The sequence below is a fragment of the Pseudonocardia kunmingensis genome (genome assembly GCF_006716445.1).
Lineage (GTDB): Bacteria > Actinomycetota > Actinomycetes > Mycobacteriales > Pseudonocardiaceae > Pseudonocardia > Pseudonocardia kunmingensis.
The window spans coordinates 171,748-228,696 of record NZ_VFPA01000002.1 but is presented as its reverse complement, the minus strand read 5'-3'; the positions used below and the strand labels follow the sequence as shown (position 1 = coordinate 228,696).

At 73.4% G+C, this 56,949-nt stretch carries 53 protein-coding genes (1 of these 53 only partly in view); 20 read left to right on the top strand and 33 right to left on the bottom strand.

Features of this window, described 5'->3' with window-relative positions; translation table 11 throughout:
* Nucleotides 1-57: 57 nt before the first annotated feature.
* Nucleotides 58-795: a FadR/GntR family transcriptional regulator gene (locus FB558_RS16870; protein ID WP_246106562.1), complete on the bottom strand. Its 738-nt coding sequence runs from the start codon at nt 793-795 to the stop codon at nt 58-60.
* Between the two features lie 106 nt (nt 796-901).
* On the opposite strand from FB558_RS16870, the gene FB558_RS16865 reads away from it, so the two are divergent.
* Both FB558_RS16865 and FB558_RS16860 read left to right on the top strand, forming a co-directional pair.
* The gene (locus tag FB558_RS16865; protein WP_142054607.1) at nt 902-1,966 is read left to right on the top strand and encodes a sialidase family protein; all 1,065 of its coding nucleotides are present in this window, start codon (nt 902-904) and stop codon (nt 1,964-1,966) included.
* Between the two features lie 127 nt (nt 1,967-2,093).
* Nucleotides 2,094-2,795 (top strand): aspartate/glutamate racemase family protein, encoded by a 702-nt coding sequence (locus tag FB558_RS16860; RefSeq protein ID WP_142054605.1) that lies wholly within the window; start codon nt 2,094-2,096, stop codon nt 2,793-2,795.
* Here FB558_RS16860 and add read toward each other — a convergent pair.
* The 7 genes from add to FB558_RS16825 form a co-directional block, all read right to left on the bottom strand.
* Nucleotides 2,692-3,708 (bottom strand): adenosine deaminase, encoded by a 1,017-nt coding sequence (add, locus tag FB558_RS16855; protein WP_170231358.1) that lies wholly within the window; start codon nt 3,706-3,708, stop codon nt 2,692-2,694. The two genes, FB558_RS16860 and add, sit on opposite strands and share 104 nt — an antisense overlap.
* 8 nt (nt 3,709-3,716) lie before the next feature.
* Entirely contained in the window at nt 3,717-4,502 is a 786-nt protein-coding gene (locus FB558_RS16850) for an enoyl-CoA hydratase-related protein (RefSeq protein WP_142054601.1), read from the bottom strand.
* Nucleotides 4,499-5,680 (bottom strand): CaiB/BaiF CoA transferase family protein, encoded by a 1,182-nt coding sequence (locus FB558_RS16845; protein WP_142054599.1) that lies wholly within the window; start codon nt 5,678-5,680, stop codon nt 4,499-4,501. The genes FB558_RS16850 and FB558_RS16845 overlap by 4 nt, the downstream gene beginning before the upstream one ends.
* Nucleotides 5,677-7,020: an FAD-dependent oxidoreductase gene (locus FB558_RS16840; RefSeq protein WP_142054597.1), complete on the bottom strand. Its 1,344-nt coding sequence runs from the start codon at nt 7,018-7,020 to the stop codon at nt 5,677-5,679. The genes FB558_RS16845 and FB558_RS16840 overlap by 4 nt, the downstream gene beginning before the upstream one ends.
* Nucleotides 7,021-7,027: 7 nt before the next feature.
* On the bottom strand, nt 7,028-8,335 hold the full coding sequence (locus tag FB558_RS16835) for an MFS transporter (protein WP_142054595.1): 1,308 nt from the start codon (nt 8,333-8,335) through the stop codon (nt 7,028-7,030).
* Between the two features lie 119 nt (nt 8,336-8,454).
* Nucleotides 8,455-9,063 carry a helix-turn-helix domain-containing protein gene (locus FB558_RS16830; protein WP_142054593.1) on the bottom strand — a complete coding sequence of 203 codons (609 nt, stop codon included), beginning with the start codon at nt 9,061-9,063 and terminating at the stop codon, nt 8,455-8,457.
* Between the two features lie 170 nt (nt 9,064-9,233).
* Nucleotides 9,234-9,434, bottom strand: coding sequence for a hypothetical protein (locus FB558_RS16825; protein WP_142054591.1), 201 nt, complete (start codon nt 9,432-9,434; stop codon nt 9,234-9,236).
* Between the two features lie 156 nt (nt 9,435-9,590).
* Between FB558_RS16825 and FB558_RS16820 the strand changes: the two genes are divergently transcribed.
* Nucleotides 9,591-10,271 carry a class I SAM-dependent methyltransferase gene (locus FB558_RS16820; protein ID WP_211366745.1) on the top strand — a complete coding sequence of 227 codons (681 nt, stop codon included), beginning with the start codon at nt 9,591-9,593 and terminating at the stop codon, nt 10,269-10,271.
* A 19-nt stretch (nt 10,272-10,290) separates the two neighbouring features.
* Here the strand turns inward: FB558_RS16820 and FB558_RS16815 are convergent, their stop codons facing one another.
* The 6 genes from FB558_RS16815 to FB558_RS16790 form a co-directional block, all read right to left on the bottom strand.
* The gene (locus FB558_RS16815; RefSeq protein WP_142054587.1) at nt 10,291-10,770 is read right to left on the bottom strand and encodes a peroxiredoxin; all 480 of its coding nucleotides are present in this window, start codon (nt 10,768-10,770) and stop codon (nt 10,291-10,293) included.
* Nucleotides 10,771-10,801: 31 nt separating this feature from the next.
* Entirely contained in the window at nt 10,802-11,236 is a 435-nt protein-coding gene (locus tag FB558_RS16810; protein ID WP_425468054.1) for a hypothetical protein, read from the bottom strand.
* Nucleotides 11,237-11,345: 109 nt separating this feature from the next.
* Entirely contained in the window at nt 11,346-12,914 is a 1,569-nt protein-coding gene (locus FB558_RS16805; RefSeq protein ID WP_142054585.1) for an amidohydrolase, read from the bottom strand.
* A complete protein-coding gene (locus tag FB558_RS16800) occupies nt 12,911-14,203 on the bottom strand; it encodes an MFS transporter (RefSeq protein ID WP_211366643.1) in 1,293 nt (430 codons plus the stop codon). Before FB558_RS16800 ends, FB558_RS16805 begins: the two co-directional genes overlap by 4 nt.
* A gap of 37 nt (nt 14,204-14,240) precedes the next feature.
* Entirely contained in the window at nt 14,241-15,596 is a 1,356-nt protein-coding gene (locus FB558_RS16795) for an aspartate aminotransferase family protein (protein WP_142054583.1), read from the bottom strand.
* Between the two features lie 31 nt (nt 15,597-15,627).
* Complete coding sequence (locus FB558_RS16790; protein WP_142054582.1) at nt 15,628-17,118, bottom strand: CoA-acylating methylmalonate-semialdehyde dehydrogenase; 1,491 nt, start codon at nt 17,116-17,118, stop codon at nt 15,628-15,630.
* Nucleotides 17,119-17,178: 60 nt separating this feature from the next.
* Between FB558_RS16790 and FB558_RS16785 the strand changes: the two genes are divergently transcribed.
* On the top strand, nt 17,179-18,546 hold the full coding sequence (locus FB558_RS16785) for an aminotransferase-like domain-containing protein (RefSeq protein ID WP_142054581.1): 1,368 nt from the start codon (nt 17,179-17,181) through the stop codon (nt 18,544-18,546).
* A gap of 26 nt (nt 18,547-18,572) precedes the next feature.
* Here FB558_RS16785 and FB558_RS16780 read toward each other — a convergent pair whose 3' ends face one another.
* Complete coding sequence (locus FB558_RS16780) at nt 18,573-20,183, bottom strand: flavin-containing monooxygenase (RefSeq protein WP_142054579.1); 1,611 nt, start codon at nt 20,181-20,183, stop codon at nt 18,573-18,575.
* 69 nt (nt 20,184-20,252) lie between these two features.
* Between FB558_RS16780 and FB558_RS16775 the strand changes: the two genes are divergently transcribed.
* A complete protein-coding gene (locus FB558_RS16775) occupies nt 20,253-21,179 on the top strand; it encodes an alpha/beta hydrolase (protein WP_211366642.1) in 927 nt (308 codons plus the stop codon).
* A 646-nt stretch (nt 21,180-21,825) separates the two neighbouring features.
* Here FB558_RS16775 and FB558_RS16770 read toward each other — a convergent pair.
* From FB558_RS16770 to aztB, 6 genes are all read right to left on the bottom strand, one after another.
* Nucleotides 21,826-22,830, bottom strand: a complete 1,005-nt coding sequence (locus tag FB558_RS16770) for an iron-siderophore ABC transporter substrate-binding protein (RefSeq protein ID WP_142054577.1) — start codon at nt 22,828-22,830, stop codon at nt 21,826-21,828.
* A gap of 139 nt (nt 22,831-22,969) precedes the next feature.
* Complete coding sequence (locus FB558_RS16765; protein WP_142054575.1) at nt 22,970-23,173, bottom strand: hypothetical protein; 204 nt, start codon at nt 23,171-23,173, stop codon at nt 22,970-22,972.
* A 164-nt stretch (nt 23,174-23,337) separates the two neighbouring features.
* Nucleotides 23,338-24,510 carry a zinc metallochaperone AztD gene (gene aztD, locus FB558_RS16760; protein WP_142054573.1) on the bottom strand — a complete coding sequence of 391 codons (1,173 nt, stop codon included), beginning with the start codon at nt 24,508-24,510 and terminating at the stop codon, nt 23,338-23,340.
* 36 nt (nt 24,511-24,546) lie between these two features.
* Complete coding sequence (gene aztC / locus FB558_RS16755; protein ID WP_142054572.1) at nt 24,547-25,461, bottom strand: zinc ABC transporter substrate-binding protein AztC; 915 nt, start codon at nt 25,459-25,461, stop codon at nt 24,547-24,549.
* Nucleotides 25,458-26,669, bottom strand: a complete 1,212-nt coding sequence (locus FB558_RS16750; protein ID WP_246106561.1) for a WD40 repeat domain-containing protein — start codon at nt 26,667-26,669, stop codon at nt 25,458-25,460. The genes aztC and FB558_RS16750 overlap by 4 nt, the downstream gene beginning before the upstream one ends.
* Nucleotides 26,666-27,526 (bottom strand): zinc ABC transporter permease AztB, encoded by an 861-nt coding sequence (gene aztB, locus FB558_RS16745; protein WP_142056503.1) that lies wholly within the window; start codon nt 27,524-27,526, stop codon nt 26,666-26,668. The genes FB558_RS16750 and aztB overlap by 4 nt, the downstream gene beginning before the upstream one ends.
* 49 nt (nt 27,527-27,575) lie before the next feature.
* On the opposite strand from aztB, the gene aztA reads away from it, so the two are divergent.
* A complete protein-coding gene (gene aztA / locus FB558_RS16740) occupies nt 27,576-28,256 on the top strand; it encodes a zinc ABC transporter ATP-binding protein AztA (protein WP_246106560.1) in 681 nt (226 codons plus the stop codon).
* A 148-nt stretch (nt 28,257-28,404) separates the two neighbouring features.
* Nucleotides 28,405-29,406, top strand: a complete 1,002-nt coding sequence (locus FB558_RS16735) for a lactonase family protein (protein WP_142054570.1) — start codon at nt 28,405-28,407, stop codon at nt 29,404-29,406.
* A gap of 31 nt (nt 29,407-29,437) precedes the next feature.
* Here the strand turns inward: FB558_RS16735 and FB558_RS16730 are convergent, their stop codons facing one another.
* The 8 genes from FB558_RS16730 to FB558_RS16695 form a co-directional block, all read right to left on the bottom strand.
* Nucleotides 29,438-30,208: an enoyl-CoA hydratase gene (locus tag FB558_RS16730; RefSeq protein ID WP_142054568.1), complete on the bottom strand. Its 771-nt coding sequence runs from the start codon at nt 30,206-30,208 to the stop codon at nt 29,438-29,440.
* A gap of 21 nt (nt 30,209-30,229) precedes the next feature.
* Nucleotides 30,230-31,315, bottom strand: a complete 1,086-nt coding sequence (locus FB558_RS16725; protein WP_142054566.1) for a LacI family DNA-binding transcriptional regulator — start codon at nt 31,313-31,315, stop codon at nt 30,230-30,232.
* A gap of 49 nt (nt 31,316-31,364) precedes the next feature.
* The gene (locus tag FB558_RS16720) at nt 31,365-32,270 is read right to left on the bottom strand and encodes a carbohydrate ABC transporter permease (protein ID WP_142054564.1); all 906 of its coding nucleotides are present in this window, start codon (nt 32,268-32,270) and stop codon (nt 31,365-31,367) included.
* The gene (locus FB558_RS16715) at nt 32,270-33,217 is read right to left on the bottom strand and encodes a carbohydrate ABC transporter permease (protein WP_142054562.1); all 948 of its coding nucleotides are present in this window, start codon (nt 33,215-33,217) and stop codon (nt 32,270-32,272) included. The genes FB558_RS16720 and FB558_RS16715 overlap by 1 nt, the downstream gene beginning before the upstream one ends.
* Nucleotides 33,214-34,488 (bottom strand): ABC transporter substrate-binding protein, encoded by a 1,275-nt coding sequence (locus tag FB558_RS16710; RefSeq protein WP_142054560.1) that lies wholly within the window; start codon nt 34,486-34,488, stop codon nt 33,214-33,216. Before FB558_RS16710 ends, FB558_RS16715 begins: the two co-directional genes overlap by 4 nt.
* Complete coding sequence (locus FB558_RS16705; protein WP_281288635.1) at nt 34,488-36,092, bottom strand: sulfatase-like hydrolase/transferase; 1,605 nt, start codon at nt 36,090-36,092, stop codon at nt 34,488-34,490. Before FB558_RS16705 ends, FB558_RS16710 begins: the two co-directional genes overlap by 1 nt.
* A gap of 69 nt (nt 36,093-36,161) precedes the next feature.
* Nucleotides 36,162-37,025 carry a DUF559 domain-containing protein gene (locus FB558_RS16700; protein WP_142054556.1) on the bottom strand — a complete coding sequence of 288 codons (864 nt, stop codon included), beginning with the start codon at nt 37,023-37,025 and terminating at the stop codon, nt 36,162-36,164.
* Between the two features lie 132 nt (nt 37,026-37,157).
* Complete coding sequence (locus tag FB558_RS16695) at nt 37,158-38,210, bottom strand: LacI family DNA-binding transcriptional regulator (RefSeq protein WP_211366641.1); 1,053 nt, start codon at nt 38,208-38,210, stop codon at nt 37,158-37,160.
* A 153-nt stretch (nt 38,211-38,363) separates the two neighbouring features.
* Between FB558_RS16695 and FB558_RS16690 the strand changes: the two genes are divergently transcribed.
* From FB558_RS16690 to FB558_RS16665, 6 genes are all read left to right on the top strand, one after another.
* On the top strand, nt 38,364-39,821 hold the full coding sequence (locus tag FB558_RS16690; RefSeq protein WP_142054554.1) for an ABC transporter substrate-binding protein: 1,458 nt from the start codon (nt 38,364-38,366) through the stop codon (nt 39,819-39,821).
* Entirely contained in the window at nt 39,818-40,735 is a 918-nt protein-coding gene (locus FB558_RS16685) for a carbohydrate ABC transporter permease (protein WP_211366640.1), read from the top strand. Before FB558_RS16690 ends, FB558_RS16685 begins: the two co-directional genes overlap by 4 nt.
* The gene (locus FB558_RS16680; protein ID WP_142054552.1) at nt 40,732-41,625 is read left to right on the top strand and encodes a carbohydrate ABC transporter permease; all 894 of its coding nucleotides are present in this window, start codon (nt 40,732-40,734) and stop codon (nt 41,623-41,625) included. The genes FB558_RS16685 and FB558_RS16680 overlap by 4 nt, the downstream gene beginning before the upstream one ends.
* A complete protein-coding gene (locus tag FB558_RS16675; protein ID WP_142054550.1) occupies nt 41,622-43,049 on the top strand; it encodes a sulfatase family protein in 1,428 nt (475 codons plus the stop codon). The genes FB558_RS16680 and FB558_RS16675 overlap by 4 nt, the downstream gene beginning before the upstream one ends.
* The gene (locus tag FB558_RS16670) at nt 43,046-44,890 is read left to right on the top strand and encodes a glycoside hydrolase family 2 protein (RefSeq protein WP_142054548.1); all 1,845 of its coding nucleotides are present in this window, start codon (nt 43,046-43,048) and stop codon (nt 44,888-44,890) included. Before FB558_RS16675 ends, FB558_RS16670 begins: the two co-directional genes overlap by 4 nt.
* 82 nt (nt 44,891-44,972) lie before the next feature.
* The gene (locus FB558_RS16665) at nt 44,973-46,370 is read left to right on the top strand and encodes an APC family permease (RefSeq protein ID WP_142054546.1); all 1,398 of its coding nucleotides are present in this window, start codon (nt 44,973-44,975) and stop codon (nt 46,368-46,370) included.
* Nucleotides 46,371-46,529: 159 nt separating this feature from the next.
* Here FB558_RS16665 and FB558_RS16660 read toward each other — a convergent pair whose 3' ends face one another.
* Both FB558_RS16660 and FB558_RS16655 read right to left on the bottom strand, forming a co-directional pair.
* The gene (locus FB558_RS16660; RefSeq protein WP_142054544.1) at nt 46,530-47,951 is read right to left on the bottom strand and encodes an Nramp family divalent metal transporter; all 1,422 of its coding nucleotides are present in this window, start codon (nt 47,949-47,951) and stop codon (nt 46,530-46,532) included.
* A 33-nt stretch (nt 47,952-47,984) separates the two neighbouring features.
* Nucleotides 47,985-48,737 (bottom strand): GntR family transcriptional regulator, encoded by a 753-nt coding sequence (locus FB558_RS16655; protein ID WP_142054542.1) that lies wholly within the window; start codon nt 48,735-48,737, stop codon nt 47,985-47,987.
* 85 nt (nt 48,738-48,822) lie between these two features.
* On the opposite strand from FB558_RS16655, the gene FB558_RS16650 reads away from it, so the two are divergent.
* Genes FB558_RS16650 through FB558_RS16620 form a run of 7 tightly spaced genes read left to right on the top strand, consistent with a single transcriptional unit; the run spans nt 48,823 to nt 56,309 of the window.
* A complete protein-coding gene (locus FB558_RS16650; RefSeq protein WP_142056499.1) occupies nt 48,823-50,223 on the top strand; it encodes a sugar porter family MFS transporter in 1,401 nt (466 codons plus the stop codon).
* Nucleotides 50,220-51,434, top strand: a complete 1,215-nt coding sequence (locus FB558_RS16645; RefSeq protein ID WP_170231357.1) for an AGE family epimerase/isomerase — start codon at nt 50,220-50,222, stop codon at nt 51,432-51,434. Before FB558_RS16650 ends, FB558_RS16645 begins: the two co-directional genes overlap by 4 nt.
* Nucleotides 51,431-52,252: an SDR family NAD(P)-dependent oxidoreductase gene (locus FB558_RS16640; RefSeq protein WP_142054538.1), complete on the top strand. Its 822-nt coding sequence runs from the start codon at nt 51,431-51,433 to the stop codon at nt 52,250-52,252. Before FB558_RS16645 ends, FB558_RS16640 begins: the two co-directional genes overlap by 4 nt.
* Nucleotide 52,253: 1 nt before the next feature.
* Nucleotides 52,254-53,306, top strand: a complete 1,053-nt coding sequence (locus tag FB558_RS16635) for a mannonate dehydratase (RefSeq protein WP_142054536.1) — start codon at nt 52,254-52,256, stop codon at nt 53,304-53,306.
* Nucleotides 53,303-53,917, top strand: a complete 615-nt coding sequence (locus FB558_RS16630) for a bifunctional 4-hydroxy-2-oxoglutarate aldolase/2-dehydro-3-deoxy-phosphogluconate aldolase (protein WP_142054534.1) — start codon at nt 53,303-53,305, stop codon at nt 53,915-53,917. Before FB558_RS16635 ends, FB558_RS16630 begins: the two co-directional genes overlap by 4 nt.
* Complete coding sequence (locus FB558_RS16625; RefSeq protein WP_142054532.1) at nt 53,914-55,365, top strand: xylulokinase; 1,452 nt, start codon at nt 53,914-53,916, stop codon at nt 55,363-55,365. The genes FB558_RS16630 and FB558_RS16625 overlap by 4 nt, the downstream gene beginning before the upstream one ends.
* On the top strand, nt 55,362-56,309 hold the full coding sequence (locus tag FB558_RS16620; RefSeq protein WP_142054531.1) for an aldose 1-epimerase: 948 nt from the start codon (nt 55,362-55,364) through the stop codon (nt 56,307-56,309). The genes FB558_RS16625 and FB558_RS16620 overlap by 4 nt, the downstream gene beginning before the upstream one ends.
* A 22-nt stretch (nt 56,310-56,331) precedes the next feature.
* On the opposite strand, the gene FB558_RS16615 is transcribed toward FB558_RS16620, so the two are convergent.
* Together FB558_RS16615 and FB558_RS16610 are read right to left on the bottom strand one after the other, a co-directional pair.
* Nucleotides 56,332-56,727: a RidA family protein gene (locus FB558_RS16615; RefSeq protein ID WP_142054529.1), complete on the bottom strand. Its 396-nt coding sequence runs from the start codon at nt 56,725-56,727 to the stop codon at nt 56,332-56,334.
* A gap of 32 nt (nt 56,728-56,759) precedes the next feature.
* Nucleotides 56,760-56,949: the 3' portion of a DUF6295 family protein gene (locus FB558_RS16610; protein WP_142054527.1), read on the bottom strand. Its footprint extends 71 nt past the window's final position; the window shows 190 of its 261 coding nt (coding positions 72-261); the start codon falls outside the window, past its right edge; the stop codon is at nt 56,760-56,762.

Genomic DNA, 56,949 nt, shown 5'->3' with positions numbered 1-56,949 from the left:
CGTATGGTGCAGCTCACGCCATCGTCAAGGTCGCGCCGACGGCGGGAACGAGCCCCGCTATGCCGGCGCCGACCCGAGGTGCGTGGCCTCCAACAGCGCGACTCGGGCGTCGATGTTGCGGAAGTGCTCGGTCATCGCGCGCTGCGCGCCGTCGACGTCGCGGGAACGCAGGGCAGCGAGGATCGCCCGGTGTCGGCGCGCGGTCTCCGGCAGGTCCGGGTCCTCACCGCCGAGCCGGTCGTTCACCCGGTGGAAGACGTCCCAGAACGCGCGCAGCAGCTGCACGACGATCTGGTTGTCGAGCGACCGGTAGAGCAGCTCGTGGAACTGCCGGTCCTCCTCGGCGAAGTCCTCGTTGCGATCGGCCTTGGCCTCCATGGCCGCGGTCACCGTCTCGAGCGCCTCGATGTCGGCGTCCGGGATCGACGCGGCAACGCGGCGGATCAGCCCGTCCTCCAGCGCCTCGCGGGTCTCGAGCAGCTCGCTGACCGCCCGCGCGTCGCGCCCGATCCGCTGCAGCGTGCGGAAGGCCAGCCCGTCGGCGAGCGGGTTGAGCGACAGGCGGCCGACGTAGGTGCCGTGGCCGTGCCGGATCTCGACGATGTCGAGGGCCTGCAGCGCCTTGAGCGCCTCGCGGACCGAGTTGCGACTCACCCCGAGGTCCTCGACCAGCTCGAACTCCGTGGGCAGCAGCTCGCCGGGGGCGAGGCCGCGTTCGAGGATCAGCGCCATCAGCTCGTCCCGGACGATGCGTGAGGTCCGGGCGGCGGCAAGGCGGGCAGTGCGCTTCTCCACGGTGGACATCCTCCCGGTCACGCGACCGGCCGTGACGATCGGACGCTAGCAGGCCGGGCGCTACTCATGGGATGTTGGGCATCCTACGTCTCCGAAGGGGTGATCGATGCTCGACCGAACGGACGTCTTCACAGCAGGCGAGGACGGGGTGTGGATCTACCGCAACCCGGCGCTCGCGGCGACCCACTCGGGCGGTGTGCTGCTGTTCTGCGAGGCGCGGCGCGCTCCGGAACCCGGTGTCCACGGCGACTACGCCCCGGCCTCACTCGTGCTGCGCCGCAGCACGGACGGCGGCGACAGATGGGGCCCGACCCAGGTGCTCGCGACCAACCCGCGAGGGCCGGCGCACAACCCGACGCCGGTGCACGACCCGGCCACCGACGCCGTCCACTTCCTGTACGGCCTCGACTACGAGCGCGTCTTCCACACGCGGACCGACGACGGCGGCGCGACGTTCACCGACCCGGTCGACATCACCTCCGTCGCGCAAGCGTTCCGGCCCGAGTACGACTGGACCGCGTTCGCCACCGGCATCGGCCACGCCGTCGTCCTGAGCACCGGCCGGATCGTCGTCCCGGTCTGGATGGCACTCGGGACGGAGGGGGCCCACCGGCCCTCGGTCGTCGCCTCGATCTACAGCGACGACGCCGGCCGCACGTGGCAGCGGGGTGAGCTGCTGCCGCAGACCCTGCGCAACCCGAGCGAGACCCAAGCGGTGGAGCTGAGCGACGGGCGGGTGCTGTTCAGCATCCGCAACGAGTCACCCGAGCGCCGCCGCGCCTGGGCTGTGAGCCCGGACGGCGCCACCGGGTGGAGCAGCCCGCAGTTCGACCCGGCGCTGTTCGAGCCCATCTGCTGCGCCGCGATCCTGAAGGCCCAGCTGGACGGCCGGTCCGCGGTCGTGTACCTGCACCCGGACCCGCCCGAGCCGGTGCTCAAGCCGTCGACGGCCGACCGCAACCACCTGACCCTGCGCGCCTCCTTCGACGACTGCCGCACCTGGCCCGTCGCCCGGCTGGTCGACCCGGGGATCGCCGGCTACTCCGACCTCGCCCAGGCGCCGGACGGCACCCTGCTCTGCGCGTACGGCAGGGACACCATCGACGGCAACCCGTGGCACAAGAAGCACGTCTCGCTGGCCCGGATCGACCCGCGGTGGCTGCTGGGCTGAGCGCCACCGCGCGCGCTCACACACCGATCGCGGCGCTCGCACACCGGTTGCAGTCGGTGTGCGAGCGCGGAAGTCGGTGTGCGACGGCCGTCGCCCGGCCGGGGTGCGAGGTGGTTCGCTGTCGGACGTGATCACCATCGGCTTCCTGCACACCTCGCCCGTCCACGTGCCGACGTTCCGCGAGCTCCTGGCCGACGCCGACCCCGGGGCCCGGGACGTGCACGTGGTCGACGAGCAGCTCCTCGCGGACGCGCGTGCGCGCGGGGTCGACGCGGGCGTCGAGGCGCGCGTCCTGGAACGGCTGCGCGAGCTCGGCGGGCACCGGCCCGACGTCGTCGTCTGCACGTGCTCGACGGTGAGCGGGCACGCCGAGCAGCTGGCGGGCCAGGCGCGGCTGCCCGTGCTGCGCATCGACCGCCCGATGGCGGAGGAGGCGGTCGCGGGCGGTGGCCGGGTCGCGGTCGTCGCCGCCGTCGCGTCGACCCTGGGTCCGACCCGGCAGCTGCTGGAGGAGTGCGCGGCCGCCGCGGGCACCGGAGCGGAGATCGTCGAGGCGCCGTGCCTGGACGCCTGGGCCGCGTTCGAGGCCGGGGACCAGGCCGGCTACCTGGAACGCATCGCGCGGCACGTCCGCGAGGTGGCCGGTCGCGCGGACGTCGTCGTGCTCGCCCAGGCCAGCATGGCCGCCGTCGCCGACCTCGTCCGCGACCTGGACACCCCGGTCCTCAGCAGCCCCCGGCCGGCGGTGGTGCGGGCGGTGGATCTCGCTCGGGCCACGCGTCGAGGGCCAGGAGCGCCGCGTCCCGGCGATCGGGCGGGCACGAGCTGAACGTCAGGGAGGTGCGGGCGATCCGGGCCAGCTCGTCGTGGCGGAGGCCGAACCGCTCCCGCGCGAGGCGGTACTCGTCGAGCACGGTGACCCCGACGAACAGCGGGCAGTCGCTCGCCAGTGACACCGGGACCCCGGCGGCGAGCAGCCGGGGCAGCGGGTGCTCCTCGGCGGAGGGATACACGCTCAGGGCGATGTTCGAGGACGGGCAGACGTCGAGGCACACCTGCCGCTGCGCCAGCAGCTCCACCAGGTCCGGGTCCTCGACGGCGCGGACGCCGTGGTTGACCCGCGTGGCGCCGAGGACCTCCACGCACGCCCGGACGCTCTCCGGACCCGCGGCCTCCCCGCCGTGCGGCAGCGCGCGCAGCCCGGCGGCGCGGGCCCGGGCGAACACGTCGGCGAACAGGGTGGCCGGGTAGCCGGCCTCGTCACCGGCCAGGCCCAGCCCGACCACGCCCGCGCCCGCGTAGCGCACGGCCAGCTCCAGGGAGCGCTCCGCAGCCTCCATCGGCAGCCCGCGGTTGACGCCGAGGATCACGCCGGCCGCCGGGCCCAGCCCGTCGAGCACGGCTTCCAGCACGGCCTCGTCCGGGCCGAGGCGGCCCGCGTAGGTGGGCGGGACGAGGTGCACCTCGGACCAGACGACGCCCCGTGCCGCGGCGTCCTCCACGAGCTCGCGGCTGACGCGGCGCAGGTCGTCGAGGTCCCCGACCAGGTCGCGGGCCGCCTCGTAGGCCCCGACGAACTCGGCCAGGTCCGTGAAGCTCCCGGTGCGCGGAGCCGGCAACCCGTGGCGCTCCGACAGCTCCGCGGCCGTCGACGGGCGGATCGCCCCCTCGAGGTGCAGGTGCAGCTCGGCCTTCGGCAGCGCGACAAGATCCGGGACCGCAGGTTCCCGTACGAGCGGCACTCCCCGGCTCACCGGCCCGGCCAGACCGGGGCGCGCTTCTCCTGGAACGCGCGCACCCCCTCCTTGCCGTCCTCGCTGTCGAGCGCCGCCATCAGGGCGGGCAGCCGCTGGGCCCGCGCCTCCTGCGCGGTCAGGTGCGCGGTGCGCTGCACCATCTGCTTCACCGCGCGGACGGAGGTGGGCGCGCAGGCGAGGACGTCGGCCACCCAGCGGTCGACGGCCGCGTCGAGCTCCGCGGCCGGGACCACCTCGTTGACCAGCCCCATGGCCTGCATCTCGGCGGCCTCGGCGCGGCGGCCGGTGAGCAGCAGGCCCATCGCCTGGGTGTGCGGAACGCGGCGGACGAGCTGGAAGACCCCGCCGTCCAGCGGGAGCCTGCCGACCCGGGGCTCGGTGAGGCCGAACCGGGCGTGCTCGGCGGCGATCACGATGTCGCAGCCCAGCACCATCTCCATGCCGCCGCCGAGCGCGTAGCCGTTCACGCGGGCGATCACGGGGACGTCCAGGGTGGTGCGCAGGCTCAGCCCGCCGAAGCCGTTGGGGTCCAGGTCGGCCCAGTACTCGAGGCCGGTCTTGGCGATCGCGGCCGCGGACATGTCGGCGCCCACGCAGAACGCCCGCTCCCCCGCCCCCGTGACGACGACGGCACGCACGTCGCGGTCGGCCTCGATCCGGTCCCAGATCCCGCAGAGCCGCTCGTGCGTGGGTCCGTCGACCGCGTTCAGCACGGCGGGGCGGTCGATGGTCACGCGGGCGACGTGGTCGATGACCTCGTAGGTGACGTCGTCGGTCATCGCAGCACCTTCGCCTCGACCAGCGCCGCGACGGCGTCGTCGGCGTAACCGTGCTCGGCGAGCACCTCCGCGTTGTGCTCGCCCAGCCGCGGCGGCACCCGCCGGACCTGCGCGGGCGTGCTCGACAGCCGGATCGGGGCGTCCAGCGCGCGGACGCGACCCGCCGTGGGGTGCTGCATCTCCAGCACCATCCGGTTCACCGCGGTCTGCTCGTCGGCCAGCGCCTGCTCAAGGCTCCGGACCGGGGCGCAGAGGATGTCCACCTGCTCCAGCCGCTTCACCCAGTACTCGGTGGAGTTCGAGGCGAAGCGCTCGCGGAAGATGGCCTGCAGCTGCGGGCGGTGCTCGAACTGGCGGTCCAGGGTGGCGTACTCGTCCCGCGCGGACAGGTCCTCGTCCAGCTCCAGGGCGGTGGAGATGTCGCGCAGCGGGTTCTCCTTGAACGCCCCCACCATGCACACCGCGCCGTCGGTCGTCTCGAAGACGCCGGACAGCGGCATCGCGGCCCAGTTGATCTCCCGGCCGCGGTTGAGCTGCATGCACGCCTCCTGCATCTGCATGTGCAGCATCGAGTCGTACATCGTCACCTCGACCTTCTGGCCCTCACCGGTGCTGCCCCGCGCGAGCAGGGCCAGCAGGATGCCCTGCATGAGGTGCATGCCTGTGGTGTAGTCGGCGAGCGTGGTCGGGTAGACCGACAGCGGCACGTCCTCGCTCTCGCGCCGCCACATCACGCCGGAGTAGGCCTGCGCGATGACGTCCTGACCGCCCTTGTGCGCGTAGGGCCCGCTCTCGCCGAACCCGGTGCCCGACGCCCAGATCACCCGCGGGTTGAGCTCCTTGCACCGCTCGTAGCCGAACCCGATCCGCTCCATCACCCCCGAGCGGAAGTTGCTCACGACGACGTCGGCGTCGCGGATCAACCGGTGGACGACCGCGACCCCCTCCGCGGTGCGCGTGTCGACCGAGACGCTGCGCTTGTTGCGGTTGATCGACAGGAAGATCGGGTTGTCCGGGCCGTCGGGGTCGCTGATCGAGGACCGCGACAGGTCCCCGACCCCGGGCCGCTCGATCTTGATGACGTCGGCGCCGTAGTCGCCGAGGAGCTGCGTGCAGCTCGGTCCCATGTAGACCTGGGTGAAGTCGACGACGGTGACGCCGGCGAGCGGCAGGTTCATGAGGAGACCTCCACGGGTTCGGTGAGGGTGGCGTTCGGGGCCGGCACGTCGCCGGGGTCCGCGCCCTGGGCACGCATCCTGCGCTGGATCGCCGCGGCGTCGACCTCGCGGACGGTGGTGCCCGCGTCCACGGCCAGGCCCGCCGCGATCCCGGCGGCCTGCCCCATCGCCATGCACGGCGGGATCTCGCGGGAGATCTTCTGCGCGTCCGGTGTGGCGGAGTAGTGCCGCCCGGCGACGAGCAGCTGGTCGACACCGCGCGGGAGCAGGGCCCGGTAGGGCGTGTAGTAGTCGCGGCCGCGGGCCACCGAGTCGGGGAAGTGCCTGCGCTCGTTGACGTCGTCCTTGGTGACGACGTACTCGCCCTGCAGCAGCCGGGTCTGCCGCACGCCCATCTGCTCGGCGACGTCCACGACGTAGCAGCGCTCGAACCCGGGCAGGTGCTCGCGGATGTGGTCGACGACGGCGCCGATGCGGGCGCGCGCGTCGAACTCCGCCTCGGTGAGCGACTCGGGGTCGGCGCCGTCGTACCCGGTCATGTGCGGGCAGTTGCACCAGACCACGCCGGGCAGCGGCGTCTTGAGCCACCACAGCTCCCACGCGCCGCCGAGCATCCGCTTGATCGTCCGGTTGATCGCCCGCGCCTCGCGGGGGTTCTCCTGCTCGAACCGCTCGGCGGCGTCGGTGTCGACGCCGCCGAGGCGGAACACCAGCGTGGTCAGGTAGCTGTCCTTGACGTAGTCGGCCCCGGCGCGGGAGGCGACGTCGATGTCGCCGGTGGTGTCGACGACCACGTCGCCGAGCACGGCCTGCGGCCCCTGCTTGGTCTCGCAGACGACGCCTGCGAGGCGGTTCCCGTCCAGCACCGGCTGGGAGAACCACGAGTGCAGCCGCAGGTGCACGCCCGCCTCGCGGACCAGGTCGTTCGACACCCGCTTCCAGCCGTCGGGGTCGAACGCCACGGCGTAGCAGATCGGCTTCGGGGTGATGTGCTGGTGGAAGTCGAAGACGCCGTAGCGGCCCCAGCGGTTCCAGGTCTCAGGCGACGAGTAGCGGTCCGACTCGGGCGGGGAGACCGCCAGCCCCAGCTTCTCCAGGCGCTCGACGTACTCCGCGACGATGCCGGTGACCGAGATCTCGTCGCCGTTCACCATGTCGTCGAGCACCAGCACCATGCCACCGGAGGCCAGACCGCCGAGCGCGGCGTAGCGCTCGAGCAGCGTGACGCTCGCGCCGGTGCGGGCCGCGGCCACGGCCGCGCTCACGCCTGCCGGACCACCGCCCACCACGACGACGTCGGACCGGCGGACGACCGGCGCGGTCAGATCGGACAACTGCATCGTTTCCTCATTCACCCGCGAAGGTGCCGCTGTGGCGGCGGGCCGCCACGTAGAGCACCACACTGACAAGGGACAGGACGGCGGTGTAGGTGGGGAACAGCCAGTCGAGCTCGCGCTGCTGCAGCCACACCAGCAGGTAGGACGCGGTCCCGCCGAAGAGCGCGACCGCCACGCCGTAGCCCAGCGCCACCCCGGTGGCCCGGCACGCCTTGGGCATCAGCGACGTCGCGACCACGTTGTAGAGCGTCATGTTGAGCACGAGCACCACGGAGCCGCCCAGCAGGACCGCGGCGAACCCGAGGATGCCCGGCTCGTCGTAGAACAGCATCAGGAACACCGACGGAACGGCGAGCAGCCGGGTCACCAGGAACGTGCGCGACAGCTTGTACCGGTCGGCCAGCGCCCCGGTGACGAGCGACCCGACCAGCAGCACCACACCCAGCGCCGTGGTGAGGGCGAACACCGCCGTCGGGTCCTCGCCGAAGGTGCTGCGGGCGAGGTTGGGCAGCCCGACGTTCCAGGCGTAGTTGTAGGCCTGCGCCGCCCCGACGACGAACACGATCGCCAGCAGGCCGAGCCAGTGCCTCCCGACGCCGCGCCACACCGTGCCCGTCGAGTTGTCGGCGCGCTCGTGCTCGTGCAGCGTCTCGGGCAGCGCGCGGCGCAGGTAGATCACCACGACGCCCAGGAGCGCACCGATGACGAACGGGACGCGCCAGCCCCACTCCTGCATCGCGTCGCCGCCGATCATCCAGCTGGTGGCGAAGCTGACCAGCGAGGCGAGCAGGATCCCGAGGTTGACGAAGAAGCTGATGTACCCGGCGGCCCGGCCCTCCCGGCCGGCCGGGTTCAGCTCCACCGCGTAGGCGGTGGACAGCGGGGCCTCGATGCCGGTGGACACGCCCTGCAGCAACCGGCAGACGACGAGGATCACCCCCGCCCACGCCCCGATCGTCTCGTAGGTCGGCGTCAGCGCGATGACCAGCGTCGTCACGGCCATCAGGCCGACCGAGGCGAGCATCACCCGGCGCCTGCCGATGAGGTCGGCGACGACGCCGAACAGCACGCCCCCCAGCGGGCGCACCGCGAACCCGACGGCGAACACCGCCAGCGCGCTCAGCGTGGCCGAGACGGGGTCCTCGGCGGGGAAGAAGTGCGGGCCCAGGAAGGCCGAGAGCAGGCCGAAGACCATCCAGTCGTACCACTCCAGGGTGTTACCCAGGCCGAGGCCCAGCATCCCCCTGCGGGTGGTGGCGCCGATGTCGCGTGGACGTGGCGGCGGGGTCGCGGCGGTGGTCGAGGGTGTCGCATTCATGGGTTCGCCTTTGATCCATGGGACGCGTGCGCGCGTCGGACGGGGCACCCGCACGTGGGCAGGGCGCAGCAGGACGCCGTCGGGGCGTCAGGTGAGATGCAGGTGTGCCGGCGGGCCGGTCACCAGGTGGGCGGTGTGATCACCCAGATGGCGGTGCAGATCTCGTCGCCGGGGTTGGCGTACCAGTGCGGTGTGGTGGAGGGGTAGCGGATCGAGTCGCCGGGCCCGAGCTCGTGCTTCTGCCCGTCGAGGTAGACGTCCTTGCGGCCGGACAGCACGAGCCCGAACTCCTCGCCCTGGTGCCGGTAGGGGTTCGCGCTGCTGTCGTACCCGGGTGGGGTCTCCACCCAGGTCGCTTCGAGGGCGCCGTTCAGGTCCGGTGTCAGCAGCTCGAAGGTGCCGCCGTCGTCGGACGCGATGCCGTGCCCGTCCAGCCGGCGGCGCTCGGACCGCCGGACGACCGGCGACCGGCGCCGGTCCGAGACCTGGAAGAGCCGCCCGATCGGGATGCCGAGGCCGTGGGCGAGCTGGACCAGCGTGCCGAACGACGGGTTGGCCAGCCCGCGCTCGATCTGGCTGACGATGCCGGTGCTGAGCCCGGACAGCTCGCTGAGCCGCTCGAGCGTCAGCCCCGCTTCCTTGCGGAGGGACCGCACCTGGTTGCCGACCTCGCCGAGCATCGCGGCGACCGGCAGGTCCGCTCCTGCACCTGTCTCCCGATCACCCATGGCAGCCACCCTCCTCCGGCAAGCGACTTCAGAATACTGAAGTTCTTCACCGAGGCAACCCGGGAACGCACATCATCGTGAAGTAGGCGCCCACCGGACGAACGGCACTCTCGTCGGTACCTAGCCGACGAACGTGCCGTTCGTCACGCGGATCCCGCTTCCGGAGCCGCCTAGAGAGGCCGCCCTCGGTGGGTGCGCACCGCGCGGACCAGCAGGGTCGCGCCGGCGACCAGCGCCACCAGGCCGATCACCAGCCACAGCCGCGACCCGGACATGAAGCTGCCTCCCACGAGGTTGGCGCCTTGCAGCGTCCACAGCGCGCCGATCGCGACCAGGAGGACGCCGAGGACGGGAACCACGTAGCGGGCCATACGCCGAAGCATGCTCCTCCGACGGCTCCGGTGGTGGGCACCCGCCGCCGGAATCCGGTCGACGCCCGCCGTCCACGCCGCCACGCTGGCGCCGTGCGACAGGAGGACATCTGGGACGAGGCGGCCGCTCGGCAGTACGACACCCCGGGCACGGGCATGTTCGCGCCGGAGGTGCTGGAGCCCACCGTGGACCGGCTCGTCGAGCTCGCCGGGGGCGGGCGGGCGCTGGAGTTCGCGATCGGCACCGGCCGCGTCGCCGTGCCGCTCGCCGCGCGCGGGGTGCCCGTCACCGGGATCGAGCTGTCCCGTCCGATGATCGATCGGCTGCGGACGAAGGTGGACGAGGCGAGCGTCCCGGTGGTCGTCGGTGACATGGCCACCGCCCGCGCCCCCGGCTCCTACACGCTGGTCTACCTCGTGTTCAACACGATCTCGAACCTGCTCACCCAGGCCGAGCAGGTCGCCTGCTTCCGCAACGCGGCCCGGCACCTCGGGCCCGGGGGCCGGTTCGTGATCGAACTGGAGGTGCCCGAGCTGCGCGTGCTCCCACCGGGCCGGGAGGCCACCGTGTTCCACAGCGAGCCCGGGTACGTGGGTCTCGACACCTACGACGTCGTGAACCAGCGGATGGTCTCGCACCACTTCCGGTTCTCCGACGGCCGGCAGGCCGAGCTGTTCCGCAGCCCGCACCGCTACATCTGGCCCGCCGAGCTCGACCTCATGGCCCAGCTCGCGGGCATGGAACTCGAGTCGCGCCACGCGGACTGGGCCGGCTCGGCGTTCACGGCCGAGTCCCGCTCCCACGTGTCGGTCTACCGCCTCCCGCCGCCCCGGTGACCGGCCGCCGGACGCCTGCTCAGAGCTTGAGCACGATGTTCGAGCAGGCGGAGAGGTCGATGCCCTTCTCGTCGACGTCCAGGCTGGTCAGCACGCCGTCCTCGACGATGGCGGCGTAGCGCTTGGAGCGCTTCCCCAGGCCGAAGCCACGTCCGTCGAGCTCGAGACCCATCGCGGCGGCGAACTCGCCGTTGCCGTCGGCGAGCATCAGGATGTCGTCACCGACGCCGTGCGCCTTGCCCCACGCGTCCATCACGAACGGGTCGTTGACCGCGGTGCACGCGATCGTCGTGACGCCCTTGGCCCGGAGCTCGTCGACCCGCTCCACGAACCCGGGCAGGTGGACGTTGGAGCAGCCCGGGGTGAACGCCCCGGGCACGGCGAACAGCACGACCTTGCCGGTGCCCAGGACCTCGCCGGACTTCACGACGGTCGGCCCGTCGGCGGTCACCACGCGCAGTTCGACATCGGGGAGCCGGTCACCCACGGAGATCGTCATGGGTGCAACTTACGCGGAATCCGCCTGGGTATCACCCGACCGGGGTCAGCGCGGTGGCACCGAGCAGCACGAGCGCGACCACCTTGGCCACCTCGAGCACCACGTAGTAGAGGTGTGCGCGCGAGCGCGGCAGCTCCTCACCCGCCAGCACCCGCTCCGAGCGCCGGTTCAGCGCCGGACGGATGAGCCCGAGCTGCGCGGCGAGCACGGCTGCGGCGAGCGCCGCCGCCACCAGCACGAGGGCCGGGCGGGTGCCGGCGAGCAGCAGACCGCCCGCGACGAGGAGCAGCAGGACCAGCTCCACGCGGTTCAGCGCGGCGAACACCAGGCGCCCGATGCCCAGGCCCAGCGGCACGGTGACGCCGGGCGCGCGGAACTTCAGCGGCGCCTCCAGGAACGAGATCGCCAGCACCATGCCGAGCCAGGTGAAGGCCGCTGCAGCCACGAGTCCCACGCCCGCGAGTATCCCGACGCCCGTTCCGCGGCACCGCACAGACCGGGTGGGGTCGGCACACACCGCCCGCGATGTGTGCCGACCCCACCGGATGTGTGCCGTCTGCGTCCGGACGCCGTTCTCAGCGCGACCAGACGCAGTTCCCGCCCACCCACGTCGAGCGGACCCCGACCGACGCGATCTCGCCCGGGTCGACGGCCGTCAGGTCGGCGTCGAGCACCACGAAGTCGGCGAGCCGCCCCGGGGTCAGCCGGCCCTTGATCGCGGCCTCGCCGGTGGCGTGGGCCGAGCCCGCGGTGTAGACGGCGAGCGCGTCCAGCACGTCGAGCCGCTGCTCGGGGCCCACCACGAGCCCGTCCGCCGTGCGGCGGGTGACGAGGCTCTGTAGCGCGAGCAGCGGGTCGATGGGCACGATCGGGAAGTCCGAGGAGCCCCCGACCTGCACGCCCGCGTCCCGCAGCGACCGGTGCGCGCACGCCATCCCGGCGCGCTCCGGCCCGTAGAACTCGCTCACCGCCTCGCCGAACAGCGCGATGAACGGCCCGAAGGGCACCGGGATCACGCCGGCGTCGCGGATGCGGGCGATCAGGGCGTCGTCGACGATGCTGCAGTGCTCGATGCGGTGGCCCCGCCGTGACGACCGGGCCGGCAGCGACTCCAGCACGTCGAGCACCTTGGCGATCGCGAGGTCGCCGTTGGCGTGCACGGCCACCCGCCGGCCCGCGGCGTCCACCGCGCGCACCGTCTCCGCGAAGTCGGCGTCGCCGAGCACCTGCAGACCGTTGTCGCTGCCGGTGGCGCTGGCGTAGGGGTGCCGGCACAGGCAGGTGCCGCCGGAGAAGGCGCCGTCGAGCATCAGCTTGACGCCCGCGAGCTGCAGGTGCGTGCTGTCGGGCTGTTCGGCGGGCCAGGAGTCCGGGTCGAACCAGCTGTGCCACAGCAGCATGCTGACCCGCGGGATGAGCTGCCCCGCGCGCAGCGCCGCGGTGTACATCTCCCGCTCCAGCGGCGTGACGATCGCGTCGCAGTAGGAGGTGATCCCCACCTGGTGCAGCTCGGCGTTGACCTCCCGCAGGGCCGCGACCTGCGCGGCGGCCTCCCCGGCGGGGGCGATCGAAGGGGTCAGCGGGCCGGGCAGCCACGGGTCGAGCCACGCCCGCTCGTACATCCAGCCGTCGAGGCGGCCGTCGGCGGCGACGGTCAGCTCCCCGCCGGGCGGCGCGTCGGCCGGCGTGCGGTAGCCGAGCACCTCCAGCGCGCGGCTGTTCACGACCGCGCGGTGGAAGGTGTACTGGATGATCACGACGGGGTGCTCGGTGGAGACCGTGTCGAGGAAGTCGCGGTCGACGCCGGCGAGCTTCCGCTCGTTGATCGGCTGGCCGACCACCCACTCCCCCGGCGGCACGGTGGCGGCCCGCGTCCGCAGTGCCGTGCGCACCGCCTCGCGGTCGGTGGCGCCGGACAGGTCGACGCGGACGCGGGCGAGCGCGGCCTGGGACGGGTGGCAGTGCGCGTCGTTGAAACCGGGGACGACGAGCGCGCCGTCCAGGTCGATCCACTCGGCGTCGGGGTAGCGCTCGCGCAGCTCGGACCGCGTGCCCGCGGCCGCGATCCACTCCCCGTCGACGGCGAGCGCCTCCGGCTCCGGGCCCTCCATCGGGATGATCCGCGGACCGCTCACGATCTTCACGGCGTCACCGGCCCCGGGGCCGGGGCGACCTCGCGGTCCAGGTGCGTCCGCGGCCCGCACGAGATCGCGGCCAGGGCGACGGCGGACACCGCGGACAGGTAGGCACCGACGGCGAGGCTGCTCTGCGTCGTCGCGTAGAGGTACGTCGCGACGAACGGGGCTGGCGCCGAGGCGATGATGCCGCTGAGCTGGTAGGACAGGCCCGCGCCGGTGTAGCGGACCCGCGTCTCGAACAGGCCGGGGATGAAGCTGGTGATCACCGCGCTGGAGAACGCGTGGCCCACGGGCAGCGCGAGGAACGCCGCCAGGAAGATCCCCCACGCCGTGCCCGTCTGGAACAGGGCGAACATCGGCACGCCGATCACGATGCCGATGACGGCGCCGAGCTGCAACAGCCGCTTGCGCCCGATCCGGTCGGCGATCATCGCCACGAGCGGCATGCTGACGATGTCGATCGCCGCGGCCGCCATGATCATGAGCAGGATCAGGCCGCGGTCGAAGCCGAGGTCCTGCGGCCCGTGCGCGAGCATGTAGACCGTGGCCAGGTAGAACACGGTGTTGCCGCCGGCGATGGACAGCGCCCCGATCAGCACCGAGCGCTTGTGCTCGCGCAGCACCTCCCCGATCGGCGCGCGCTGCGGCTCCTCCCGGCGGGCCTGCAGCGCCTCGAACTCCGGCGACTCGGTGATCCGCATCCGGATGTAGAGCCCCACCACGATCAGCACCGCCGAGGCGAGGAACGGGATGCGCCACCCCCACGACTGGAACTGCGCTTCGGGCATCAGCTGGACCAGGTAGAACGCCCCGGTCGCCAGGACGATCCCGGCCGGCACGCCGGCCTGGGGCCAGCTGGCGAAGAACGCCCGCTTGCGGGCCGGGGCGTGCTCCAGCGCCATCAGCGCGGCGCCGCCCCACTCGCCGCCGACGGCGAAGCCCTGCACGAAGCGCAGGGCGACCAGGAGCACCGGCGCGGTGATCCCGATCGTCGCGTAGCCGGGCAGGACGCCGACCAGCACGGTGGCCAGCCCCATGCCGAGCAGCGAGTACACGAGCATCTTCTTGCGGCCGACGCGGTCGCCGTAGTGGCCGAACAGGATGCTGCCCAACGGGCGCGCGACGAAGGCCACCGAGAACGTGGCGAACGCGGCGAGCGTGCCGGCCAGGGGCTCGAGCGTGGGGAAGAACTGCTGGTTGAGCACGAGTACCGCGGCCGTGCCGAAGATGAAGTAGTCGTACCACTCGACGGTGGTGCCGACGAAGCTCGCGAACGCGACCTTCGTCGGCGACACCCTCGGGACCGTTGTCGACGTTGACATGGTCGCCTTCCTACTCGCCGGTGTAGTAGCGGTCCACCACGTCGAGGGCGGCGTCGAGGACGGCGACGCCCTCGCGGACCTCCTCGGGTGTCGTCGTGCAGGGTGGTACGACGTGCGTGCGGTTGAAGTGCGTGAACGGCCACAGCCCGCCCTGCTTGCACGCGGCGGCGAACTCGGCCATCGGAGCCGCCGCGGCCCCCGTGGCGTTGAACGGCACCAGCGGCTCGCGGGTCTTCCGGTCGCGCACCAGCTCGAGCGCCCACATCACGCCGAGCCCGCGGACCTCCCCGACGCTCGGGTGGCGCCGCGCCAGCGCCCGCAGCTCCGGGCCGATCACGTCGCGGCCGAGGGCGCGCGCGTGCTCGAGGATCCCCTCGTCGCGGAAGACGCCGATCGACGCCACCGCGGACGCGCACGCGAGCGGGTGCCCGGAGTAGGTGAGCCCGCCCGGGTAGGGGCGGTCGTCGAAGGTGGCCGCGATCGCCCGGGAGATCACCACGCCGCCGAGCGGCACGTACCCGGAGTTGACGCCCTTCGCGAAGGTGATCAGGTCCGGGACGACGTCCCAGTGGTCCACGGCGAACCACTCGCCGCAGCGGCCGAAGCCCGACATCACCTCGTCCACGATCATGACGATGCCGAACTCGTCGCAGAGGGCGCGGACGCCCGCGAGGTAGCCCGGCGGCGGCACCAGCACGCCGTTGGTGCCGACGACGGTCTCCAGGATGATCGCGGCGACGGTGTGCGGCCCCTCGACCACGAGGGTGTCGCGCAGGTGCGCGAGCGCCCGCGCGCCCTCCTCGTGCTCGTCGGCCGCGTGGAACGCCGAGCGGTAGGCGTACGGCCCCCAGTAGCGCACCACCCCCGACACCCCGGGCTCGGACGCCCAGCGCCGGGGGTCCCCGGTCACGGCGATCGCCCCGGCCGTGGCGCCGTGGTAGCTGCGGTAGGCGGCGAGCACCTTGTGCCGCCCGGTGTGCACCCGCGCCATCCGCAGCGCGTTCTCGTTGGCCTCGGCGCCCCCATTGGTGAAGAACACCTTGTCCAGGTCCCCGGGCGCGACCTCGGCGATCAGCCGGGCGGCCTCGGAGCGGGCGTCGTTGGCGAAGCCCGGCGCCACCGTGCAGAGCTTGGCGGCCTGCTCGGTGATCGCCGCGACCAGCCGCGGGTGCTGGTATCCGATGTTGACGTTGACCAGCTGGGAGGAGAAGTCGAGGTAACGCCTGCCCTCGTCGTCCCAGAAGTAGGAACCCTCCGCGCGCTCGATGGGCATCGGGTCGATCTGCGCCTGGGCCGACCAGGAGTGGAAGACGTGCGCGCGGTCGTCGGTGCGCACCCGCGTGCGCTCCGGGGCGGTGATCGTCATGAGCGTTGTCCTTTCGCTCCGCGAGCCGCGCTCAGCGCGTCCTCGGGAAACCGAGGTCCACCGAGGACGTGGCCGGGTCCGGCCAGCGCGAGGTGACGACCTTGCCGCGGGTGTAGAAGGTGATCCCTTCCGGGCCGTACATGTGCGTGTCGCCGAACAGAGAGGCCTTCCAGCCGCCGAACGAGTAGTAGGCCACGGGCACCGGGATCGGCACGTTGATGCCGACCATCCCGACCTCGACGTCGAACTGGAACTGCCGGGCGGCGCCGCCGTCCCGGGTGAAGATCGCGGTGCCGTTGGCGAAGGGGTTCGCGTTGATCAGCTCCAGCCCCTCCTCGTAGGTGTCCACGCGCACCACCGACAGCACCGGCCCGAAGATCTCGTCGGTGTAGACGGTCATGTCCGGGCGCACGTGGTCGAGCAGGGTCGTGCCCAGGAAGAAGCCGTCGGAGGGCACGTCGGCCTCGCGGCCGTCGACCACGACCGTGGCGCCGGCCTCCGCACCGGCCCCGACGTAGCCCGCGACGCGGTCGCGGTGCTCCCGGGTGATCAGCGGCCCCATGTCGGTGCCGGGCTGGGCGCCGTCGCCGATCGTCAGCTTGGGCAGCCTCGCCGCGATCGCGTCCACGAGCGGGCCTGCGACGTCCCCGACCGCCACGGTGACCGACAGCGCCATGCACCGCTCCCCCGCCGCGCCGTACGCCGCGGAGACCACGGCGTCGGCGGCCATGTCGACGTCGGCGTCGGGCAGCACCAGCGCGTGGTTCTTGGCGCCGCCGAGCGCCTGCACCCGCTTGCCGTGCGCCGTGCCCGTCTCGTAGATGTGGCGCGCGATCGGCGTCGAGCCCACGAAGCTGACGGCGGCGACGTCGGGGTGCACCAGCAGCGCGTTCACCGCCTCGGCGTCGCCCTGCAGGACGGTGAACACGCCGTCGGGCAGCCCGGCCTCCTGCCAGAGCCGCGCGAGGAACAACGCCGCCGACGGGTCCTTCTCGCTGGGCTTGAGCACGAAGGCGTTGCCGCACGCGATCGCGTTCGCGCACATCCACAGCGGGACCATCGCGGGGAAGTTGAACGGGGTGATGCCGGCGACCACGCCGAGCGGCTGGCGGATGTTGTAGACGTCGACGCCGGTGGCGGCCTGCTCGGAGAACCCGCCCTTGAGCAGCTGGGGCACCCCGGTGGCGAACTCGACGTTCTCCAGGCCGCGGGCGATCTCGCCCGCCGCGTCGGAGAGCACCTTCCCGTGCTCGGCGGTGATGATCGCGGCCAGCTCGTCGGAGCGGTCGTGCAGCAGCTCGCGGAACCGGAAGAGCACCGCGCTGCGGCTCGACAGCGACGCGCGGCGCCACGCCTTCGCGGCGGCGAGCGCCGACGCCACCGCGGTGCCGGTCTCCGCGGCGCTCGCCAGGTCGACCTCACCGGTCTGCCGCCCGGTCGCCGGGTTGAACACCGGCGCCGCACGACCGGAGGTGCCCGGGGTCTCGCGGCCGTCGATCCAGTGGGAGATGCGCGTCGTCATGCCGGGCACGGTATGTGTGACGATGCGACAGAACAATACATCTTTTGATATGTTACAAAAGTGCGCAGCGAGCTCCTGTCCGAGATCGAGCAGCGGCTCGAGCACCCCACGGCCCGCGACCTGGCCCACGCCGTGGGCCGGGCGATCAGCGACGGCGTCGTGGCGCCGGGGGCGAAGCTCCCGCCGATCCGCGAGGTCGCCACCCAGCTGGCCCTCTCGCCCACCACCGTCAGCGCCGGATGGGCCCTGCTGACCCGCGCGGGAACCATCCGCACCGACGGCAGGCGCGGCACCACCGTCGTCGGCCGGGCCGAGCCGCGCGCGGGGCGCTACCGGCAGGCACTGGACCGCCAGCCACCGCAGGATCAGGCACCGTTCCGGATCGACCTCTGCACCGGGGTCCCGGACGCCGCCCTGCTCCCGAGCCTCACCGGCGCGCTGGCCGCACTGACCACGGCCGGAACGCCCGGCAGCTACCTCGACGAGCCGGTCCTGCCGGAGCTGCGCGAGGTCCTGCGGGCCGACTGGCCCTACGACCCGGCCGAGCTGACGATCGTCGACGGCGCCATGGACGGCCTGGACCTGGTGGCCCGCTCGGTGCTGCGGTTCGGGGACCGCGTCGCGATCGAGGACCCGTGCTTCCCGCCGCTGGTCGACCTGCTCGAGGCCGTCGGCGCGCAGGTCGTCGCCCTGCCGGTGGACGGCGACGGGCCGGAACCGGACGCGCTGGCCGACGCCCTGCACTCCCCGCTGGCCGCCGTGGTGCTGCAGCCGCGCGCCCAGAACCCGACCGGGGTGTCGCTGGCCGCCGGCCGGGCGGACGCGCTCGCCGGGCTGCTCGAGGGCACCTCGACCCTGGTCGTGGAGGACGACTCGGCCGGGGCCACCTCGATCTCACCCCCGACGAGCCTCGGGAGCAGGCTGCCCGACCGGACCGTGCACGTGCGCAGCTTCTCCAAGTCCCACGGCCCCGACCTGCGGCTGGCCGCGATGAGCGGCCCGGACGACGTGCTCGCGGCCGTCGCCGCGCGGCGCCAGAACGGGCAGGGGTGGAGCAGCAGGCTGCTGCAACGGATCCTGCTCAGCCTGCTCACCGACCACGCGGCGGGCGCGGCGGTGGCCGCGGCCCGCCACGAGTACGCGCGCCGCCGCCGGCTGGTGGTCGACGCGCTGGCCGCCGCGGGCGTCGCGGTCGGGGGCACCGACGGGATCAACATCTGGGTGCCGGTGCACGACGAGTCGGCCGCTATCGTCCGGCTGGCGAGCCAGGGCATCGGCGTCACGCCCGGCACCCCGTTCACCGTCGCGCCGTCCGCGCAGGACCACATCCGGGTGACCGTCGGCCTGCTCGCCGACGGTCACGCGGAGGTGGCGGAACAGATCGCCGCGGCGGCCCGGACCAGCGGATGGCGCTCCCGGGGGCGGTAGCTCGTCGCACCGCCTGCCCGGGGCCGTCAGGGGGCGGTGCGGATGAAGCCCTCGTACCCGGACTCCGCCACCTCCGCGCACCGGCGGGCGTAGGCCGCGAACCCGCCTGCGTAGGGCAGGAACACCCGCGGCTTGCCCGGCACGTTGGCCCCGAGGTACCAGGAGGTCGCGGCCAGCGGGAGGAGCGTCGCGTGCGCCGCCTCCTCGACGTGCTCGCCCCAGGCCCGCTCGGCCTCCTCGGTGGCCTCGATCCGTTCCAGGCCGCGCTCGCGCAGGTGCGCGATGCAGTCGGCGATCCAGTCCACGTGCTGCTCGATCGAGGTGGGCATGTTGGTCAGCACCGACGGGCTCCCGGGACCGGTGATCGTGAACATGTTCGGGAAGCCCGCGACCTGCAGGCCGAGGTAGGTGCGCGGGCCCTCCGCCCACTTCTCCCGCAGGGTCCGCCCGCCGGTCCCCCGGATGTCCATGGCGAGCAGCGGCCCGGTCAGGGCGTCGAAGCCGGTGGCGAACACGAGGCGGTCGAGCGCGTGGGTCTCCGCGGTCGTGCGCAGCCCGTCCGCGGTGATCTCGACGATCGGCGTCTCGCGCACGTCGACGAGCGTGACGTCGTCGCGGTTGTAGGTCTCGAAGTAGTCGGTGTCGATGGGCGGGCGCTTCGTGGCGAACGGGTGGTCGCGCGGCACGAGCTTCTCGGCCGTCGCCGGGTCCCGCACGATCTCGCGGATCTTGGCGCGGAGGAACTCCGATGCGGTGTCGTTGGCCTCCTTGCTGGTGAGCAGGTCAGCGAAGGCGGCCCGGAACCGCAGGCCCCCGCGCTCCCACGCCGCCTCGTAGACGGCGCGCCGCTCCTCCTCCGACACCGACAGCGCCGGCCGCTCGGAGACGTCGAAGGGGTGGCCGTTGGTCGAGGCGCGCTGCGTGCGCCGGATCGCCTCGTAACCGTCCTTGACCTCGCGCTGGAACGCCGCCTCCATCGGCCCGTTCCGGGCCGGGATGCTGTAGTTCGCCGTCCGCTGGAAGACCGTGAGGTGCCGCGCCTGCTCGGCGATCACCGGGATGGCCTGGATGCCCGTGGACCCCGTTCCGACGACGCCCACCCGCAGGCCGGTGAAGTCGACGCCCTCGTGCGGCCACCGGCCGGTGTGGAACCACCGGCCCCGGAACGAGTCGAGCCCCGGGATGTCCGGAACGTTCGCCGCGGACAGGCAGCCGACCGCGGTGATGAAGAACCGGGCCGTGAAGCGCTCACCGTCGGTGGTGCGCAGGCGCCAGCGGCCGGCGTCGGCGTCGAAGGCCGCTTCGGCCACCCGCGTGCCGAAGCGGATGTCGCGGCGCAGGTCGAACCGGTCGGCGACGTGGTCGAGGTAGCGCAGGATCTCCGGCTGACCGGGGTAGCGCTCGCTCCACTCCCACTCCTGCTGCAGGTCCTCGTCGAACGAGTAGGAGTAGTAGTAGCTCTCGGAGTCGCACCGGGCGCCCGGGTAGCGGTTCCAGTACCAGGTGCCGCCGACGCCGTCGCCCGCCTCGAGCACCGCCGCGCGGAGGCCGAGGCCCCGCAGCCGGTGGAGCATGTACAGGCCCGAGAAACCGGCGCCGACGACCACGGCGTCCAGATCGCGCTCCGCCTCGCCCATTCCGCCTCCGTGGGTAGTTGGGCATGCTCAACAACTGCCACCGTATGCACCGACCCGCTGGAGGGACCAGTGCCGCCGCTCGATCCGCAGTTCCGCGCAGTGCTCGACAGGCTCGAGGCGACCGGGGCCCTACCCCTGGTCCGCGGCACGGCGCAGGAGACCCGGAGCCACTACCGGTCGCTCGCGATGGCCCGCCGCGGGGGCGACTACCAGCCGGAACCGGTCGCCGACGTCGAGGACCGCGCGGTCGACGGGCCGGCGGGCCCGCTCCCGGTGCGGGTCTACCGCCCGCTCGAGGACCGCGGGCGGATCGTCACCTACCTGCACGGTGGGGGCTTCGTGGTCGGCGACCTCGACACCCACGACCCCGTGTGCCGGCGGGTGGCCAACGCCGCGGGCGCCGTCGTCGTCGCCGTCGACTACCGGCTCGCCCCGGAGCACCCCCACCCCGCTCCCCTCGACGACGCGACGGCCGCGCTGACGCGGAGCGCGAGTGCCTTCCCGGGCAGGCCGCACGTCGTGGCCGGGGACAGCGCCGGAGCGTCCCTCGCGGCCGGGGCGGCCCTGCGGGCCCGCGACGAGGGCGGGCCGGTGCTGGCCGCCCAGCTGCTCGTCTACCCGTGCACCGACCCGAGCATGGGGATGGCGTCGGTCCGGGAGAACGGCGAGGGGTACTTCCTCACCCGCACCGACATGGCCTGGTTCTACGACCAGTACGCGCCCGCCCCCGCGCAGCGGGAGGACCCGACCGTCGACCTCCTGCACGCGCCCGACCTGACCGGCCTGCCGCCCGCCGTCGTCGTCACGGCCGAGTACGACCCCCTGCGCGACGAGGGCGACGCCTACGCCGAGCGGCTGCGCGCGGCCGGCGTACCGGTGCGCCACCTCCCCGGACCGGGGCTGATCCACGGCTACTTCGCCTTCCTCGGCGTCGTGGACGGGGCCGACGACCGCAGCCGGGAGGCGCTCGCCGCGCTGGACGACCTGCTGCCCTGAGTGCCGCGTGAAGCGGGGCCGCGCACCACATCTCCGCCCGCGCGACTCGTCGACGGGGTGCGCGGCGCGAATCGGGGGGCGTGGCAGGAGACGGGTGCGCGCGCCTCGCCCCGGCGCCCGCTGCTGCGGCGAGGGTGGCCGGGTTGGGCCCAAGCCACGGATATCGTGGTCGTTCTGGCGGCCGTTCCCGACGCGGGCCCAGGCCTGTTCTGGACGAACCCGTCGCGGCCGGGTCCGTGCGCACCTTGCTGTGGTGCCGTTCTCGAACCCCTTCGAAACAAGCCTTGACCAGTGGGCCGAGGACTTGAGCCGCACACCTCCGTTGCACGTCCTGCTCCCTGTCGATCACGGGAGGTGGACACGCCTCCGATCTGACCGATGATCATCGATAAGGCGGTGGAACGGGACCACCGCAAGGTGGGCGAGCACCCAGCAGGGACGGTCTCGTCAAGAACGGGCCTGGGCCCGCGCCGGGGACGGCTGCCCACCCAGCCCCAATTTCGGTAGTTCTGCCCACCCGGCCACCCCGCCGACGGGCAGGAGCAGCCGAACCCGACCGACTGCGCCGAAGACCGGGACAGGGGCGTGAGGCAGTGGTCGACAGCGGAAGGATCTTGCCGGCGGGGCCCGGTCCAGCCCGGGTCTTCTAGCCGAGGGCGCGTTCCAGTTCCGGTACCAGCCGGTCGAGGGCGTGTTCGATGCCCAGCACCATCGGCGCGCGCAGGACGCTCACCGTGATCAGGTCGACCGGGACGTAGCGGCCCTCGCGCACCGCAGGCACTCCCGCGAACACCGGGAGCGACTCGAGCTGCGCCTGCACCGAGGGCGAGATGTGCGCCATCAGCAGCACGTCGGCGTCGAGCGCGGACACGACCTCGTAGCTGAGATCGGCCTGCCCGGCGTCGCCGCTCGTCGGCAGCCGCGCCACGCCCGGCGACGGCACGAGCCCGAGCTCGGCGACCATCCGCATCGCGAAGTCGGCCGGATCGACGATCGAGGTGATCCGGCCCGCCTCGTAGTTGAAGGAGAGGGTGAACGTGCGGTCGCGCCAGGACGGGTGCTCGGCCGCGATGCCGGCGATCCGGTCCTGGAGCCCGGCGACGACCGCGGCCGCGCGCTGCTCCTCGCCCATCGCCTCGCCGATGAGCGCCGCATGGTCCTGCCACGTGTCCACGAGGGCCCCGCGCCGGTAGGTCACGACGGGCGCGATCTCCGACAGCCGCGCGACCTCGCCCTCGATGCCGTAGTAGGTGCCTGCCAGGACCAGGTCCGGCCGCAACGCCGCGATCTGCTCGTACGGGATGCCCTGCGCCGTGTCGAACACGGTGACGTCCCGCCCGGCGATGCGGTCCTCCAGGTAGGGCTCGACGCCCGGGGCGTAGTAGCTCTTCGGCATGCCGACGGGGGTCGCGTCGAGGGCCAGCACGACCTCCGCCTCCCGGCCGACGGTGACGATCCGCTGCGGCTTCGCGGGGATCTCGACCGGTCCGAGGGCGGTGTCGACCCGGCGCGGGAACCCCGCTGCCGGGGCCGCCGCGCCCGCGTCCTCCCGCGGGGCGCCGCACCCGGCGAGCGTTCCGGCCAGCAGCAGGCCCCCGGCGAGCACCGCACGGCGGGACGGACGGGCGCCAGGAGGCGGGAACGATCTCACGGGCCGACCTCCAGCGTCGATCTCGGCGAAGTCAGCGCAGCCTAACCTCATCCGCCGCGGTCGCGAAGGTGATCGCCGCCGCACCCGGTCCGAGGTCGTCCACCCCCGCGCGACGGCACGGGGACGAACCCGTGTCCGGCTAGGCAGACTCCTCGGAGCCGCGGATCCGGTCGCAGGTGGCCTCGACCTCGGCCCACGCCTTGCGGACCTCGGGGTCGTCGGCCATCCACCGCTCGGCCTCCGACGCGGCGGCCTTGTCGCCGTTCGCCGCGAGGACGTGCAGCTCGACCAGCTGGTCCTTCCAGTCCCGGTCCGACGCCGGGTGCGCTCGTGCAGCACTCATGGACCAACGGTTGCGCATCCGCAAGCAGCGGGAAAGCGGGGACGCGGCGGATGTGAGCGGCATCTCCCGCCGGGTCGGACCGCGCCGACGAGGAGCCGGGCGCGGCCGAGAACCTCCACGTCACCGGTGACGTGGAGGTGTCTCCGCCGAGACGGGGCCGGGTGTCAGTGCGCCGCGACCACCCCGCTCAGCTCGTTCGGGGTCGCGGGCAGCGTTCCGGTCGCCGTCACCGCGCCTGCCGCGAGGTCGACGGCGTGCACGGCGTTCGCCGCCGGGTCGCTCACGTAGGCCGTACCGCCGCGCACGAAGATCGACGGCCGCGGCTGCTGCCACTCGATCGGCTCCTGCCACGGCTCGAGCACGGGGATCGTCCGCGTCACCGCGCCGGCCACCGGGTCGATCACGTGGATGTGCCCGTCGGTGCCGAGCACGAGCCCCTCCCCCTGCGGGCCGCGCGCGAGCGAGCGGAACGTGTAGCTGGTGCCCAGGTCGACCAGGCGCAGGCTCGCGTCGGTGGTGTCGATCAGCGAGACGACCGTGGGGCGCTCGAGCTCGGCGTCCGGGTCCTGCTTGTAGTCCCCGAGGGTGATCGGGGACGCGTCGGAACCGGCCTGGTTGCCGATCCGCCCGTACGGCGTCGGGCTGGTGATCTTGGTGATCGTGCCGTCCCGGTAGACCAGCGCCCCGGTCTCGCAGCCGATGACGACCGCCTCGCCCTCCGCCGTGGCCTCGCCGTGCACGCCGGGGCAGTCCTCGTTGCGGGCGATCTCCTGGCGCTGCACGTCGAGCACGACGATGCCCGGGCGTTCCTCCTCGTTGCCGAGGGTGGTCACGAGCTCGCCGTTCGCCAGCTCGACGGCGACGCCGTGGTGCGGCTGCGGGGTCGTGTACTCCGCCACGCTCGGCGCGCCCGTGCCGAAGGTCGCGGGGTCGATGACGCGGACCTGCCCGGTGCCGTCGGTGAACAGGACGGTGCGGCCGGCGTGGCGCACGACGTGCCCCGGCTCGGCGCCCGGGAACGTCACGTCGGTCAGGGTCGCGGCCGCGGCGTCCAGCACCTGGAAGCCGTCGGAGGTCGAGACGATGACGTGGCGGTCGTCGCCCGCCGGGTTGACGCGGTTGAAGCCGGAGAGCGGGATGTCGGCCGCCACCTCGAGGGTGGTGCCGTCGAGCACGTGGAGGCCGCCCTCGTAGGTGGTGACCAGGGGCTCGGTGACGCTGAGCGCGGGTTGCGCGGGCGCGGGCGCGGCGGCCTGCTGCTCCTCGGCGCCGGAACCGCAGGCCGCGAGGACCAGCGCTCCGGCGGCGAGTGCCGCGACGCGTACGGGGAGGGGCATGCGATCGCCTTTCGTTCTTCTACTGGGGTTCGGGGCTCAGGGCGTGGCGCCGAGGCCGCGCGCGATCGCGTCGGCGTTGGCGCGCATCATCTGCAGGTAGGTCGCCGCGCCGCCGCCCTCGTCGGTCAGCGACTCGGAGAACAGCGGGACCACGGCCACGTGCACGCCGGCGCGGTCGGCGAGCACGCGGGCGAGGCGGTCGGGTTGGGAGGAGTCGGCGAACACCGCCGGCACGCCCGCGGTGCGCACCGCGGTGGCGAGCGACTCCAGGTCCGCGGCGCTGGGCGAGGCCAGGGTCGTCCCGCTCGGGATGACCGCGCCGACCACCTCGAACCCGTAGCGCTGGGCGAGGTAGCCGAACACGTGGTGGTTGGTCACGAGCTTGCGCCGCTCGTCCGGGATCCGGGCGAACTGCGCGGTCAGCGCGGCGTCGAGCTCGTCGACGGCGGCGCCGTAGCGCGCGGCGTTCGCGCGGACCGCCGCCTCGTCGACGCCCTCGACGTGGGCGACCACCTCGTCGGCCACCAGGTCGACCACGCGGCGGACGCGCTGCGGGTCGGTCCAGAAGTGCGGGTCCGGGTTCCCCGCGCTGCCGTCGGTGGCGAAGGCGATCGGGTCGACGGCCTCGGCCGCGGCGAAGGTGGCCACACCGGCGTCGCGGGCGGCGTCGACGTGGCGCTGCACGCCCTCCTCCAGGCCCAGGCCGTTGTGCACGACGAGCCCGGCGCGTTCGAGCTGCGCGGCCTGCTGGGCCGAGACCCCGAACGAGTGCGGGTCGGCGTTCGGCGCCATCAGCACCGTGACCTCGGCCTGGTCGCCGACGATGTTGCGGGTGACGTCGCCGAGGATGTTGGTCGTCACGACGACCGTCCGCTCCTGTCCCACCTGTCCGCACCCGGCGAGGGCGAGCAGCAGCACGCCGACGAGGGCCGCGAAGGCGCGCCGCCTCATCGCCCGGTCTCCACCATGCGGCTCGGCGCCCCGCCGAGGTCGAAGGTGCGGGCGACGCGCAGGTCGTCGCCGTGGTCGATCTCGTGGATCACGCCGGCGGCCGGGTCGTTGACGTAGGCGCGGGAGGTGTCGACCTCGATGCGGACGCCCGGGGCGACCGGGGCGGTGACCAGCGGTCTGGACGCGACCTCCGCCCCGGATGCGGGGTCGAGGGCGTGCAGCACCCCGTCCGCGGTGAGCGTGAGCAGCGCGGTGCCCGCGCCGGCGCCGTTCACGGCGGCGACCGGGCCGGTGTCGTGGCGGGTCCAGGTCCGCTCGGTGACGTCCAGCGCCCAGATCCCGGCCTCGCCGGCCAGGGCGGTGAGCGTCGCACTGCCCGGGCGGTGCCGGAACTCGCGGGCGCGCTCGTCGGCGGGCACCGCCTGCGGGTAGGGGATCTTCTCGCCGCGGAACGCGCCGTCGGACCCGCTCACCAGCAGCGCCCCGTCGGCGCACCCGAACACGACGCCGCGCCGGGTGACGGCCGAGCCCTCCAGCTGCGGGCACGGCTCGTCGATCCTCGCGACCGGTGCGCCGGTCCGGTCGTGCACCGCCACGCCCGACCCGAGGTCCTGCCCGGGCTCGGCCACCGACGCCAGCACGTGCCCCTCGTACGGGACGGCCGGGCCGCGGTGCGGCGTGCGGGGGATCGTCGCGACCTCGGCGACGGCGCCCTCGTCGAGGCGGGCGCGGTCCAGCAGCCGGACCGTGCCGTCGGCGAGGGCGAGCGCGGTGACGGCCTGGTCGGCGTGCACCGCGACGGGGTCGGCACCGGGCACCGACCCGACCTCGCGCACCGCAGCGCGGTAGTAGTGCGAGTGGTCGCCGTGGTCGACGGTCCAGGCGCCGCTGTCGACGATGCGGACGGTGCCGTCGGCGGCGGCGAGGTAGGCGTGCCGCCCGTCGCCCGTCACCGAGGCCACGCCGTCGGCGCGGCCCGCCTCGACCACCTCCTCGGTGACGAGGTCGAGCACCCGGACGGCGCCCGCCTCGTCGGCGACGACCAGCCGCGACTGGGCCTCGGCGGTCTCCTCGGCACCGGCCACGTAGCCGTGGGGCACCTCCTCGGGGGCGGGCTCCTCGGCGGGGGCCGCGCACGCCACCGCGACGGCGGCCGCGGCGGCAATGACGGTGGTGCGGACGAGCGGCTTGCGGGGATGCGCGATCACGCGCGGACCTCCTCGGGGGACGCCACGGTGGCGCCGACGGACAGCCGGCCCCGCAGGTGCGAGGCCAGCGCGGAGACGAAGAACGCCGAGACCGCGACCGCGGCGATGGTCGCGCCGGCGGCCGTGCCGGCGTGCCACGAGACGACGAGCCCCAGCACGGTGGAGGCGCACCCGACGAGCGCGGCGCCGAGCATGATCGTCGCGACCCGCCGGGCCCACAGGAGCGCGGCGGCCGGCGGGGCGATGAGCAACCCGAAGACCAGCAGCGTGCCGACCACCCGGAACGAGGCGACGATCGCGAGCGTCACCAGCGCGAGCAGCACGCCGTGCGCGACACCGGGCCGCAGCCCGAGCGTGCCGGCCTTGCGCGGGTCGAACGCCAGCGCGAGGAACGCCCGGTGGCCGAGCAGCGAGACGGCCGCGGCGACGGCGAGCGCGACGGCGAGCTGCCACAGCTCGGCCGGGCCGACCGCGAGGACGTCGCCGAACAGGAACCCGGTGAGGTCCACGGCGAACGAGTCGGAGTGCGAGACGATGATCACGCCGATCGAGAGCATGCCGACGAACAGCAGGCCGATCGCGGTGTCGCGCGACACCCGCCGCAAGCGGCCGACCAGGGCGATGCCTGCCACCATCACGCCCGCGCTGAGCGCGGCACCCAGCAGGACGCTCTGCCCGGTCAGCGACGCGAGCGCCACCCCGGGCAGGAGCCCGTGCGACACGGCCTCGCCCAGGAACGCCATCCCGCGCAGGACGACCCAGGTGCCGACGAGCGCGCACACCAGGGACACGAGGACCCCGGCCACCAACGCCCGCCGGACGAACGACACCTCGAACGGGACGAGCAGCCACTCCAGCACGCCGGGTACCTTAACGACATTGATTACCGTTATCGAGAGGTGTGACGTGATCGACGACGAGATGCACGACGACGCGCTCCGGGTCCGCGACCTCGTCGCCGGGCACGGCGCGCCCGCACTGCACGGGATCCGCACCGCGATCCCCCGGGCCGTGATCACCGCCGTCCTCGGCCCCAACGGCGCGGGCAAGTCCACGCTGCTGGACGTGCTGGCCGGCGTGCTCGCCCCGGTCGCGGGCGTGGTGGAACGGCGCGGCGGCACCCGCCCCGCCTACGTCGTGCAGCGCAGCACGGCCCCCGAGACGCTGCCGATCACCGCACGCGCGACCGTCGCGATGGGCCGCTGGGCCACTCGCGGTCCGTGGCGGCGGCTCACGGCGCGGGACCGGACGGTCGTCGCGGACTGCCTGGACCGGCTCGGCGCGACCGACCTCGCCGACCGCCCGCTCGGCACCCTCTCCGGCGGGCAGCGCCAGCGGGTGCTGGTCGCGCAGGGGCTCGCCCAGGAGTCGGACCTGCTGCTGCTCGACGAGCCCGCCGCAGGCCTCGACGCGCAGGCCCGGAGCCGGATCGACGAGGCGCTCCGGCAGGCCGCCGCCGGGGGCGTCACCGTCGTCCGCGTGACCCACGACCCGGATGTCGCGGCCCGCGCCGACCACTGCCTGCTGCTGCGCGACGGGCGGCTGGCGGCGGAGGGGCCACCGGCGGTGGTGCTACCGGCCGCATGATCCCCGGTCGCCCCGCTCCGGAACGGGATTCGCATGACGAACGGCACTTTCGTCGGCTAGGTACCGACGAGAGTGCCGTTCGTCCGGGTGGAGCCTGGGCCCACGACAATGGACAACCGGTACTCGCGATCACCGGGAGGACAGCACGATGCCGTCGGCGTTCTGGATCGGCAGCTACACCGGCGCGGCCGGGAACGGGCGCGGCATCTACCGCGCGGACCGCTCCCCCGACGGCACGCTCGCCCCGCCCGTGCTCGCCGCCGAGGCGGACAGCCCCTCCTACCTGGCCGCCGCCGGCAGCGCGCTGTACGCGGTGAGCGAGCAGGATCCGGGCGCGGTGCTCGCCTTCGCCGTCGACGGCGCAGGGCTGCGCCCGACCGGGTCCGCGCCCGTCGGCGCCGCGCCGTGCCACCTCGCGGCGGGCCGGGGCGTCGTGATCGTCGCGAGCTACGGCACGGGCGAGGTCAGCGCCCACCTGCTGTCCGTCGACGGCCGGCTCGACGGGCACACCTCCACCGTGGCCGGGCACGGCAGCGGGCCGCGGCCGGACCGCCAGGAGGGACCGCACGCCCACGCGGTGGCGTTCGCACCCGACGCCACGGTGCTCAGCACCGATCTGGGCGCCGACCTGTTGCGCGCCCACCGCGTCGAGGCCGGGACGCTGCGGACCGTCGCCGACATCGAGCTGCCCGCCGGCTGCGGCCCGCGCCACCTGGTGATCCATCCCGACGGCACGGTCTTCGTGCTGACCGAGCTGGCCCGCACCGTCGTCGCACTGGCCCCGCGCGCCGGCCACACCGACCTGCGGATCATCGCCGAGACGCCGGCGACCGCCGCCGCGACGGGCGAGGACTCCTCGGGCGCGGCGATCCGGCTCGGCGCCGGTGGCCGTTTCGTCTACACCTCGACGCGCGGCGCCGACGTGATCACCACGCACGAGGTCACCGGCGGCGCCCTGCGCCCGGTGGCCGACACCCCGTGCGGCGGGCACTGGCCCCGCGACATCTGCGTGGACGGCGAGTGGCTGCACGTCGCGAACGAACGCTCGGACACGATCGCCACGTTCCGGCTCGACCCGGCGACGGGCGTGCCCGAGCTCGTGGGGTCGCAGGCCGTTCCGTCGCCGGTGTGCGTCGTGGCGGCGCGCTGATCGGACTGCTCCTGCCGGGGTGCGCGGCGGGTCAGCCGCCGGCCTTGCGGTCGAGGAAGCGTTGCATGCGTTCCTGCGGCTCACCGGTCTCGAAGGCCGCGCCGAACTCGGCGACGCTCGCCTCCACGGCCTCGTCGAGGTCCTGCTCCTCCCAGTCCCGCAGCAGGCGCTTCTGCTGACGCACGACCGAGGGCCCGAAACCGGCGAGGCGCTCGGCGGCCCGCCGCACGGCGTCGTCGAGCTGGTCGGCCTCGACGACCTGGTCGACGAGGCCCCAGTCGAGCGCGGTCGCCGCATCGATGGTCTCGCCGGTCAGGATCAGCCGGCGGGCCCGGGCCGAACCGACCAGCCGGGGCAGCAGGGCCGCGTGGATGACCGAGGGGATGCCCACCTCGATCTCCGGCATCGCGAACCGGCCCCCGGTGCTGCTGATCCTCAGGTCGCAGGACATCGCGAGCTCGAGCGCGCCGCCGAGGCACCAGCCGGGGATCCGGGCGAGGACCGGCACGGGGAAGGTCCGGACCGTCTCGCACAGGCGCGCGAGGCGCCGGATGAACACGCGCGCCGACCCGGGCTGCAGGCGTGCCATCTCGTGGACGTCGGCCCCCGCGCTGAACGCCCGGTCCCCGGTGCCGCGCAGCACCAGCACCCGCAGCCCGGGGCGGGCGGCCAGGTCGTCCAGACGCGCGGTGAGCTGCTCGACGACCGGCGTCCCGAGGATGTTGAGATCCTTGGCGCCCTGGATGGTCAACGTCGCGATGCCGGCGTCGTCGGCGTCGATCTCGGCTTGGTCGTCGGTCATGCCTGCGCCCCTCGGCCCGGATCATCGAGCATGGTGGTGATCTCCTCGCGCGCGGCCGAACGGGAGCGTGGCGTCGTCCAGTGCGGCGGGTGCGACGAACGCCGCGCCGCCGACACCCGCGGTGCTCTCCCGCACCACCAGCTCGAACCCGGCGGGGATCTCCCGGGGCTCGCGGCCGTCCTCCTGCTGGGCCGCGAGCGAGGCGACGGCGGCCCGGGCCACCGCCGCGCGGTCCGGGGAGATCGAGGTCAGCGTCGGGGTCGAGGCCCGCCCGTAGGGGATGTCGTCGAAGCCGACCACGGCCACGTCCTCGGGCACCCGCAGCCCGTGCAGGTGCAGCGAGCGGATGGCGCCCAGCGCCACCCAGTCGGTGACGCAGAAGACGGCGTCGGGACGCGGCGCCGCACGCGCCAGGACCGCGTTCATGGCGGCCTCCCCCGCCTCGCCGAGGTTGCGGGAGACGGGCTCGACGAGGCGGGGATCCACCTCGAGGCCCCGCTCCGCGAGCGCCGTGCGGTAGCCGTCGAAACGCCGGTTCACCGTTCCCCCGCTCTCGGCGCCGATCATGGCGATGCGCCGGCGGCCGAGGTCGAGCAGGTGCGAGACCGCGAGCTTCCCGGCCGCCACGTTGTCGACGACGATGTGGTCGGCCACGCCCCCGGATGCGCGCTCGCCCAGCAGCACCAGCGGAGTGCGGTCGCTGCGCTGCCCGATCTCCTCCGCCGTCACGCGTTCCGGGCTGAACACCAGCCCGTCGACGCGTTGCGCGAACCGGCCCGACAGCACCGCGCGCTCCTTCTCGGCGTCGCCGCGCGTCTGCTGGATCAGCACCACCCAGCCCTGCTCATCGGCCGCCTCGAGCACGTGCATCGACAGCGACGCGAAGTAGGGCATGTCCAGCTGCGGCACGACCAGGGCGATCATCCCCGCCCGGCCGCGGGCGAGGTTGCGCGCCGAGAGGTTGGGCCGGTAGCCCACCTCCTCGATCGCGGCGAGGACCTTCGTGCGCATCGCCTCCGAGACGTGGACGTACCCGTTGATGACGTTCGAGACCGTCTTCATCGAGACGCCCGCCCGGTCGGCGACGTCCTGCAGACGCGGTTTCATCCGGCCGGCACACCGGGAGCGAACATGCCGCCCAGCGTAGTGGCGGCGCTCACTTGAGTCCCGTGTGCGCCATCCCGGCCACGATCTTGCGCTGGAAGATCACGAACACGGCGACGACGGGGACGAGCGTCACCACGCTCATCGCGAACATCTGCCCCCACTCCGACTGGCCCGAGGCGTCGAGGAACGAGCGCAGCGCCAGCGGCACCGTCAGGTTCTCCGGGCTGGAGAGGTAGATGAGCTGGCTGAAGAAGTCGTTGTAGGTCCAGATGAACGAGAAGATCGCCGTGGTGACCAGCGCGGGCTTCAGCAGCGGCAGCACGATGCGCAGGTAGATCTGGAACGGCCCGCACCCGTCGATGCGCGCCGCCTCGTACAGCTCGCGCGGCAGCCCGCGGATGAACTGCACCATCAGGAACACGAAGAACGCGTCGGTGGCGAGGAACTTCGGCACCACCAGCGGCAGGAACGTGTCGATCCAGCCGAGGTCCCGGAAGATCGCGTACTGCGCGATCAGGGTGACGTGGTGCGGCAGCATGATCGTGGCGAGCATCAGCGCGAAGAACGCCCCGCTCCCGATGAAGCGCATCCGGGCGAACGCGTACGCCGCCAGCGAGCAGGACACGAGGTTGCCGATCACCACACCGGCGCACACGAGCAGCGAGTTCAGCAGGTAGACCCAGAACGGCAGGCCCGGCCCGTCCCAGCCGTCGGCGTAGTTCGTGAGGACGGGCGCCACGGGCACCAGCGACGAGGACGTGAAGATCTCGGACTGCGTCTTGAACGAGCTGGAGAGCATCCACAGCACCGGGTACAGCATCACGAAGGCGCCCAGCGCGAGCCCCGCGTGGGCGAGCACCCGGCCGCGGCGCCGGCGCGCCGGCGCGGTCGGCGCGGGCTCCCGCGGCGCCGTAGGCCCCGCGTCCACCGTGGCGATCTCGGAGATCGAGGTCATCAGCGCAGCCCTCCCGGCTCGTCCTCGGAGTACACCCAGTACCGGCGAAGCAGGAAGTTCAGCCCGGTCAGCACGCCGATGATCAGCAGCAGCACCCACGCGAGCGCGGCCGCGTAGCCCATCTCGAAGCTGCCGAACGCCCGTTGGTAGAGGTAGAGCGTGTAGAACAGCGTGGAGTCCGACGGCCCGCCGCTGCCGCCGGAGACGATGAAGGCCGGCGTGAACGCCTGGAACGCCCCGATCGTCTGCAGCACCAGGTTGAAGAAGATGATCGGCGACAGCAGTGGCAGCGTGATGCGCACGAACCGCTGGAGCGCGTTCGCCCCGTCGATCGTCGCGGCCTCGTAGACGTCGTCGGGGATCTGGCGCAGCCCCGCGAGGAAGATGACCATCGGCGCCCCGAACTGCCAGACGCGCAGCACCACGAGCGTCAGCAGCGAGTACTCCGGGGACGACACCCAGCCCGGCCCCTCGATGCCGACGAGCGCGAGCACGTCGTTGACCAGCCCGTCCCGGCCGAAGATCTGGCGCCACAGGATCGCGACGGCCACGCTGCCGCCCAGCAGGCTGGGCAGGTAGTAGATCGCCCGGTAGGTGGCCAGCCCGCGCAGTCCCCGGTTGAGCACGACCGCGACGAGCAGCGCGAACACCAGCTCCAGCGGCACCGACAGCGCCACGTAGACGAACGTCACGCGCAGCGAGGTGTGGAAGCGCTCGTCGGACAGCAGCCGCGCGTAGTTGTCCCACCCGGCCCACCGCGGGTCGCCCAGCAGCGAGTAGTCGGTGAAGGAGTAGTACAGCGAGAGCAGCATCGGGCCGAGCGTGATGCCGAGCATCCCGACGATCCACGGGGCGAGGAACGCGTACGCGGGGAGGCTCCTGCGCAGCCGGGTGACCGGTCCGTCGACGTGCACCCCTTCGCCGTGCACCGCTGCGGCGGCCGTCATGACGACAGGACGCGGTCGGCCTCGTCGGCGAAGTCCGCGGCGGCACGCGCCGGGTCGGACTGCCCGAAGCCGACCTCCTCATTGACCCGCTGGAACGTCGCCTGCAGCTCGCCGTAGCCCTGCGGCCAGGCCGCCGGGGACGGGCCGACCTGCCCGCTGACCGACTCCACGAACGCGACGGCCCTGCCGGCGGCGGAGCCCTGGTCGGCCGCCAGCCGGTCGCGCGCGCGGGCCGACGGCGGGATCCCCAGCGTGACCCCGATGGCGTCGATCGCCCGGTCGTCGTTGACCAGGAAGTCGATCACCTGGGCCGCCCGCTCCGCGCCACCGGTCTCGGACGAGACGCACCAGAAGTCGAGCGCCTTGGCGAACTGGCCCGAGAGCGTCCCGTCGGCCCCGGCCGGGATGGCGACGACGTCCAGCGGATCCTGCATCAGCTGCTGGTAGAACGTCACCTGCTGCACCCAGCCGAACTGGACCGGCGAGCGGCCGGCCACCAGCGTCGAGGTCTCGAAGGTCCGCGACTCGGCGCTGATGTCGGCGGGCGGCGCGGCGCCGTCGCGACGCAGGCCGTCCCAGAAGGTGAACCACTCCTCGAGCACGTCGCGTCCCGCTCCCAGCGCGCCGTCCGCGGTGAAGGTGTCGGTGCCGTGCTGGCGCGCGAAGACGTCGAAGATCTCCAGGTTGCCGCCGGCGTCGAAGGTGCCGAAGCGGCCGTCGCCCGCTGCGGCGGCGAAGGAACGGGCGAGCTGGGCGAACTGCTCCCACGTCCACCCCGACTGCGGCACCGCGAGGCCGAGCGCCTCGATCTGCGCCCGGTTGACGAACGCCGCCTGGGTGATCGTGCTCTGCCCGATCCCGTAGGTGCTGCCCTCGACCGTGCCGCTCCCCGCCACGGCCGGGTCGAGGTCCCCGACCCGGATCCCGGCCTCCCCCAGGTCGAGCAGCGCGCCGCGCTTCGCGTACTCGGTGAAGTAGCTCATCGACATCCGGAACACGTCCGGCGCCTGCCCGCCCGCGGCCTGCGTCGCGAGCTTGTCCCAGTAGTCGTTGAAGGCCGCCTTCTCGCTGGCGAGCTGCGCGTCCGGGTGGTCACCGGAGAACACGGCGAGCGCCTTGTCCAGCGCCTCGTGCACGGGCGCCCCGCCGTACCAGGCCACCCGCAGACCCGAGCTCGAGCCGCCGGTGCCGCAGCCGCTGACGGCCGTGGCGGCGAGCAGGGCGGCACCCAGCCCGAGGAACCCCCGCCGGTCGATCACGTTTCCGTTCATCAGTGCTCCCTGCTTCCCGTCGTCGTCGAGGGGTGGGCCGGGGTGGCCCAGCGCCAGTTGTGGGGGGCGGTCTTGGCGCGGTACGCGCCGGTGGGGAGGTCGTCGGCGACGCGCACCGTCCAGCGCACGAGCCGCACGAGCAGCGCGTCGCGGACCTCGGCGAACTCCGGGTCCTCGAAGCGGTTGTCCAGCTCCGCGGGGTCGGCGTCGAGGTCGTAGAGCTCGCCCCTGCCCTCGCCGTCCATCAGCAGCTTGTGCCGGCCGAGGCGCACCATCCGCTGGCCGCCGCTCTGGGTCACCGAGTTCAGCTCGTCGAAGGTGGCGCCCTCGTAGGGGAAGTGCAGCGGCGGGCGCTCGTCGTCGCCGTAGGGGACGCCGCCGTAGCCGAGCTCGGCGTAGACGGAGTCGAACTCCCCCGGCGGCGGGTCCTCCCCCGCCAGCAGCGGCGCGAGGCTGCGGCCCTGCACGCCCTCGGGCACCGGCGCGCCGGCCAGCGCGCACAGCGTCGGCAGCACGTCGACCATGGACACCAGCTCGGAGCGGCGCTGCGCGGCGATGCCGGGGCCGGTGAACTGCAATGGGATCCGCACGAGGCACTCCGGCATCCCGGCGCCCTTGCGCTGCAGGCCGTACTCGCCGACGTAGTCACCGTGGTCGGCGAGGAACACGATCACGGTGTTCTCCGCCCGCGGCCCGAGGTGCTCGACGAGCCGGCGGATCTGGTCGTCCAGCAGGCGGAGCATCCCCAGGTAGTTGGCGCGGTAGCGGCGCCAGCCCGCGTCGTAGCCGGGCCGCTTCTGCTCGGTCAGCTCCCGCAGCCACCGGTACTTCCCGGACTTGCGCTCGATCGCCTCGGGGCCGGCGAGCCGGTCGGGGACCTCGTCCTCGCCGAAGAGGCTGAAGTAGGGCTCCGGGACCTGGTAGGGGTTGTGCGGCTCGGGGAACGACGCCCACAGGAACACCGGACGGTCGGGGTCGGCCTCGTCCAGCGCCTCGACCGCTCCGGACGCGATGCGGTAGGGCAGCTGGCACTCCAGCGGGAACGGCGTCGGCTCAGGGTGCACGCCGTGGTCGAGCTCCCGCAGCCAGGCGTCGAACGCGGACTCCTCCTCGCTGCGGCCGTCCTCCGGACCGTGGGTGTGCATGAAGGGCCCGCGGAACGAGTCGAAGTCGTCCGGGCCGCGGTGCATGTGCGGCTTGCCGACGAAGTGCGTGCTGTAGCCGGCCTTGCGGACGACGTCGAGCATGTCCTCGGCGAACGTCGCGGCCGTCGGCACGCTGTTCTGCCGCACCCGGTGCGCCGTGGGGAAGCGCCCGGTCAGCAGGCTCGTGCGTGCGGGCACGCAGGCCGGGTAGCTCGTGTACGCGCCCGGGAACGCCGTGCCCCGCGCCGCGAGCGAGTCGACGAACGGCATCGTGTCGAGCCCGAGGCCGCCGGCCGCGGTGAAGTCGGCGCGCTGCTGGTCGGTCATGATCAACAGGATGTTCGGGGGCGTCGAGCGCTCCGGGACTGACAACGTCGTCTCCGCATCGTGGGCCGAACCGGTCGCCGCGAGTTCTAGCAGCAATTTACAGCGCTGTAAACCTACGCGGTCCCTCGGCACGGGATGCACCGACGGGTGAACGGAACACCAGCGCTCTCCGGGCACGGTCCGCGAGCGCTGGTGTTCCGCTCACCCGAGCGCGCGGGTGATGTCGGCGATGATGCGGTCAGGCTCGTGGCGGATCTCGTACTTCGTGTACCGGAAGATCCGCCAGCCCCGGGCCACGAGGCGCGTGTAGCGCACGATGTCGCGGAGCACCCCGTCCCGCGACGTGTGCTCCTCGCCCTCGTACTCGATCGCGATCAACGCGTCGGGGTAGGCGAGGTCGAGCCACATCGCGGTGCGAGCCTGCGGGTCCTGCACCACCCACTGCACCTGCGGCCGCGGCAGGCCCGCACGGACCAGGAGCAGACGCAACCGCGACTCCATCGGCGAGCCGGAGTACGGGTTGGCGTGCGCGAGGACCTGCGCGATCCGGGTGTTGCCGCGGGCGCGGGGGTAGTGGACGGCGAAGTTCAGCAGCAGGTCGGGAGCGAATCGGTGCACGTTGGCGAGCCGGTCGACCGCGACCACAGCCTCCACCAGGTCGAGGCGGCGGGCCAGGTCGTAGGCCGTGCGCAGCGGGCTCGTCAGCCGAACCTCTCCGACCTGCCACAGCTCGCCCTCCGCCACCTGGTCCCGGTGCACGAGCAGTCCCGGGTGCCCGCGCCGGCGGCCATGCAGGAGGGTCACCTCCGCGGGTGCTCCGAACGGCGCGCAGGACGCCCCGAGCAGCTCGGCGGCCGAGTACCCGGACACCACGCCCCGCCCGGCGACGAGCAGCGCCGCCGCCCGGGACCGCAGCGCGAGCGTCGGCGCCTCCTCCCCGGCCACGGCGTAGACGTCCGGGAAGATCCGCACGAACCGCCGCCCCCGCAGCGCCCCCTCCGCGACCAGCCCCGCCGCAACGGCCTCCGACCCGCGGAACACTTCCGGCCACCCCGCAACCCCCATGCCGCACAGGCTCCACCGCGGCACCCCTCCCGCGAGGCCGTTTCGCACAACTCGACGGGTGAACGGAACACCAGCGTTCTCCGGGCAAGATCCACGAGCGCTGGTGTTCCGTTCACCCGTTGCGGCCGCAAGCTAGTGGCGGGACCCGTCCGGACGGCCGCCGGTCGACTCCCGCACCACCAGCCGGTGCTCGATCACGGTGCGCCCGGCGCCCTGCGCGCGCGAGCCGTCGAGCCGGCCGACCAGGATGTCCAGCGCGGCACGGGCGATGCGCTGCCGGTCGAGGTGCACGGACGTCAGCGTCGGATTGGCGTAGGCGGCCTCGGCGACGTCGTCGAACCCGACCACGGCGACGTCGTCGGGTACGCGCACGCCCCGCAACCGCAGCGCGTGCATCACGCCGATCGCCAGCATGTCGTTGAAGCAGAACACCGCGTCGGGCGTCCGCGGGGCCGCGAGGAGCTGCGCGGCGGCCTCTACGCCCTGCTGGCGCTGCAGGTGCCGCGTGCGCACGATCATGCCCTCGTCGGACAGCCCGGCGGCGGCCATCGCCGCCCGGTAGCCGTGCAGCCGCAGCGACCCGGTGCTCGTCCCGTCGTCCAGTGGGGCGCCGACCGTGGCGATTCGGCGCCGCCCCAGCTCCAGGAGGTGCTCGGTGGCCTCGCGCGCCGCGGCGACGTTGTCGATGACGACGTGGTCGACGGACGCGGGCAGTTCCCGCTCGCCGAGCAGCACCATCGGGATGCTGCGCGCCGCGGCCGCGATGCTGGCGGGATCCATCGCGAGCGGGCTCAGGACGAGGCCGTCGATCTCGTGGTGGCGCAACCGGCGGGCGATGAGCGCTTCGCGGTCCTCGTCGCCGTGCGTCTCGTCGATCAGGATCGTGAGCCCGCGCTCGTCCGCGGCGTCGGTGAGGTGACTGGCCAGCTCCGCGAAGTACGGCGACCACAGGTTCGGCACCGCGAGCGCGATCACACCCGTGCGGCCCGTGCGCAGCGTCCGGGCGGCCGAGTTGGGCACGTAGCCGAGCAGGGCGACCGCGCGCTCGACCTTCGCGCGCAGCTCGGGCGACACGGGCTCGTAGCCGCCGAGCACGTTCGAGACCGACTTCTGCGAGACCCCGGCGACGCGGGCGACGTCGACCATCCGAGGTCGCGCGGACGGCGCGCCGCGATCGACGTCCATCTGACTCCCCTCCGGCAGGCACGCAGCGTACCCGATCCTTTACATCGTAGTAGGGCCCTGGCGACGCCAGGACCAGTAGCTCTTTACATCGACTTCTACTTCGTAGTAAACCTTCGGCCGCATGTTCGACGACCGGGATGAGGCAGGTAGACCGTGAGCAGTCCGCGAAGAACGCTGTCCCGACGCGGGTTCCTGCGTTCGGCAGGCCTCCTCGGGACGGCCGCGCTCGCCGGGTGCAGCACCGCACCGTCGGCGGACGGGGAAGGCGGTGGCGCCACGGGCATGCCGGGCGCGCTGCGCTGGTGGGACCACTTCGCGCCGCTCGAGTCGCTGCAGGGCACCACGTTCGACCGGTTCGCCCAGGGCGGCGGGCCGCCCGTCGAGTACACGGTCTACAACCCCAACGAGCAGGCGCAGGCGCTGCAGCTCGCGTTCGGCAGCCGCCAGCTGCCCGACGTCTTCTCGCTCGCCGGGCTCTCCGTCCCGCCGTCGCTGCTGCACGAGCAGGGCTGGTTCGCTCCGCTCACCACGGCGGACGCGATCCGCGCCGGGTTGCCCGACGGCATTGTGACCGAGGGCATGCACACCTTCGACGGCGCGCTGTACTCGTTCCCGATCTTCAGCCCGCGCCAGTACGAGACGCTGGTCTGGTTCGACCGCGACCAGCTCGCGCGGGCGGGCCTCGACCCGGAGGCGCCGCCCGCGTCGTGGGACGATCTGCGCGCGGCCGCGCGGGCCGTGCAGCGCAGCGGGGTGGCGTCGGGGATCGTGCTGCCGCTGCAGTTCCCCGACCGGCTGGCCGCCTTCGTCCTCGAGCTGGCCCAGACCGCGGGCTTCCCCGGTACCCGCGGCAACGGGCTCGACGGCGTCGACCTCACCACCGGGGAGATCCGCTTCCACGACGACGCGTTCGTGGCGGCGATCGAGTTCCTGCTGTCCTTCGCCCGCGACGACACGATGTTCCTGGCCAGCACCTCGCTGGACGCGCGGTCGGCGCGGGTGCGCTGGGCCGCACAGGGCGGCGCGTTCTTCCTCGACGGCCCCTACAACGCCGGCGTGCTGGCCGAGAAGTTCCCGCAGGTCCTCGGGCGGATCGGGGTGGGCCCCATCCCCACGCCGGACGGGCGGGCGCCGGTGCTGACCCGGCCCCCCAACGACGGCACGTTCTGGGTGTCGGCCCAGTCCGGCGCGGCGGAGGACGCCTCCGCCCTGCTCGAGCTGTTCGTGAGCGGTGACTACCAGCGCGGGCTGGCCGCGGCGATGGACCAGCCGCCGCTCGACCTCGGCGTCGTCGCCGGCTCCGACGCGCACCCGACGTACAAGCGCTGCATCCGGATGTTCGGCGAGCAGGTCTTCCTCGGCCCGGCCGTCACCGCCCGCAACCCGCGGGTGGCCCAGGTCCTCGCGGCGAGGAAGTCGGTGGAGCCGGATCTCGGGGAGATCGTCCAGGGCATCGCGAGCGGGCAGATCACGGATGTGCGCGGGCGGCTGCGGCAGCTGTCGGACGAGTCGGCGGCCGCCCGCGACGCCGCCATCACCGAGGTCGGCGGCGTCAGCGCGGAGGACTGGGCCTTCCCCGGCTGGCGGCGCGGAGAGGACTACGCCACATGACCACCATGACGCACCGGGGCGGGCGGCTGTGGCAGGCCCGCTGGCCCTACCTCTTCCTGCTCCCGACGGCCGTGCTCTACGGCCTCTACACGCTGTGGCCGATCGCCGCGAGCTGGTGGTACTCGTTCCTGTCCTGGAGCGGGTTCGAGGGCGAGAAGACGTTCGTCGGCCTGGCGAACTACCGCGAGGTGCTCGCGGACCCGCTGTTCTGGAACTCGTTCGGGATCACGATGCTGTTCATGGTCGTGACCGTCCCGCTGCGGGTGATGCTCGGCCTGGCGATCGCGCTGCTGCTCAACCACCCGCGCCTGCCGTTCCAGCGGCTGTTCCGCACCGCGTTCTTCCTGCCGGTGGTGACGACCACGGCCATCGTCGGCGTGGTCATGCAGTTCGTCTTCGACCCCTCCGACGGCCCGGTGGCCGAGGTGCTTCAGGGCGCGGGCGCGCCCGGGGTGGACTTCCTCGGCTCGCCGGACGCCGCGCTCTGGACCGTGATGGCCGTGCACACGTGGAAGTGGGTGGGGGTGACGATGATCTACTGGCTGGCCGCGCTGCAGACCGTGCCGCGCGACGTGCTCGAGGCCGCCCAGGTGGACGGCGCCTCGGGGTGGCAGTCCTTCCGGCACGTGACGGTGCCGATGCTGATCCCGTTCTTCGTCATCATCACGCTGCTCACGATCGAGCAGAACCTGCAGATCTTCGACCTGGTGATGACCATGACGGGCGGCGGCCCGTTCTACGCCACCGAGGTCATCGAGCTCTACATCTACCGCTGGGCGTTCGCCGCCACCGTCCCCGAGCTCGGTGTCGCCTCCGCCGCCGCGGTGGTGCTGGGCCTGGTCCTGCTCGTCGTCGGGATCGGGCAACTGGTCGGGGTGCGGGCGGCCCGGCGCAAGGCAGGAGGGGACGCATGACCGCGACCGACATCCGACCGCGCGAGGCGCGAGCGCAACAGGCCCGCCCGGTGCGCGGCCGCACCCGGCGCAGCCCGCTGCTGTGGCTGGTCACACTCCTGCTGATCAGCTTCGCGGCGGTGTGGATCTACCCCTTCGTGTGGGTGCTCTCGGCGTCGGTGAAGGGCCAGCTGGAGGTCTTCTCCGCGGGCCTTTCGCTGCTGCCCGAGGCGTTCCGCTGGGAGAACTACGCCCGCGCGTGGGTGGACGCGGACTTCGGCACGTACATGCTCAACACGATCCTGGTCACGGCGTTCACGGTGGCGATCGTCGTGGTCCGGTGCGCGATGGCCGGGTACGTGCTGGCGCGCTACTCGTTCCTCGGGCGGAAGTTCGTGGTCGCGGTGCTGGTCGGCACGCTGTTCGTGCCCGCCGGGTACACGATCATCCCCGTCGTCGAGCTCACGCAGCGGCTGGGCCTGCTCAACTCGCTGACCGGCATGGTCATCGCACTGGCCGGTGGCGGGCACGTCGCCGCGGTGCTGCTCTACATGGGCTACTTCCGCGGGATCCCCCGCGAGCTGGAGGAGGCCGCCGTGATCGACGGCGCCGGCTTCGGCACGGTGTTCTTCCGCGTGATGCTGCCGCTGGCCGGGCCCGTGACGGCCACCGTCGTCGTGCTGACCTTCCTCGCCACCTGGAACGCGTTCCTGCTCCCGCTGGTGTTCACGTTCAGCAGGCCGGAACTGCGGACGCTGGCCGTCGGGATGCAGGCGTTCGTCGGGGAGAACTCGGTGGACTGGCCGGGCATGGCCGCCGCCGCGACGCTGTCCCTGCTCCCCATCGTCGCCCTGTTCCTGTTCCTGCAGCGCTACTTCTTCGAAGGGATCGCCGGAGCCGTGAAGTCGTGACCACCCCGAACGTCCTGTTGATCTGCACCGACCAGCAGCGCTTCGACGCGCTGGGGGCGTCGGGCAACCCGCACATCGCCACGCCGAACCTGGACCGCCTCGCCGCCGAGGGCGTGCTGTTCGAGAACTGCTACGTGCAGAACCCGGTGTGTGCGCCGTCGCGGGCCACCCTGATGACCGGGCGCTACGTCTCCACCCACGGCCTGCACGCCAACGGGGTGGACATCGACCCCGGCGAGGAGATGTTCACGAAGCTGCTCGCGGGCGGCGGCTACGACTGCGGGCTGGTCGGCAAGTTTCACCTCGGCGCCTGCTTCGCCGGACGCTCCGAGCCGCGCCTCGACGACGGCTTCCGGGTGTTCCGGTGGGCGCACGACCCCTACCCCGGGTCGTCGGAGAACGCCTACCACCGGTGGCTGCGCGCCGCGCACCCCGACCTGTACGCACAGGCGCGCGCCGGCTCGGTCGGCTGGGACAGCCTGCCCACCGAGGCGCACTACAGCCGCTGGATCGGCGACGAGACGATCGAGTTCCTGCGCGCCGGGCGACAGGACGGGAAGCCGTTCTTCTTCGTCGCCAACTTCTTCGACCCGCACCACGGGTTCGGCGCGCCGCCGGAGTACCGGGAGCGCTACGACGCGGCCGCGCTGCCGCCGCGGGTGGGCGCCGAGGGTGAGCTGGCGTCGAAGCCCGCGGTGTTCACCGACGCCTCGAAGGGCTCCTACGCGGGGCACGCGCGCGGCTTCGCCGACTACACCGACGACGAGCTCGACGAGGTCCGCGCCGCCTACTACGCCATGGTCACGCTGGTCGACGACGAGGTGGGGCGCATCCTCGACGCCCTGGAGGCCGAAGGGCTGGCCGAGGACACCGTCGTGGTGTTCACCAGCGACCACGGCGAGATGCTCGGCGACCACCAGCTGATGCTCAAGGGCCCGTTCCACTACGACTGCGCGGTCCGGGTGCCGCTGATCGTGCGCTGGCCGGGCCGGTTCGCGCCGGCCCGGCGCACCGAGCTGGTGCAGTGGGTCGACCTGGCGCCGACGTTCCTCGACCTCGCCGGCGTCGCGCCGTCGCCGCGGCACCAGGGCGCGAGCCTGCGCGGCCTGCTCATCGGCGAGGACACCGCGTGGCGGGACTGGGCGCTGTGCCAGTACCGCGACAGCGGGCACGCCTACGACCCGCCGGTCCACGCGACGATGCTGCGCCACGACCGCTGGAAGCTCGTCGTGCACCACGGCGCGCCGGCGAGCAGGCGCGAGCGCACCGGCGAGCTCTACGACCTGGAGTCCGACCCCGACGAGCTGGTGAACCGGTGGGCCGACCCCGGCCACCGCGACGTCCGGGTCGAGCTGCAGGAACTGCTGATCGACGTCCTCGTGGGCGTCGAGGACCGCAGCCGGCCCCGGCTGGCGCACTGGTGAACGGAGAGAACGTGCACGAGGACTACCCGCGTCCCCAGCTCGTCCGGCCGGAGTGGCAGGACCTGTGCGGGGAGTGGAGCTTCGCCTTCGACGACGCCGACGCCGGGCGCGGCGCGGGCTGGGCGACGGCGCAGGAGCCGTTCGACCGGACGATCATGGTGCCCTATCCCTACGAGTCGGAGCTGTCCGGGATCGGCGACCCGAGCCCGCGACCGGTCGTGTGGTACCGCCGGGAGGTCGAGATCGCCCCGCCCGGCCCGGGGCAGCGGGTGCTGCTGCACTTCGGGGCCGTCGACCACACCGCGCAGGTCTGGGTCAACGGCGTGCACCTGGGCGGGCACGAGGGCGGGCACACCCCGTTCTCGTTCGACGTCACCGACGCGCTGGTGCCGGGGTCCACGCAGGTGGTCGTCGTCCGCGCCGAGGACCACGCCGACGACGTCACCCAGCCCCGCGGCAAGCAGGACTGGCTCGACGAGCCGCACGGCATCTTCTACAAGCGCACCACCGGGATCTGGCAGCCGGTGTGGGCGGAGGTCGTGCCCGACCTGCACGTCGCCGAGCTGCACTGGACGCCGGACGTCCCGGGCGCCGCCGTCACCTGCGAGGTGGCGCTGTCCCGCCGGCCCGACCGGCCCGTGCGGCTGCGGGTGCGCCTCTGCCTGGGCGAGGAGGAGCTCGCCGAGCACACGGTGCGGATCCGCGACGCGCACTCCCGCTTCGCCATCAGCATCCCGGCGGCGCGCCACGACATGCACCACGGCAGGCTGCTGTGGTCGCCCGAGCGCCCGACGCTGGTCGACGCCGACGTCGAGGTGCTGGACGAGGGCGGGGCGGCGTTCGACCGCGTCGGCTCCTACTTCGGGTTCCGCAGCGCCGGTGTGCAGGACGGCCGGTTCGTGCTCAACGGGCAGCCGACGTTCCTGCGGCTCGCCCTGGAGCAGGGCTACTGGCCGCAGTCGCACCTCGCCGCCCCGGACGCCGCCGCGCTGCGCCGCGAGGCCGAGCTGGTCAAGGAGCTGGGTTTCAACGGGATCCGGATCCACCAGAAGGTGGAGGACCCGCGGTTCCTGGCCTGGTGCGACCGCATCGGCCTGCTGGTGTGGGACGAGATGCCCAGCGCGTTCGAGTTCGCCCCGCGCACCGTGGAGCGGACCGTGCGCGAGTGGATGGAGGTGGTGCGCCGCGACCGCAGCCACCCCTGCGTGGTCACCTGGGTGCCGATGAACGAGAGCTGGGGCGTGTGGCACCTGGCCGAGGTGGCCGAGCAGCGCCACCTCCCCACCGCGCTGTACCACCTCACCAAGAGCCTCGACGGCTCCCGCCCCGTGATCTCCAACGACGGCTGGGAGATCACCGAGACCGACATCTGGGGTGTGCACGACTACGCCCCGCACGGGGAGTCGCTGCGCGAGCGCTACGACGGCCCCGACGCGGTCGCCCGGGTGCTGGACGACCGCAGGCCCGGGCGCAAGAAGGTGGTGCTCGGCGACCCCGTCGTCCGCGGGCTGCCCGTGGTGCTCACCGAGTTCGGCGGGCTGAGCTACGCGCCCGCCGCCGGCGAGAAGTGGTTCGGCTACGGCACCGTCGGCTCGGCCGAGGAGCTCACCGAGCGGCTGCGCGGCCTCGTCGACGCCGTGCTCGACAACCCCGAGCTGGCCGGCTTCTGCTACACCCAGCTGACCGACACCGAGCAGGAGCGCAACGGGCTGCTCACCGAGGACCGCGCACCGAAGCTGCCGGTCGCGGTGATCCGGGAGATCCTCACCCGCCCGTCGGCGGCGGTGCCGCCCGAGGCGGTCGAGGCGAACCGCCGGGCGGCGCGCGGCACCGCGGGCTAGGCCGAAGGCCCGAACCGACGCCTTGCGCCCCGCGCTTGCTGCCTGGTCTACTCCGCGACCAGGCAGCAAGGGCGGAGCAACGATGTCCCATCCCGCGCCGCACGCGGCGTCGCACCTCAGTCGCGTGCTGGGAATGCCCTCGATCGTGCTCTTCGGCCTCGCCTACATGGTGCCGTTGACGGTGTTCACCACCTACGGGGTGGTCACCGACCTCACTGCGGGGCACCTGCCTGCCGCCTACGTCGTCACGCTCACCGCGATGCTGTTCACCGCCTACAGCTACGGGCAGATGGTGCGCGCCCACCCGTTCGCCGGCTCCGCCTACACCTACACGCAGCGAGCCTTCGGACCCCACCTGGGCTTCATGACGGGGTGGACGCTGCTGCTCGACTACCTGTTCCTGCCGATGATCAACTACCTCGTGATGGGCATCTACCTCGAAGCGGCGTTCCCGAGCGTCCCGGTCGGGGTGTGGATCGTCGGCGCGATCGTGCTGGTCACGGGGCTGAACATCCTCGGCATCACCCTCGTGGCGCGGATGAACTTCGTGCTCGTCGCGTTCCAGGTCGTGTTCATCGCGGTGTTCCTGGTCGCGGCCGCCGCCGCGATCGCCGGGAACGGCCTCCCGTCGCTCGCCGAGCCGTTCCTCCCGAGCGGCTCGGAGGTCCCGGCGCTCCTCGGGGGCGCCGCGATCCTGTGCCTGTCCTTCCTCGGCTTCGACGCGGTCTCCACCCTCGCCGAGGAGACCCGTGACCCGCGGCGCCGCATCCCCCGCGCGATCATGCTGGTGACCGTGATCGGCGGCGTGACGTTCATCGGCGTCTCCTACGTCGGGCACCTGGTCTTCCCCCGGTGGCAGGAGTTCACCGACGTCGACTCGGCGGCACTGGACGTGATGCGGTTCGCCGGTGGCGCCGCACTGGCCGCCTTCTTCACCGCGGCCTACATCGCCGGCTGCTTCGCCTCGGCGATGGCGTCGCAGGCGAGCGTCTCCCGCATCCTGTTCGCCATGGGCCGGGACGGCGCCCTGCCCCGCCGCATCTTCGGACGGCTCCACCAGCGCTTCCACACCCCGGCGCTCGCCACGGTGGTGGTCGGGCTGCTGTCCTGCGTCGCGCTGGTCATCAGCCTGGAACTGGCCTCGGCGGTGATCAGCTTCGGGGCACTGGTCGCGTTCTCGCTCGTCAACATGTCGGTGATCAAGCACTACGTCCTCGACCACGGGCGCCGCTCCCCGGTCGGCATCCTGGCGTACGCCGTGGTGCCGGGCATCGGCGTGCTGCTCACGCTGTGGCTGTGGACCAGCCTGTCCGGCACCACCTTCGCCGTGGGTCTCTCCTGGGTTGCAGTGGGCTTCGTCTACCTGCTCGGCCTGACGCGGATGTTCACCCGCAGGCCGCCGGAGCTGCACCTCGGCGAGGCCGACGCGGACGCCGCCGGGCAGCCGGTCCAGGAGCCGGGCGCGGTGAGCACCGAGTAGACGTCCGTGGACCGACGGCGACGTCCCCGGCGCCGGCCGGCGTGATGCCACCCGAGTGGCGATGATCGATACTTCGGCGCGAAACGGGCGACTTCCACCCGCGAACGCGCCGACACGTCGATCACGAGGCCGGAAACCGGGTCGGGGCGACCCCGATGGTCAGGCGATCGAGAAGCCGAAGACGTTCAGGACCGAGTAGACGCCCAGCAGGCCGATGGCGACGCTGCTGACGACGAGGGTCGCGGTGAACGACCCGCCGCCGTGCAGCCGCGGGTCGGTCTCGGACCGGCGCAGGTACCACACGGCCACGACCGCGGCGAGCAGGAACACCCCGCTCATCACGCCGCCGACGAGGATCATGATCACCGGCGACTGGACGAACAGGTAGACGACGCCCCAGACCACCGGCAACGCCACGGTGAAGACGCGGACCCAGCGCGTGCGCGCCACCGGGTCGTGCCAGTCGAACACGCCGGCGCACGACAGCAGGTTGGCGTACATGCGCGACCAGGCCGGGGTGGCGGCCCACAGCGTGGAGCCGAGCACGGCGATCGCACCGACCAGGAACAGGATGTTCGCCCAGTCCCCGAGCGTGTCGGTGTACAGCCGGGAGAGCGTGGTGATCATCTCGTTGCCCTCGGGCACGATGCCCTGCGGATGCAGGACCGCGGCACCCATGACGAAGAAGGCCATGGTCGTGACCGTGTAGACGACCCAGGACAGCAGCGCGTCCTTGTACATGACGCGGATCCAGCCCTTGGCCCTGCGCTCCCAGTCGGCGCTGCCGTCGTTGGGGCCGACCCAGCGGGCGTAGCCCTTCTCGATGCACCAGTACGGGTAGCTGGTGATCTCGTCGACCGACACCCCGGTGAGCCCGAACATCGCCACCGCGGCGCCCAGCGCCCCGACCGGGATGCTGAACGTGAGACCGCCGAGCAGGTCGTCGGCGCCGTAGGCGAACGGCGTGAACGGCAGTCCGACCGCGATGACCACGGTGACCAGCGAGAAGATCACCACCAGCCCGACGGCCACCCGCTCGATCAGGGCATAGCGGTTGGAGTAGAGCGCGGCGACCGTGCCCGCGACGACCACCAGCGTCCAGACGAGGACCGAGGTGAACCCCAGGGGGTCGCCCCCGATCGGGAGCAGGATGCTGAACGCGACGGCGACGCTGCCGACGATCCCGCCGGTCTGCAGGACCTTCGACAGCGCCAGCACCACCCACAGGACGTTGATCCAGCCGATCCGGCCGACGGCGGGCGGAACCTTGTTGTAGCCGGTGAGCGCGGGCTGGCCGGTGGAGATGGTCCAGCGTGCGAGCTCGATCTGCACCGCCACCTTGACCAGGGTGGAGACGATCACCAGCCAGAGGATGACGAAGCCGACCTCCGCGCCGAGCGTGGTGGTGGCGACCAGCTCACCCGCCCCGACGATCGCGGCGCTGAGCACCAGGCCGGGCCCGAGGTAGCGCAGGCTCTCGCGCCAGGTGCGCGGCGGCTCCTTGATCCCCTCGGGGCTGAGCCGGTACGGATCGCCGGTCGTCACCGCCCCCTGTTCCGCCGTGCCGCTGTCGCCGGTCATCGGTCCTCCTCGCCTCGGTGCGATCAGGTGCGATCAGGTGCGTTCGGGTACTGCCGGGTCCGGCTCCGCGAAGTACCACGGGTTCCGCCGCCGGATCTCGTCGATGTCGTGCAGCACCGCGCGCAGGTGGGTGCGCAGCGCCGTCTCGGCACCGCCGCCGTCACCGGCCGCCAGCCGCTCGACGACCTGCTCGTGCTGGTCGACCATCTTCGAGACGATCTCGGGCATCGGCAGGCTCAACCGGCGCGCGCGGTCGAGGTGGGCCTTCGCCGTGTTGACCACCTTCCACGCGGTCCGGTGCCCGCTGACGTCGAGCAGCCGCTGGTGGAAGGCCTCGTCGAGCTCGAAGAACCGGCCCGCCCCCGGCTCACCGACGGCCTCCCGCTGGGCCGCCAGCAGCGCGCGCAGGTCGGCGAGGTCGCCCGCTCGCACGCGCGGAGCGGCCTCCCGCAGTCCCGCCAGCTCGATCGCCTCCCGCACGAACTGCGCCTCGGCGACCGCCTCCGGCCGGATGCGCGACACGAAGGTGCCCAGCCGCGGGTAGATCTCCGCCAACGCCTCGTCCGCCAGCAGGATCAGGCTCTCCCGCACCGGGGTGCGGCTGACCTGCAGCTCGGCGGCGAGCTCGTTCTCCGACAACGCCGTGCCCGGCCGCAGCTCCAACGACACGATCCGCGCGCGCAGCAGCGCGTGGACGCGCTGGCGCGCGCTCAGCTGCGGCGCCTGCGCGTTGGCGGTGCGCGCCAGCAGCAGCGCGCTGCGATCCGGTGCCCCAGGTGCGTCCATGGGCGGAGCCGTCCCCTCGCGTCTTGCGGAGCGTGACATGGCAGCTTGTATGGTAGCAGCCATATCAACTCGAGGAGGGTGCGTCATGGAGGACGTGACCAGCGACCGGACGGTGCCCGTGACCGGAGGATCGGGCCGCTTCGTGTACGTGGTCGCCGCGGCCGCCGCCGTCGGCGGCCTCCTGTTCGGCTACGACACCGGCATCATCTCCGCGGCGCTGCTCTACATCGCCGAGGACTTCGCGATCGGCTCGGGGATGCAGCAGATCGTGGTGAGCGCGATCCTGGTCGGGGCGATCCTCGGCGCGCTGGGCAGCGGGCGGCTCTCCGACCGGCTCGGACGACGCCCGGTCGTGCTGATCACCGCGATCGTCTTCGCGGTCGGCGCCCTCGCCGCCGCGTTCGCCCCGAACGCCGCCCTGCTCATCGTCGCCCGCCTGCTGCTGGGCATCGCGGTCGGCGCGTCCTCGCAGATCGTGCCCGTCTACATCGCCGAGCTCTCCCCCGCGCGCACCCGCGGCGGGCTCGTGGTGCTGTTCCAGCTCATGATCACGGTCGGCATCCTCGCCGCCTACGTCGCCGGCTACGCCTTCAGCGGCGGCTCGGGGTGGCGCCAGATGTTCGGCCTCGGCGTGGTGCCCGCACTGGTGCTCGCGCTCGCGATGGTCGTGCTGCCGGAGAGCCCGCGCTGGCTGCTGATCCACCGCGGCGCCGACGCCGCCGCGCAGGTGCTGCGCCGCGTGCGCGGCGCGGGCGCCGACGTCGCCGCCGAGGTCGCCGAGATCGAGGCGAGCCGCCACGACGAGGGCGGCCGGTTCCGCGACCTGCTGGCCCAGCGCTGGGTGCGGCCCGCGCTCGTCGCCGGGCTGGGCCTCGCCATGTTCTCGCAGATCACCGGCGTGAACGTGGTGATCTACTACGCGCCCACCATCCTGGCCACGTCCGGCTTCGGCGAGTCCGCCGCGATCCTCGCCACGGTCGGTGTCGGCGTCGTGAACATGCTGATGGTGGTCGTCGGGACCTTCCTCGTCGACCGCATCGGCCGGCGCCGGCTGCTGCTCGTCCTGCTGCCGCTGGCGGTGCTCAGCCTCGTCGTGCTGGGAGCGGTGTTCCTCGGCGGTGACCCCGAGGGCGCCGGGCGCGGGGTGGCGGTGGCCGCGATCATGGGCTTCATCGCGTTCAACGGCGGCAGCCTGTCTGTCGTGCTGTGGCTCTACGGCTCCGAGGTCTTCCCGTTGAGCGTGCGCGGGGCCGCGACCAGCGCGTCCGCGCTCACCGTGTGGGTGTTCAACCTCCTCGTGGCGCTGACCACCCTGTCGCTCACCGAGGGCATCGGCGTCACCGCGACCTTCTGGATGTACGCCGTCGTCAACGCGCTCGCCTGGTTGTTCGTGCTGCGGCTCGTCCCCGAGACCAGAGGGCGCAGCCTGGAACAGATCGAGGCGAGCCTGCGCGCCGGGACGTTCCGGGTCGGGGCCGGGCGGTGAGCTGGCACCGCGGCGACCTGCACCGCGCACTGCTGCAGGCGCGGGCCCACGACCTGGTCGCGTTCTTCCAGTACGCCGCACCCGACGCCGAGGGCGGCTTCCGCGCGCTCGACCTCGACGGTGCGCCGCTGCCCACGCCGGTCCGCGACCTCGTGGGCCAGGCCCGGCTCACCTACTCCTTCGCGCTCGCCCACCTGATGGGCCGCCCCGGCGCGCGCGAGCTCGCCGACGCCGGCGTCGCCTGGCTGCTCGACCGGCACCGCGACGGCGCGCACGGCGGCTACCGCTGGGAGCTGGGCACGCCCGCCGACGACGGCAAGCGCGCCTACGGCCACGCCTTCGTGCTGCTGGCCGGCGCCGCGGCGGCGGTGGCGGGAGCACGACGCGGCACCGACCTGCTCGACGACGCGGCCACCGTGCTCGAGGAGCGGTTCTGGGCCGCCGAGGAGGGCCGCTACCGCGAGGACTTCACGCGCGGCTGGGAGCCGGTCGAGGCCTACCGCGGGCAGAACAGCAACATGCACCTCGTCGAGGCCCTGCTCACCGCGCACGACGCGACCGGCGAGCGGCTGTTCCTCGACCGCGCGCTGAGCGTGGCGGGGCACCTGATCGACGACGAGGCCCGTCGGCACGGCTGGCGCGTCCAGGAGCACCACGACGAGGCCTGGCGGCCGCTTCCCGACTACCACCGCGACCAGCCGTTCGACGTCTACCGCCCGTTCGGGACGCTGCCCGGGCACTCATGGGAGTGGGCGCGGCTGCTCGTCCAGCTGCGCGCCGCGGCGCCGGAGCGGGAGTGGCTGCTGCCCGCCGCCCGCGCGCTGTACGCGCAGGCGTTCACCGATGCGTGGACCGGCCGCTCCCACCCCGCCTACACGATCGACGCCGAAGGCCGGCCGGTCGTGGGGGACGTGGTGTGGTGGCCGGTGGCCGAGGCGATCGGTGCCGCCGCCGCGCTGGCCGAGGCGACCGGCGAGCCCGCCTACGAGGACGACTACGTCCGGCTGTGGGCCTACGCCGACCGCTGGTTCGTCGACCACCGCCGGGGCGGCTGGTACCCGGTCCGCACCCTCGACGGGGCGCTCTCGGAGCGCCCGTGGCCGGGCAAGCCGGACCTCTACCACTCGTTGCAGGCCCATCTGATCCCGCTCGTTCCCACCGCCACCAGCGTCGCCGCCGGGCTCGCACCGGCGCACAGGAGGTCATCATGAACACCCCGCCCGCCCCGCCGTCGGAGTTCGCGGGCCGGACCGCCGTGGTCACGGGCGCCGCGAAGGGCATCGGCGGCGCCGTGGCCGCGCGGCTCGCCGCGGCGGGCGCCGGCATGGTCGCCTGCGACGTGGACGCCGACGCGCTCGCCGAGCACGCCGCGCGGCTGCGGGCCGGCGGCGCCCGGGTCGTCGAGGTGGTCGGCGACGTCAGCCGCGCCGCGACCGCCGAGCAGGCCGCGCGGCAGGCGCAGGCCGAGTTCGGGGGCGCCGACGTGCTGGTCAACGCGGCAGGCATCCAGCGCTACGGCACGGTGGAGAGCACCGACGAGGCGGTCTGGAACGAGGTGCTGGCCGTCAACGTCACGAGCATCTTCCTGTTCGCCAAGCACCTCGTGCCGCTGATGCGCGCCGCGGGCGGCGGGTCGATCGTCAACATCTCGTCCGTGCAGGCCTTCGTGTCGCAGTCCGACGTCGTCGCCTACACCGCGAGCAAGGGCGCCATCAACGCGTTGACGCGGGCGATCGCCGTCGACCACGCCCACGAGCAGATCCGCTGCAACGCGGTGTGCCCCGGATCGGTGGACACCCCGATGCTGCGCAGCTCCGCCGCGCTGTTCTCCGGCGACGGGGACCCGGCCGAGCTGCTCGCCGAGTGGGGCCGCTCGCACCCACTGGGCCGCAGCGCGCGGCCGGAGGAGGTGGCGGAGGTGTGCGCCTTCCTCGCCGGGCCGCGCTCGTCGTTCGTGACGGGCAGCGAGGTCCGGGTGGACGGCGGGCTCACCGCCGCCGCGGGCGTCGTCCTCCCCGAGGGGGGCTGACGTGGTGCTGCGCGTCGCGGTCGGCCAGTCGCCGGTCGCCACCGACGAGTACCTGACCTTCGCCGCCCAGCTGGGTGTGGAGGGGGTCCAGTTCAACACGCCGGACCTGCCCGGGGAGCACCGCTGGGAGCAGGCCGACGTCCAGGCGCTCGTGGACCGGGTGGCGGGGTTCGGCCTGCGGGTCGAGGCGATCGAGAACCTGCCCAACCACTTCTACGACAAGGCGCTGCTCGGCCTGCCCGGACGCGACGAGCAGATCGCGCACGTCCGCGCGACGATCACCCACCTCGGCCGGGCGGGCGTGCCGGTCCTCGGGCTGAACTTCATGCTCCAGTCGGTCTGGCGCACCGGCCTCGATGCGACCGGGCGCGGCGGCGCCACCGTCTCGGCCTACGACCACGCCGTCGCCGCCGACCCCGCCCGCCGCGACGAGATCTGGGTGGCGCGGCGCGACCGGCGCATCGCCGACGCGAAGGACTCCTGGGTGCGCGGCGCGCACCTGGGCGGCGACGCGCGCATCGACCACGACCGGCTGTGGGCCAACTACGAGTACTTCGTGCGCGCGATCGTCCCGGCGGCCGAGGACGCGGGCGTCCGCATCGGGTTCCACCCCGACGACCCGCCGGCCGACGAGCTGCACGGCGTTGCCCGGATCCTCACCAGCGTCGACGCCCTCGAGCGCGCCGCCACCGTCGTCGACAGCCCGGCGCTGGGGGTCGAGCTGTGCCTGGGCACCGTCTCGGAGATGGGCGGGCAGGCGGCCGTCCTCGACGCCGTCGCACGCCTCGGCGCCCGCGGCAAGATCCTCTACGTGCACCTGCGCGACGTGGCCGGCACGATGCCCCGCTTCACCGAGTGCTTCCTCGGCGAGGGCAACTACTCGCCGCTCGAGGTGGTGCGGGCGCTGCACGACGTGGGCTTCGACGGCTTCATCCTCGACGACCACACGCCGGGCCTCGTCGACGACGACGGCTACGGCTACCGCGGGCGCGCCCACGCCATCGGCTACATCCAGGCCCTGATCGCCGCCGTCACCCCCGGGAGGACCCCATGAACGCCGCCGACGCGCTCGCCGCCCAGTTCGTGGTGCCGGTGCTGCGCTGCCCCGACATCGAGGACGCGGTCGCCACCGCCACCGCCCTGCGCGACGGCGGGCTCGGCGCGGTCGAGCTGACGATGAGCACGCCCGACGTGTTCACCGCCGTGCGCCGGCTCGCCGAGGACGGCGTCACGGTCGGGGTCGGCACCATCACCGACCCCGACGACGTGCACCGCGCCGCCGACGCCGGAGCGCGGTTCGTGGTGTCGTTCCGCTGCGCACCCGGCTTCGTCGCCGCGGCGCGGGAGCGCGAGCTGCTGTCGGTCCCCGGCGCGCTGACCCCGTCGGAGGTGCACGCCGCGCACGCCGAGGGCGCCGGGCTGATCAAGCTGTTCCCGGCCGGCATGATCACCCCGGGCTACCTCGGCGAGCTCGCGCCGCTGGTGCCCGGCGCCGGGTACGTGATCAGCGGCGGGATCCGGCTCGACCCCGACGTGCTGGCGACGTGGCGCACCGCCGGGGCGCGCGCGGTGGCCGTGGGTCGCGAGCTCGGGACGAGCGGCGAGCACGGCGCGGATGAGGTGCGCAGGCGGGCCGCCCGCGCCGTCGAGCTGGTCAGGTCGTGAGCGTCTGGCTCGGCGTCGACGTCGGCACGTCGTCGGTCAAGGCGCTCGCGGTCGGCGACGACGGTGCCGTGCTCGCACGCGGCCACGCCGAGCACCCGACGCGGCGGGCGGGCGACCACGTCGAGCAGGACCCCGACGACTGGGTGCGGGGCCTGGCGGCGGTGGTCGCCCAGTGCGCGGACGCGGGCGACCCGGACGGCGTCGCGGTCGTCGGGCACACCCCGAGCCTGGTGCTCGCCGGCGCCGACCGGCGCGCGGTGCTGCCGTGCCTGACCTGGCAGGACGTGCGCGCGGGCGACGAGGCGCGGGACCTCCAGCGCGACGTCGGCGACGCCCGCGCCGCGGTGGGCACCGACCTGCCGTGGGGGCCGTCCTACCTGCCGGCCAAGCTGCTGTGGGCCGCCCGGCACGCGCCGGCGGCGCTCACGGCGGCGCGCTGGCTGCTGCAGCCCAAGGACCACGTCGGCCACGTGCTGACCGGGGTGGCCGCCACCGACCCGTGGTCGTCGAAGGGCCTGTGCCGCGTGGACGCCGGCGCGGAACCGGTCCTGCCGGTGCTCGCGGCGGCGGGGACCGGCCCGGCGCTGCTGCCGCCGCGGCGCGACCCCTGGTCGCTGTTGGGCCGCGTGGACGGCACCGGCGCCGCCGCGTCCGGGCTGCCCGCGGGCGTGCCCGTCGCGGTCGGCTGGAGCGACGCGCTCGCCGGGATGGCCGGGATCGGGGCGTTCGAGGAGCCCTCGGCGTTCCTGCTCACCGGGACCTCGCAGATCGCCGGGCTCACCGGCGCGGAGCCGGCCGGGCCGACGCCGCTGCTCACCGTGCCGGCGACCTGCGCGCCACTGCCGATCTGCTACGGGCCCACCCAGGCAGGCGGGGCGGCGCTGGCCTGGGCGGCCGCCCTGCTGGGACGCGAGCCCGACGCGCTCGTGGCGCTCGCCATGACCGCCGACCCCGCCGCCGTCCCCCGGTTCCTGCCCTACCTCGACGGCGAGCGCGCGCCCCTCTGGCGCCCCGACGTCCGCGGCGTCCTGCAGGACCTCGGCAGCGCCGCCGGGCCCGCCGAGGTCGGCCGGGCGGTGATGCGCGGGATCGTGCTGAGCACGCGGCACGTGCTGGCCACCGCGGCGGAGGCGACCGGAGTGCCTCCCGGCCCGGTCCACCTGGGCGGGCGCAGCGCCTCGCAGCCGGAGTGGACGCGGGTGCAGCGCGAGACGCTGGGCAGGCCGCTGGTGGCGCACCGCGAGGCGGAGACGGCGGCGCTGGGCGCGGCCGTCCTCGCGGCGGCCGCCGTGACCGGCGACCCCCTCGGCACCTGCTCGCGCCGCATGGGCGGCCGGTCCGGCGTCCAGCACCCGGACGCGGCCGAGATCGCCACGGGCGACGTGCTGTACCGGGAGTACCTGCGCGACGTCGAGGCCGAGCTCGCGCGGCGAGGAGGGGCCGCATGAGTGGCGACGGGCATCGGCTGAGCTCACCGGAGCTGGAGGTGCTGGTCGATCCGGATCGCGGCGCGGACATCGTGTCCGTCGTGCCGACCCGGATCGGGGAGAACGTGCTTTTCTCCTCGCCGTGGTCGGGCTCCCCCGCGACGGCCGCGCCGCCGCCCGCGACGGGGAACTCCCACGTCGACTGGCACACGCGCTACCGCGGCGGCTGGCAGGTGCTGTGCCCGAACGCGGGCGACGAGCGGCAGGCCCACGGGACGGTGTGGGGGTTCCACGGCGAGGCGGCGCTCGTCCCGTGGCGCGTCACGGCAGCGGGCCCGTCCGCGATCGCGTGCGAGACCGAGCTGACCACGGCGCCGCTGCGGCTGCAGCGCGAGATCACGGTGACCGGGCCCGTGCTGCGCGTCGCCGAGCGCCTCACCAACCTCGCGCCCGTCGCGCTGGAGGTGCACTGGGTGCAGCACCCGGCGTTCGGCCACCCGCTGATCGACCGCGGCGCCCGCCTGGCCGCGGGCGCGACCCGGCTGCTGGCCGACCCGACCATCCCCGGCACGCTCCTCGAGGCGGACGCCGCGTACGACTGGCCGGTCGAGCCGGTGGCCACGCTGCCCGGCTGCGACGAGCCGCGCGCGGTCTTCGCCTGCCTCACCGGGTTCCGGGACCGCGCCTGGTACACGATCACCAACCCGGACCTGGACCTGGCGGTGCGGGTGACCTGGCCGGCACGGACGTGGCCGCACGCCTGGCTCTGGCAGGAGCTGCACGCCGGCACGGGCTTCCCCTGGTTCGGGCGCGGGCACGCGTGCGCGGTCGAGCCGGCCAGCACCATCCCCGGCACCGGGACGACCGACGGGCGCGCCCGGGGCCGCGGTGTCGAGCTCCCACCCGGTGCGACCCGTGACGGCGACGTCGAGCTGACCGTCTCCGGGGCGACGCAGGCGCCGTGACCTGCCGGTGGTGCCGCCGCGGTCAGTCGGCCGCCGTGGCCTCCAGCTCGACCATCAGCTCGGGGAAGGCGAGCCGGGCCACGCCCAGCAGGGTGCTCGGCGGCCGGACCCCGGCCGGGCCGAGCCGCTCCCCGAAGACGTCGACGCACCTGAGGAGCTCGTCGACGTCGGTGGTGTAGATGCTCAGCCGCACCACGTTCGCGAGCGTCATGTCCGCGCCCGCGAGCACGGCCTCGAGGTTGTCCAGCGCCCGGCCGACCTGCGCCCGCATGTCCCCCGGGTGCTGGGGACGGCCGTCGGCGTCGACGGACGTCTGGCCTGCGCAGATCAGCTGCCTGCGCGTGCCCTCGACGATCTCGGCCTGGTTGTAGCCGAAGTCCAGCGACCAGGCCCACGGGTTGACGGCGGTGCGCTCCATGCCCGCCTTGCTCGTCGGCGTGACGATGCGCGTTACGGGTGGTGCTGCGCCCGCTCCACCGTGACCTGCAGCGCCGCCAGCAGCTCCCGGGCCGACTCGAGGCTCAGCTCCACCGCCACCCGGGCCGACGGCCCCCGGTCCGGGTTCAGGAAGTCGATGTTCACGGTGTGCTCGTCGGGGGCGTGGACCGGGTGGTCGTAGTAGACGGTGGCCGTGCGCAGC

Excerpts from the sequence above, each read along its gene's own strand:
- FB558_RS16865 (WP_142054607.1), top strand. The coding sequence starts at position 902 with ATGCTCGACCGAACGGACGTCTTCACAGCAGGCGAGGACGGGGTGTGG.
- FB558_RS16850 (WP_142054601.1), bottom strand. The coding sequence starts at position 4,502 with ATGACCGACGACGTCACCTACGAGGTCATCGACCACGTCGCCCGCGTG.
- FB558_RS16845 (WP_142054599.1), bottom strand. The coding sequence starts at position 5,680 with ATGAACCTGCCGCTCGCCGGCGTCACCGTCGTCGACTTCACCCAGGTC.
- FB558_RS16840 (WP_142054597.1), bottom strand. The coding sequence starts at position 7,020 with ATGCAGTTGTCCGATCTGACCGCGCCGGTCGTCCGCCGGTCCGACGTC.
- FB558_RS16835 (WP_142054595.1), bottom strand. The coding sequence starts at position 8,335 with ATGAATGCGACACCCTCGACCACCGCCGCGACCCCGCCGCCACGTCCA.
- FB558_RS16830 (WP_142054593.1), bottom strand. The coding sequence starts at position 9,063 with ATGGGTGATCGGGAGACAGGTGCAGGAGCGGACCTGCCGGTCGCCGCG.
- FB558_RS16825 (WP_142054591.1), bottom strand. The coding sequence starts at position 9,434 with ATGGCCCGCTACGTGGTTCCCGTCCTCGGCGTCCTCCTGGTCGCGATC.
- FB558_RS16820 (WP_211366745.1), top strand. The coding sequence starts at position 9,591 with ATGTTCGCGCCGGAGGTGCTGGAGCCCACCGTGGACCGGCTCGTCGAG.
- FB558_RS16815 (WP_142054587.1), bottom strand. The coding sequence starts at position 10,770 with ATGACGATCTCCGTGGGTGACCGGCTCCCCGATGTCGAACTGCGCGTG.
- FB558_RS16795 (WP_142054583.1), bottom strand. The coding sequence starts at position 15,596 with ATGACGATCACCGCCCCGGAGCGCACGCGGGTGCGCACCGACGACCGC.
- FB558_RS16790 (WP_142054582.1), bottom strand. The coding sequence starts at position 17,118 with ATGACGACGCGCATCTCCCACTGGATCGACGGCCGCGAGACCCCGGGC.
- FB558_RS16780 (WP_142054579.1), bottom strand. The coding sequence starts at position 20,183 with ATGGGCGAGGCGGAGCGCGATCTGGACGCCGTGGTCGTCGGCGCCGGT.
- FB558_RS16765 (WP_142054575.1), bottom strand. The coding sequence starts at position 23,173 with ATGAGTGCTGCACGAGCGCACCCGGCGTCGGACCGGGACTGGAAGGAC.
- aztD (WP_142054573.1), bottom strand. The coding sequence starts at position 24,510 with ATGCCCCTCCCCGTACGCGTCGCGGCACTCGCCGCCGGAGCGCTGGTC.
- aztC (WP_142054572.1), bottom strand. The coding sequence starts at position 25,461 with ATGAGGCGGCGCGCCTTCGCGGCCCTCGTCGGCGTGCTGCTGCTCGCC.
- FB558_RS16735 (WP_142054570.1), top strand. The coding sequence starts at position 28,405 with ATGCCGTCGGCGTTCTGGATCGGCAGCTACACCGGCGCGGCCGGGAAC.
- FB558_RS16730 (WP_142054568.1), bottom strand. The coding sequence starts at position 30,208 with ATGACCGACGACCAAGCCGAGATCGACGCCGACGACGCCGGCATCGCG.
- FB558_RS16725 (WP_142054566.1), bottom strand. The coding sequence starts at position 31,315 with ATGAAACCGCGTCTGCAGGACGTCGCCGACCGGGCGGGCGTCTCGATG.
- FB558_RS16720 (WP_142054564.1), bottom strand. The coding sequence starts at position 32,270 with ATGACCTCGATCTCCGAGATCGCCACGGTGGACGCGGGGCCTACGGCG.
- FB558_RS16715 (WP_142054562.1), bottom strand. The coding sequence starts at position 33,217 with ATGACGGCCGCCGCAGCGGTGCACGGCGAAGGGGTGCACGTCGACGGA.
- FB558_RS16710 (WP_142054560.1), bottom strand. The coding sequence starts at position 34,488 with ATGAACGGAAACGTGATCGACCGGCGGGGGTTCCTCGGGCTGGGTGCC.
- FB558_RS16700 (WP_142054556.1), bottom strand. The coding sequence starts at position 37,025 with ATGGGGGTTGCGGGGTGGCCGGAAGTGTTCCGCGGGTCGGAGGCCGTT.
- FB558_RS16695 (WP_211366641.1), bottom strand. The coding sequence starts at position 38,210 with ATGGACGTCGATCGCGGCGCGCCGTCCGCGCGACCTCGGATGGTCGAC.
- FB558_RS16685 (WP_211366640.1), top strand. The coding sequence starts at position 39,818 with ATGACCACCATGACGCACCGGGGCGGGCGGCTGTGGCAGGCCCGCTGG.
- FB558_RS16680 (WP_142054552.1), top strand. The coding sequence starts at position 40,732 with ATGACCGCGACCGACATCCGACCGCGCGAGGCGCGAGCGCAACAGGCC.
- FB558_RS16665 (WP_142054546.1), top strand. The coding sequence starts at position 44,973 with ATGTCCCATCCCGCGCCGCACGCGGCGTCGCACCTCAGTCGCGTGCTG.
- FB558_RS16660 (WP_142054544.1), bottom strand. The coding sequence starts at position 47,951 with ATGACCGGCGACAGCGGCACGGCGGAACAGGGGGCGGTGACGACCGGC.
- FB558_RS16655 (WP_142054542.1), bottom strand. The coding sequence starts at position 48,737 with ATGGACGCACCTGGGGCACCGGATCGCAGCGCGCTGCTGCTGGCGCGC.
- FB558_RS16650 (WP_142056499.1), top strand. The coding sequence starts at position 48,823 with ATGGAGGACGTGACCAGCGACCGGACGGTGCCCGTGACCGGAGGATCG.
- FB558_RS16640 (WP_142054538.1), top strand. The coding sequence starts at position 51,431 with ATGAACACCCCGCCCGCCCCGCCGTCGGAGTTCGCGGGCCGGACCGCC.
- FB558_RS16630 (WP_142054534.1), top strand. The coding sequence starts at position 53,303 with ATGAACGCCGCCGACGCGCTCGCCGCCCAGTTCGTGGTGCCGGTGCTG.
- FB558_RS16620 (WP_142054531.1), top strand. The coding sequence starts at position 55,362 with ATGAGTGGCGACGGGCATCGGCTGAGCTCACCGGAGCTGGAGGTGCTG.
- FB558_RS16615 (WP_142054529.1), bottom strand. The coding sequence starts at position 56,727 with ATGGAGCGCACCGCCGTCAACCCGTGGGCCTGGTCGCTGGACTTCGGC.